The following is a 57,671-nucleotide window of genomic DNA, read 5'->3' as shown; positions in this document are numbered from 1 at the left end:
GCAGGATGATGACCAACGCGATGCCCATGGCGCCCACCGGGATCAAGCCGGTTTCGACATGGTCGCGCGAGATGCGTCCAGCGAGCATGGCACCCAGGATGATACCGATCCCGGAAAAGGCCATCACGCCCTGGATCATCACGGTATTGGTCTCGCCGAGACTATCTTCGACGAAGGCAGGGAAGGCCGCGAGCAGGACCTGGGCGATGCCCCAGAAGACGCCGAGTCCAACGATCGAGAGCCAGATCACCTGATTGTTCCAGGCCGCATGCAGGTTGTGCTTCAGATAGCGGCCGCTGAGATAGGCGGCGCGATCGAAGCGCATGTCCGCCTCGCCAGCATGGTGCTCCGGCAGGCGCAAGGTGAGCAGTGCCTCGGTCAGCGAGGCGAGCACCAGGCACCAGCCCACCGGCGCGATTCGCCGCAGGATGTCGTCGGGCGGAAGGCCGGTGCCGCCGATGGCGCCGGAGTCGGTGCGGAGCAAGGCCTCGAAGAGCACGGAAAAGACCAGGGTGCCGGCCAGAATGGCAATGCTGGTCGAGGCCTGCACCCAAGCATTGGCGGTGGTCAGGGCCTCGTTGCCAGAAAGCTCCTTGATGTAACCGAATTTTGACGGCGAGTAGATCGCGCTCTGCAACGCCAGCACGAAGGTCATCGCGAAGGCGGCCTGGAACCAGCCCAGGTAATAGCAGGCGGTGATTGCGAGGGTGATACCGATCGCGACAAAGGCGCTGATGCGCATGACCCGATTCTTCGGCCAGCGGTCGGCGATAAAACCCGAGGGCGTGAACAGCAGGATGAAGGGTAGCAGGATCAACGCGTTGACCACGGCCGTGAGCCAGATCTGCTCGGGGCCGTCATAGGCCTTGAAGAGCGCGTTTTGAATGATGATCTTGTGGCCGAGATCAACGAAGCTATTCAGGAACACCACGACCACGAAGGGCAGAAAGCCATTGATTCGTGTGAGCCGGGTCATGCATTGTGTCCCCCTGCAAAGATTTCGCTCGACCGCCGCAGGGCGGTGGCTCGATAAGGCCTATGGGCCTGGCGCGGGCTGCTGAAACTTGTCGAGTCGCGTCACCGAGATCTGGATAAAGGCCAACGCGCGCGATCCCGAAGCGGCGCGCCAGGCTATCGAACAGAAAGAGAAGCGGCAGTAAGGATAGCGCAAGCCCGAGCGCTGGCAGCAAGGGCGGTAACTGATGGGCAACGCCGACCCAGACAACGCCAGCGCCGAGGCGAGCATCAGCAGGGGCAGGGCATAAGCTAAAGGGGCCACGGGTCAGCGCGAACTCTGGTCTCTCTCGATGGTGTCGACTGCCGATGATGTCGCCTACGCGCTTATCGGAGCATGACGCGCGGATCGGTGGGCGAGTGTATCAGGATCGGTGGCAATCGGCCCAAAGGGATGGCCAAACGCGCTTGGTTTCGGAACGCGTCGCCGTCTCAATCCTCGTCGCTGACCTCAGCGAGGACGAGTCCGGTGGCGCTATCGAGATCGCGGGTGAAGCGTAGACAGTGCTCGCTGGCGTCGATCAGGTAGAGGTTGAAGCCCTCGGATTCGCGCACCGGCTCGATGCCGGCGCTGATGTCGTCATCAAGACAATGAGTGAAGTGATGGTCTGGGAAGGCGTCGCGTAGGGCCGTGACCGAGTCGCTACTGAGACCGGCGCGGCTGATGATGGTCTCAATCTGGTCGAGGAAGGCGGTGCTGATCATGCGCGCGTAGGCTCAGGCTTCTTCAGGCGTGCGCTCGAAGTGCACCCGCGATTCGGTTGCGGTGCCCATGATCTTCGCAAGCCATGGCGGGGCCTTGTCGGCGAGGATGCGCGAGAGCTCAGCGATGTGCTCACGGGCGTTGCCCATCTGCGGACGTTTGATCGGATGGATGTCGCGTTTAACCACCTTGGCTGCGGCCGGGCCACCGATGGAGGCGACGTAGAGGATCTGGCAGTCGGCGATCAGCGAGGCACGATAGCTGTTCTTGTCATCCTGTTGCTCGCCGGCGGCGGCGTCGATATCGCGGCAGTCGATGAGTTTGTAGCTGTCGGCAGAGACCTGGTAGACCAGAAAGCGTTGGCAGGAGCCGAAGTGGCCATCGAGGAGTTCGCCGCCGTTGGAGGCGCAGGCGACGCGGATCGAACTAGGTAGCTCGCCGTCGCTGTAGGACTCGGGGTCAGGCGCTGGCTCGATCTCGCTGCTGCCTTGGCCTTTGAGGCGTGCGAGGGCCTCTTTAAGAGCGGCATTGTCGACGTCGGCGAACTCGCCGTCAGCGGCATGCTTGAGGCCCTTGACGGTGAGTTCGTTGAGGCTAACGGCGGTCGGCGGGAGTCCGACGGCGTCGGCGAGCACCCGCAGGAGCCTGGCGATGTCGGTGTCCGGGAGGGCGCGGGCGGCGAGGCCAATGCGCAGCGCGATCTCGTCGGATAAGGTCGATTGGGTCATCGTTGGCTCCTTTCTGGTCCTGTCTGTTCGGTTTGCCGTTTTGCCGCCTGCTTCAGGCCGGAACGATGCAGTCGTCTTCCATGCAGACATCAACGCACTGCGGGTCGGCGTCGTCGCACTCGGTGCAGGTGCTGGCGTCGATCTTATAGGTGCCTTTGAAGGCTGTAATGCTGTCCGTTGGGCAAACGGATACGCAGTCGCCGCAGGCGGTGCAAATGTCGCGGATGATTTGTAAGGCCATGATGTACCTCCGGCTGTGGGTGGTTGTTGCCGAGACGCCCGAGGTTGGTCGCGCGTCGCTGCAGTCACGGATTGCTGATGTGTGTAAGCGGCTCAGCCCTCGGCGCGTTTGAAGCGCAGGGTGGTCGGAAAGCTGGGCGGTGGGCTGACTGGGTCGATGTACCAGCGCGAGCCGTCGGTGAGTTCGACGGCACCGCCCCAGGCGTCGCTGGTGTCGGTCTCGACGCTGGCGATGGTCTCTTCCATATCTTTTTTCGCGACGTAGAACAGCAGTCCACCGCTGTCGTTTTTTCGGATCATGACATTAGGCATCTTGTGTCTCGTGTCTCATGCAATGGCCAACCCCGGGAGCCGACGGCCGCTCTATGGGGTCGGCCATTGACAGCAGCTAGCGAACGAGGTCGTAACCGAAGTCAGTGACCCCCATTTCGTTGGTCTCCTTGTCCAACTGTTCGAGCACGGCATTGACCAAGGTGGTTAGCATGTACATCGCGCCCTCGTAGCCCAGGGTGGTCATCCGATGCAGGTGATGCCGGTCGAAGATCGGGAAGCCGATCCGGATCAGCGGCACCTCGTGCGCTTTGCCCTTCTTCAGGGTGTCGCGCTGGATGAACTTGCCGTAACTGTTACCGATCAGGAAATCCGGCTTGTCGGTGAAGCACAGCGAGCGCAGGTGCCAGAGGTCCTTGCTCATATAGACGGTCGAGTTCTGACCATAGGGTGAGTCGGCCAGCATCGCCTCCATCGCCTTCTTCCAGCGCTTGTTGGCGTGGTTGCAGAGGATGTGCTTCGGTTCGGCGCCGAGCTCGAGCAAGAACTTGCTCAAGCCCATGACGAAGTCGGCATCGCCGTAGAGCGCGAAGCTCTTGCCGTGCAGCCACTGATGGCTATCGGTCATCATGTCGACCAGACGACCGCGCTCCTTTGCCAGGGAAGCCGGGATCTCCTTGCCAGTGAGTTCCGAGACCTTCATTAGAAAGTCGTCGGTCCACTCCAGCCCCATCGGGATAGCGATCTTCGAGAGCGGCTGATGCCAAGTCGTGTCGATGAATTTCTTGGTCTTTGGCAACTGCCAGGGTTGCAGCAGCAGCGTGTCGATGGCGTTCGGGGCGTCCTTGATCTCGTCGATCTTGGTGCCGCCGTCATACATCCGGTATTCACCATCGGCCGGCGTGTCGAGCACATCGGTCGGATCGCTGAGCAGGGTATAGTCGACGCCCATCTCCTGCATCATCCGGTGCATGACGCGGAAGTTGCCGAGATAGGTCTCGAAGCCCGGGACGATGTTGATCTTGCCGTTGCTGCCGACCTCTTTGCCCTCCATCTCATTGAGGGTGAAGTAGCGTATGGTGCCCTCGAACATGTTGTCCCAGCCAGTGGTGTGGCTGCCGACGAAACTCGGGGTGTGCGCGAATGGGGTCGGGAACTCGGCCGGGATATGGCCTTCCTTTTTTGAGTTACCGATGAAGGCGTTGAGGTCGTCACCGATGACTTCGGCCATGCAGGTGGTGGAGACCGCGATCATCTCCGGCTTGTACAGGGCCTTGGCGTTCTCGAGGCCATCGAACATGTTCTTCTGGCCGCCGAACACCGCCGCGTCCTCGGTCATCGAATCCGACACACAGGCGATCGGCTCCTTGAAGTGACGGTTGAAGTATGTGCGGAAGTAGGCGACGCAGCCTTGAGAGCCATGCACATAGGGCAGGGTCTTCTCGAAGCCGAGTGCGCAGAGCACGGCGCCGAGCGGCTGGCAGGCCTTGGCCGGGTTGATGGTCAGGGACTCACGGGCGAAGTTGAGATCCTGGTACTCCTTGGTCGTGGTCCACTCGAAGATCTCGTCGAGCTTGGCCTGGTCGACCCGCTCTTCGGACAGCTCGCGCTTGTTGGTGATGCTGGCCTGATAATCCTCGTCGAGGAATAGCGGATAGCCGGGTTTGATCTTTTCGGCGGTCTGGGTCATGAGGGTGCTCCTGCCGCGCCGCTTATCTGCGGACGGACGGCGAGTGAAAACGGGATGGGAGAATCAAGCGCTAGCCGCCATGGGTGCTTCGCTCTCGCCCTCGGCGGGCTTGAGCCAGGGCGCCTGCATGCTGTTCCAGCACGGGTTGTTGATCGTCATGTCCATATCGCGGGCGAAGATGGCAAAACCGTCGTAGCCGTGATATGGACCTGAGTAATCCCAAGAATGCATCTGCCGGAAGGGAATGCCCATCTTCTGGAAGATGTACTTCTCCTTGATCCCAGAGCCGATCATGTCAGGCTTGAGGGCCTTGGTGAATTCTTCGAATTCGTAGCCGGTGACATCGTCGAAGAGCAGCGTCGAATCGCCCATCTCCTTGATGGTGCGATCGTAGTCGTCGTTATGGGCGAACTCGTAGCCCGTGCCGACGACCTCCATTCCCAGATCCTCGTAGGCGCCAATGATGTGGCGCGGGCGCAGACCGCCGACGTAGAGCATCACCTTCTTGCCTTCCAAACGCGGGCGATACTTGGCGATAATGGCGTCGTACTCGGCCTGGTATTTGGCAATCACCTTCTCGGCATTGGTCTGGATGGTCTCGTCGAAGAACGCGGCGATCTTGCGCAGTGACTCGGCAATCTTGGTCGGCCCGAACAGATTGTATTCCATCCAGGGCACACCGTAGCGCTCCTCCATGTGCCGGCTGATGTAGTTCATCGAGCGATAGCAGTGGATCAGATTCAGCTTGACCTTTGGGGTCAGCTCCATCTCCGAGAGGGTGCCGTCGCCAGACCACTGTGCGACCACCCGCAGTCCCATCTCCTCGAGCAGGATGCGCGAGGACCAGGCATCGCCGCCGATATTGTAATCACCAATGATGGCAACGTCGTAGGGCGTGGTCTCGAAGCTGTTGTCGTTGTCGCGGTTGTGCACGACGTTATCGCGAATCGAGTCATTGGCGATGTGATGGCCGAGCGACTGCGACACACCACGGAAGCCTTCGCAGCGCACCGCGATCACCGGCTTCTCGAGTTCCTTCGTCTTCTGTTTCGAGACCGATTCGATATCGTCGCCAATCAGGCCAATTGGGCATTCGGACTGCACCGAGACGCCCTTCGAGAGTGGAAACAGCTGCTCGATCTCGTCGACGATCTTGGCCAGCTTCTTATCGCCGCCAAAGACGATGTCCTTCTCCTGGAAATCGGAGGTGAAGTTCATCGTGCCGAAGGTATTCACGCCAGTCATGCCGGTGTAGTAATTGCGACGACCGGCACGCGAGTACTGACCACAGCCGACCGGGCCATGGGAGACGTGGATCATGTCCTTGATCGGCCCCCAGACCACACCTTTCGAACCGGCATAGGCACAACCGCGAACGGTCATGACTCCGGGCTGGGACTTACGGTTGGAGGTAATGCACTTTTTTGACTGCTCGAGCGACTGGTCGTTGACGGCCAAGTGCTTGGCGCGGTCGTTCTTCGCCTTCTCGGGGTAGACCTCTAGCACTTCTTGGATCAGGGCTTGGGTCTCGTCACGGGTCATTGTTGCCATATCGGCGTTCCTCTCATCGGCGCCGCCGCCAATCCGCGGACCGACGCGCGTTGAAGCATCGATTCTGAGCCCCTCGGCGCCGCCCCGTAAAGGAGCGGTATGAGGGACCAGGGAGACGGGCAGGGCGGTCGGGCGCGGTTAGGCGGCGACCACCTCTTCGGCCGCTGACTTACCGACGATGCTCTCGTCTTCTTCGTCCAGCAGGCCGAAGTCCATCAGCAGCGCCTCGAGTTGATCCATCGAAATCGGCGTCGGGATGACGAAATTGGTGTTGTCGATCATCTTTTGCGCCAGCTGGCGATATTCATCGGCCTGCTTGGCACTGGGTTCGTACTCGATCACTGTCATGCGGCGAATCTCGGCGCGCTGCACAACGTTATCGCGCGGCACGAAGTGGAGCATTTCGGTCCCAAGCTGGCGCGCGAGCTCCATAATCAACTCGTCCTCGCGAGCGGTGTTGCGGCTGTTGCAGATCAGGCCCGCGAGGCGTACACCGCCGGAACTGGCATATTTGACGATGCCCTTGGAGATGTTGTTGGCCGCGTACATGGCCATCATCTCGCCGGAGACGACGATGTAGATCTCCTGTGCTTTGTTCTCGCGGATCGGCATCGCGAAACCGCCGCAGACCACGTCGCCGAGCACATCGTAGAAGACGAAATCGAGTTCTTCGTCATAGGCGCCTTCCTCTTCCAGGAAATTGATCGCCGTGATCACCCCGCGGCCAGCGCAGCCGACGCCAGGTTCTGGACCGCCAGATTCGACGCACTTGATGTCGGCGTAGCCAACGCGCATCACGTCCTCAAGTTCGAGGTCTTCCACCGAGCCGGCTTCGGCGGCGAGGTGCATAATGGTGTCCTGCGCCTTGGCGTGCAGGATCAAACGGGTCGAGTCGGCCTTCGGGTCGCAGCCGACAATCATGACCTTTTTGCCGAGCTCAGCGAGGCCGGCGACGAGATTCTGAGTCGTGGTGGACTTGCCGATTCCGCCTTTGCCGTAGATGGCGCATTGACGCAGTGCCATGTGATTCTCCCGGTTGGATGCCCACTCTGGGGCGATGAACAGAAGGTTCGCTCACCGGGATATAAGCATAGCCTGTGCCAGATCATCGATATTTATTTAATGCATTGAAAAATAAGGATAAACTCACGAAACTGGCAGCCTGTCATCTTGGTAGCATAGATAACAAACCGGTCGCATAGATAACAAGCCCTCAGCCTTTGTGTCTACAAAACGAGTCGACATGCCTCAGTCTCGCCATCAAGCCAACAGTCACCCCAAGATTTCGCTCACCGTTTGCCAGGAGACTGATCCCGGCATGAAGCTCGACGCTCAACCCGAGGCCAAGCCCGAGACCAATCCGAGCCTGCTGCCACGCTCGCCACCCTCGTTACCCGCGAATGCTCGCCTACCGCTCAATCGATGCAACCTACCGGCTGTCATCCTCGGCGGACTGACGTATCAGACGCATCCGGTCTCACTCGAGATCGACGGTATCCGTGCCTTCCATCAAGACCTGTTCCGGTTGTTGTCGCCGATCGACACTGCGCGCGAACGTGCCGAGCACTTCGTCGACTACATGGCGGCGCATTTCTGCCTGGATGATCTGGAGGCCGCGGGCCTAGCCGCGCAGCGGGTCAAGAAGTACAGACGCAACGCCAACTACCTGCGCATGGTTCGCGGCTGGTCGTTCGACGCTGACGGCCGCGAGGGTGCCGTGCTCAAGCACTGGGTCGAGACCCGCTTCGGGCTGCTCGCGCGCCATCATGGCGGGCCGCTCAACGGTGGCGATGATGATGCTTATCATCGCTACTTGGCGCAGGGCGCCCAGGGCCTCTACGCCACCAATGCCCTCGAGGCGCAGCTCGACCTGCTCTATACCTATTGTCAGTACGAGCTGGTGCGCCAGCATCCCGAAGAGACGCATCTGACCCTGTACCGGGGCATCAACCGCATTGGCGAGCATGAGGTGCTGGACGACGAGCCTGAAGAAGCAGGCACTCTATCCGGGGCTGGGCAGGGCCCTGGTAAACGCCGCGGCGAATCGGCGCTCGCCGGCCGTCGGCGGGTGCTGTTGAACAATCTCAATAGCTTCACCAGCAACCGCGAGCGGGCCTGTGAGTTCGGTGACTACATCCTCGAGACGCAGGTGCCGCTGCCGAAGGTGTTCTTCTTCAACGGCCTGCTGCCGGGGATGCTCAAGGGTGAGGATGAGTGGGTGGTGATCGGTGGGGTGTATGAGGTGGGGATGAGTTGTTTGTGAACCGCCCCACGAGACGCTAGCGGCGCACTTGATCGATATGCACCGAAACAGCATCCGCGGTATCGCTTGAAACAGGGCCGGTCTCGCCTTGCAGATCGCCGGGGCTTGCCATGGCCTGACCGGACGGTGAGACGCGGGCACCAACGATAATCTCCGGGAAGCTCGAAAGCTGCATGCTCGGCATCATCGCCATGCTGTCATCCAGCCTTATCTGAAGTGGCAAGTCACCAAGGGTCGCGCGCTGTACCGCGAGTGGCATCGGTGGGCCGGCGGCGGCCTTGGCATAGATGAAGACTGGGGTGTTGGGCGGTAGACGCCCACTTAGCTCGGGAGACAGCGCAACCTGGACCTGGATGCCCGCGGTCTTGCCTGCCGCGCGCGTTTGATTCAGCTCGTTGCCCTCAGCCGAGGCCGAGGCAGCATCGGCATCCTGCTGCTCGGCTGGATTGACGCCGGTTGGGGGTCCTTCTGGCGCTGGCGCCTCATCAGACGCACCTGCGGTATCAGCGGTATCAGCGGCATCCGAAGGAATTGCCGCCTGGGCAACCCGTGGCGCCCGCGCTTCCTCTGGCAAGCCGGCACGCTGTTCGGCCTCGCTGATCAGAGTACGAAGTTCGGCGGCGTCCTCACTCTCGGGTTCCATCTTCTCGAGCAGATTGCGCCAGGTCGTGGCCGCAGAGCGGAACTGACCGCGCTGGAACGCCACCATGCCGGCCAGCCAGCGGGCCGTGGGATTGTCCGGCTCGAGTTCGAGGGCCTCGGAGATCAGTTCCGCCGGGCGACCTTCGAGCTGGTTATCGTTGTTGGTGGCGATCGACTCGGCATAGGCCATGACGATCAGCGCATCATTGGGGTCGAGTTCATAGGCCCGCGCCAGGGCACTTTGGGCGCGCTCACGATCGCCGGTGGCGAAATAGGTCCGCCCGAGCATCATCCAGCCTTCGGCGTCATCGGGTTGTTGCTCGAGCCGTTGCTCGAGGCGGGCGACCAATTCGTCCAGTGGCGGCAGCTCGTTCTGGCCGCGCGCCTGGCCGGCACCGCCGCTGGCGGCGACCTGCTCGAGCTGTGGGATGAGCGCCTGGTTGCCGATCAGGCCATAGACCGCCCACGCCAACACGGGGATGGCCAACAGCAGCGAGAGCGCGGTCACGGCCGGGCCCGGGAGCCGGCGTGTGCGGTGATCACTCGGCTGGCTGGCGACCGTGGTGAGTGGATCGCGATCGCCCAGATCCTGGAGGAGTTCGCGCTCGAGGTCGCGGCGCGCGGCCTCGTAGACGGTCTGGTCGAGTTTCCCGGCGCTGAGATCGACATCGAGTTCAGCGAGCTGTTGCCTGAAGATCTCGAGGTTGAGCTGGGCTTGATCGGTGTCGGCCTGGGACGCGGTTGCAGGATCTTGGGCAGGCTTGAGCGATGCCAGCAACAAGGGGGTAACAGCGAAGAGCACCGCGAGGCCGGCCAGCCCAGCGGCGAGAATCCAGAAGGTGGTCATGAGAATCGGTCGTCGGTCAGGAGTCGGGTGAGCGAGGGGCGTGTTTGGCATCCAGCAGCGCTTGCAGGCGCTCACGCTCGGCCTCGGAGAGGGGGTCGTCCTGGGTTTGCTTCTTGCTCAGGAGAGTGCGCACGACGACGAAGGCGCCGATGCCGATGAGCACGAACGGGCCAAACCACAGCAGGTAGGTCGAGGGCTTGAGCGGTGGATCATAGAGGACGAAGTCGCCGTAGCGCTCGATGAGGAAATCGAGGATCTCGTCCTCGGATTGGCCGGCGCGCATCATCCTGTAGACCTCATTGCGCAAGTCTTGCGCAAGCTCGGCCTGGGAGCCGGCGAGCGACTCATTTTGGCACACCAGGCAGCGCAGTTTCGCGATCAGATCGCGGAACTCATCATGCTGCTCCGGGCTGTCGAACTCGAATTCTTCCAAGGTGTAAGCGCTCGCCACGCCACTGCCGAGGAGCAGCAGCGCGCTGAGCGCCAGTGACTTGATCAGCGCTGACATCCTCAACCCTCTGCCTTGAGCTTTGCGACGAGTGGTTCCAGGGTTTTTTCCCAAACCTCACGGGTAATCGGCCCGATGTGCTTGTAGCGGATGATGCCCTGTCGATCGACGACGAAGGTTTCGGGAGCGCCATAGACGCCCCAGTGAAGCCCCACCTTGTTATCCGGATCATGGCCATTCATCGCATAGGGATTGCCGGTCATGCGCAGAACCTCGCGCGCATCCTGCGCGTCATCCTTCCAGTTGATGCCGACGATCTGAAAGTCCGAGTTCTTCGACAAGGCCATGAGCGCCTGATGCTCCTGGCGGCAGGACACGCACCAAGAGGCCCAGACGTTGACCAAGGAGATCTCGCCTTGCAGATCCTCATCCTCGACGCGACGCTCGGGATCGGTCAGTGCCGGCAGGCTGAACTCGGGCACGGGCTTGCCGATCAGTGGCGAGGGAACCTTGGTCGGGTCCTTGCCAAGACCGATCATCAGCAGGATCACCAAGGCCCCGAAGATGATCAGCGGCACCAGGAAGCGGAGCGATTTGGACATACGACAGTGCTCTCGTTAGGCCTTGGCCGCCACGGCCTCGGTCGGGGCCGTGCGGCGCGCGCGCGCGGTGCGGTAGCGGCGATCGGAAACGGCGATGGCGCCGCCGAGGGCCATCAAGCCCGCCCCCAGCCAGATCCAGCGCACATAGGGCTTGTAATAGAGGCGCAGCGCCCAGTCACCGCCGCCGACGGCCTCGCCGAGCGAGACATAGACATCGCGGAAGAAGCCGGCGTCGATCGCGGCCTCGGTCATCGGCATGCCACCGCCGAGATAGGAGCGCTTCTCCGGGAAGAGTTCAGCAATCTGTCGCTGCCCCCGATAAACAATGAAGTGGCCTTGATCGGCCCGGTAGTTGGGTCCGTTGACTTTCTGGGCGCCAAGGAACTCGAAGCGGTAGCCCGCCATCTCGTGGCTGTCGCCGGGCGACATCCGCAGGTCTTTCTCGATCTCATGGTTGGAGACCATGGTGACGCCGACGATGAACATGGCGACACCGAGGTGGGCGACGACCATGCCGTAGAAGCTGCGGCCATTACCGCTGAAGTCCGCGAGCATGGCCTGTCGCCAGCTGCCGTGCTTGTGCTTGAGGCGCTCGCGCACGAGGGTCAGATGCGAGAACAGTAGCCAGGCGGCCAGCGCGATGCCGATCGGCACCCATTGATCGCCACCGCTGATGGCCGGCAGTGAGGCGAGTGCGAGCATGCCGATGCTCAGCGCCAAGGCGATCCAGAGTGTTTTGGTCAGACGCCAGGGCTCATCATGCTTCCAGCGCGTCGCGGGCCCGATCCCGAGCAACAGCGCGAGGAAGGGCGCCAGCGCCAGGAACATCTTGTTGAACCAGGGGAAACCGACCGAAATCTTGCCGAGATTGAAGGCCTCGTAGATCAGTGGCGCCAGGGTGCCGAACAGCACCAGCACGGTAAAGGCGACGAACAGCAGGTTGTTCAGCAGCAGCCCACTCTCGCGCGAGAGCAGGTCGAAGCGCCCACCTTCCGAGACCTCCGGCGCGCGCCAGGCATAGAGCGCGAGCGAGCCGCCGATGACGAGACAGAGGAAGAGCAGGATGAACAGTCCGCGTTCGGGATCGGTGGCGAAGGCATGCACCGAGGTCAGCACCCCGGAGCGCACCAGGAAGGTGCCAAGCAGGCTGAGCGAGAAGGCCGAGATCGCCAGCAGCACGGTCCAGCTCTTGAACGCGGCACGCTTCTCGGTGACCGCCAGCGAATGGATCAGCGCGGTGCCGACCAGCCAGGGCATCAGCGAGGCGTTCTCGACCGGGTCCCAGAACCACCAGCCGCCCCAGCCGAGTTCGTAGTAGGCCCACCAGGAGCCGAGCGCGATGCCGATGGTCAAAAACACCCAGGCGACCGTGGTCCAGGGCCGCGACCAGCGCGCCCAGGCGGCGTCGAGCTTGCCGCCGATGAGCGCGGCGAGGGCGAAGGCGAAGGCGACCGAGAAGCCGACATAGCCCATGTAGAGCATCGGCGGATGGATGGCGAGGCCAAAGTCCTGTAGCAGCGGGTTGAGATCACGCCCCTCCGGCGGAACCGGGAACAGGCGCTCGAACGGATTGGAGGTCAGCAGCATGAACAGCAGGAAGCCGATCGCGACCATGCCCATGACCGCGATCACGCGCGCCACCACCGGCAATGGCAGATTGCGGCTGAAGGCGGCGACGGCCGCCCCCCAGCCCGCCATCATCAGCGCCCAGAGCAGCAATGAGCCCTCGTGGCCGCCCCAGACCGCCGAGATCTTGTAGATATCGGGCAGCAGGCTGTTGGAGTTCTGGGCCACATAGAGCACCGAGAAATCGCTCGCCAAGAAGGCCTGCACCAAGGCTGCGAAGGCGATGGCGACGAAGGCCAACTGCCCATAGGCCAGGGGGCGCGCCATGGTCATCCAGGGACGGTTGCCAGTCAGCGAGCCGGCGAGCGGAAAGCCGGCCTGAGCGATGGCGAGCAGCAGCGCGAGGATCAGCGCAAGATGTCCGAGTTCTGGAATCATTGCTTCAGGCTCTCGGTCGTCTGTTCGATGATGCCGTCGATATGGGCCGTCTGCAGCGTATCGGCAACCTCGGGCGGCATGTAGGATTCATCGTGCTTGGCCAAGACCTCTTCGGCGTAGAAGACGCCATCGGTGCCGATGCGGCCCTTGGCGACCACGCCTTGGCCCTCGCTGAAGAGGTCCGGCAAGATGCCGGTATAGCTGACCGGCACCACGGCGGCGTTGTCGGTGACGTCGAAACGGACGGTGAGCCCATCGGCTTGGCGGGCAACGGTCTCGGGCACGACGACGCCGCCGACCCGGAACACGGCGTCGCTCGGGTGTTCGCTCGCCATCACCTGGCTGGGACTGAAGAAGTACGAAATATTGCTTTGCAGCGCGCTGAGCGCCAGGGTGGTCGCGCCGGCGACGCCGATCAGCGCGAGGCCAACCAAGACCAAGCGTTTTTGTCTTGCTTTCATATGCGGATTCCTCGTGGCAATCTTAGGGTTGGGTACCGGAGGTTCCCTGTCGTCGACTCGAGGCGGCGGCTGCTTGCCTTGGTGCGCGCAAGCGCAGCAGCCGGCCGATACGGATCAGCGTTGCGCGCCGACTGCCGCGCAGTTGCAGGATCTCGATCAGGAGCAAGCCAAAGGTCATCCCGAACGCGCCCCACACATAGCCGCCATAGCCGCCTTGGTTGAAGAACTCCATCATACGGTGGCCTCCTTGGCGATGACGTCGCGCACCCAAGCACTATCCGACTCGCGCGTCAGGATAATCGTGCGCAGCCGCGCGAAGACAGCCGCGAATGAGTAGGCCCAGAGTCCAAAGGTCATGGTCAACATCGGTATCAGGATACTCAGGTGGATGCTGCCCGGATCGGAGCGCTGATGCAGCGCCGCGCATTGATTCGGGTCGGGGCAGTTGATCGAGAGGAAGATCACCGGGACCATCACCAGGCCCACGATGGCCAGCAGCGCGGCGGCACGATCCGCGCGGCGGGTGTCATCGATCGCCGAGTGCAGCGCCATATAGCCGATATACAGGAAGAACAGCAGTAGCTCGGAGGTCAAGCGCGGGTCCCAGTCCCAGTAGGTGCCCCAGCTCGGGCGTCCCCAGAGCGCGCCGGTCCAGAGCGCGAGGAAGGTGAAGAGCGCGCCCGTCGGGGCGGCGGCCTTGGCCATCATGAAGCTCAGCCGGGTGTTGAAGACCAGCCCGATCGCGGACCAACCGGCCAGCACCAGATAGAGCCACATCGACATCCAGGCCGAGGGCACATGCACGAAGATGATCCGATAGTACTCTTTCTGGGGATTGCTGCCGCCGAGCTGATTGGCGGTCAGGAAAAACCCCCAGAAAAGACCGATCAGCACCAGGGCGGCGGCGATGCGGCCGAACCAGGGGATCAGGCGGCCCGCGATCGGGTAGAAGGCGGCTGGTGAAGCGAATTTGAACCAGTTGGTTGTCATCATTGGTTACTCCAGCGAGATGCGCAATGCCGCAGCGGCCGCAAGGGGCGCTAACAAGGACGCACCGAGCAAGAACGCGCTCAACAGATAGAGATAAGGCTCGGTATCGGCGATATCGATGGCGCTGACCGCGACCGCTCCCGCGCCATAGACCAGCACCGGCACATAGAGCGGCAGGATCAGCAGCGATAACAGGATACCGCCGCCGCGCAGCCCCAGGGTGAGCGCCGCGCCGATCGCGCCGATCAGGCTGAGCACCGGAGTGCCGATGGCCAAGGCCGCCATCATCACCCAGACCGCGTTCGCGCTCAGATGGTACTGCATGGCGACCAGGGGCGCGATCAACACCAACGGCAAGCCCGTCAGCAGCCAGTGCGCGACCACCTTGGCGAGCACCAGCACCGCCAGGGGCTGACCGGTGAGCAGCAACTGCTCGAGCGTGCCATCCTCGTAATCGGCGGCGAACAGTCGCTCCAGCGCCAGCATCGAGGCCAAGAGCGCGGCGACCCAGACGACGCCCGGGCCGAGCATGCGCAACTGCTCACGCTCGCTGCCCACCCCTAGCGGGAACAGGCTGACGACGATGATGAAGAAGAACAGCGTCGTCAGCACATCGGTGCGCCGGCGCATGGCCAACGTGATATCGCGCGCAAGGACGCAGTAGAACACCTTGAACATCGCTGGCTCAGTGCGCGGACGCGGAGGGGTCGGGCGCGCAAGGGGCTGGCGCGGAGGCAGCGCTCGACGTGTCCAGGTCGTCCACGGCCTCGCCGAGGGTGAGGCGTTGAATCGCGCCGCGTGTCAAGGGAACCTCTTGGTGCGTGGTCAAGACCACCGAGCCGCCGTCAGCGACTTGGGCCGAAATCAGTTGCTGCAGGAACTCGACGGCATCGACATCGAGCGCGGTGAAAGGCTCGTCCAAAATCCACAGCGGCGCCTTGCTCAAGATCAAGCGCGCGAGCGCGACCCGCTTTTTCTGCCCCTGGGAGAGCATCCGCGTGGGCAGATCCTCGAAGCCCGCGAGCCCGATGCGCGCGAGTGCCGCGAGGATCGCCGCCTCATCGACCGGGTCTTGATCCAGGGTGCTGGCGATGCGCAGGTTCTCCAGTCCGCTGAGATCGGCCTTGATGCCGTTGAGATGGCCGAAGTAGAGCAGGTCGCGGTTGTAGTCCTCGGCCAGGTCGCGGATGTGCTCGCCGCGCCAGCGAATCTGGCCGGCATCGGGCCGCAAGAGACCGCACAGCACGCGCAGCAGGGTGGTCTTGCCGCTGCCGTTGCGTCCCCGCACATGCAGCAGGGTCTGCGCCGGCAACTGAAAACCGAGGCCGCTGAAGAGGTCGCGCTCGCCGCGTCGGCACGCGAGATCGGTTACCTCGAGCATCGCAGGAGGGCGCCGTTCATGCCGTGGGGGTCGCGTCGGCGGTGGCGTCGGGCAGGCTCCCGGGCGCGCTGCTCGCGGACCCGTCGGCTGCGGAGTCGCCGGCCTCAGCGTCAGCGCCGACAGCGGGCGCGACCGTCGCCGCGTCCGCCTCGAGCACCATCACCACCCCGGCCAGCGGCGGCAGCGCGAGCGGGATCGAGTGCGGGCGGCCCATCCAACTGCTCGGCTCCGAGTGCACGCCACCGCGATTGCCGACATTGCTGCCGCCATAGAGTTCGGCATCGGAATTGATCGCCTCGCGATAGAAGCCTTCGACCGGCACCCCGATGCGGTAATTGTCGCGCGGGACCGGGGTGAAGTTGAAGGCGCAGGCGACCAGTTGCTTGCCATCCTTGGTCTTGCGCAGGTAGCTCAGCACCGACTGGCTGGAGTCGTGACAGTCGATCCACTCGAAGCCGGCACTCTCGAAGTCGACCTCATGCAGGGCCGGCTCGGCGCGGTAGAGCTGATTGAGATCGGCGACGATCTGCTTCACCCCCTGATGCTGCGGGCGCTCGAGCAGATCCCACTCGGCGGCGGCATCGAAGTTCCATTCCCGCCCCTGGGCGAACTCGCAGCCCTGGAACAGCAGCTTCTTGCCCGGATAGCTGAACATGAAGGTGTAAAGCAGGCGCAAGGAGGCGAACTTCTGCCAGGCATCGCCCGGCATCTTGTCGAGCATCGACTGCTTGCCATGCACTACCTCGTCGTGGCTGAAGGGCAGCACGAAGTTCTCGGTGAAGGCGTAGAGCAGGCCGAAGGTCAGCAGGTCGTGGTGGTAATGGCGATAGATCGGGTCCTTCTCCATGTAGGAGAGGGTGTCGTGCATCCAGCCCATGTTCCATTTCATGCTGAAGCCAAGACCACCGAGATAGGTCGGGCGCGAGACCTGCGGCCAGGAGGTCGACTCCTCGGCGATCATCAGCGAGCCTGGATGCTGCTCATGGGTCACGGTGTTGAGCTGGCGCAGGAACTCGACTGCGTCCAGGTTCTCGTTGCCGCCGTACTTATTGGGGATCCACTCGCCATCCTCGCGCGAGTAGTCGAGGTAGAGCATCGAGGCGACGGCATCCACGCGCAGGCCATCGATGTGATACTCATCGAGCCAGAACAGCGCACTCGAGAGCAGGAAGTTCTTCACCTCGTGGCGGCCATAGTTGAAGATCAGCGTGCCCCAGTCCCGGTGCTCGCCCTGGCGCGGGTCGGCGTGCTCGAACAGCGCGGTGCCGTCGTATTGGGCCAGCGCCGTGGTGTCGCGCGGAAAGTGCGCCGGCACCCAGTCGAGCAGCACGCCGATGTCGTGCGCGTGCAGGTGATCGACGAAGTAACGGAAATCATCCGGGCTGCCGAAGCGCGCGGTCGGGGCGAAATAGCCGGTGGCCTGATACCCCCAGGAGGCGTCCAGCGGGTGTTCGGTGATCGGCAGCAGCTCCAGATGGGTGAAGCCCATCTCCTGGCAATGCGCGGCGAGTTGCTTGGCCAGCTCGCGATAGTTGAGGAAGCGGCCATCCTCGGCGCGTTGCCAGGAACCGAGATGGACCTCGTAGACCGACATCGGCTGCTGCTGCCAGTTGGCGCGCGCGCGCCGCTCGAGCCAGTCGCCATCGTTCCACTCGAAGTCGCTCGGGCCATGCAGGATGCAGGCGTTTTCCGGGCGCTCCTGATAGGCGGCAGCGTAGGGGTCGATCTTGACCATCGGCACGCCGGCGGCGGCGCGCAGCTCGAACTTGTACAGGGTCTCGGGCTCCAGGCCGGGGATGAACAGCTCCCAGACCCCGGAGCCGGCGCGCACCCGCATCTGATGCTCGCGCCCGTCCCAGTTGTTGAAGGCACCGACCACGCTGACCCGGGTCGCGCCTGGCGCCCAGACGCCGAACTGAAAGCCGCTGATGCCATCGACCTCGCGCTGGTGTGCGCCCAGGAACCGATAGGCATGCCAGTGGCGGCCCTCGCCGAACAGATGCAAGTCGAAATCGGCGATCTGCGGCGCGAAGCCATAGGGGTCGTATTGGGTGTGGACCTGGCCCTGCGTGTCGTACCAGTTGATCAGGTAGCGCTCCTCGAGCGCGCTCGCTGGCCCTTGCCAGACGAACAGGTCGGTGCCCTCGATGCGGCTCAGTTCGATGTCGCCCTTGCCGATGCGCACACGCGCGGCGCGTGGCAACAGCACACGCACGACGACGCTGCCGTCGTCTTGCTCATGGCGGCCGAGGATCTCGAAGGGGTCGTGATGACGGGCCTCGATGATCCGCAACAGGGGCTCGGGAAGGTCGGGGTAGCGGCGCTGAGTCTCGGGCATGGCGTCTCGGTATCCTGCGGCTCGTGTCGATCACGATGTTACCATAGCGCACCCGCCTCCAAATCGGCGCTTGCGCCTGGAAGGTCTCGTATGTCGGAAGCGAACCCGCGCTTCGTCAGTCGTCTGACGCGCAACACCCTGGCGCTCATCCTGGCCGGGGGGCGCGGTGCGCGCCTGCGCCAGCTCACGCAGTGGCGCTCGAAGCCGGCGGTGCCCTTCGGCGGGAAATTTCGCATCGTCGACTTCCCGCTATCGAATTGCATCAATTCCGGGATTCGCCGCATCGGCGTGCTGACCCAGTACAAGGCGCATTCGCTGATCCTGCACATCCAGAAGGGCTGGGGCTTTTTGCGCGGCGAGTTCGGCGAGTTCGTCGAGCTGTGGCCGGCGCAGCAGCGGGTGACCGAGACCGCCTGGTACGCGGGCACCGCCGATGCGGTGTTCCAGAACCTCGACATCATCCGCAATCACGACCCCGAGTACGTGCTGATCCTCGCCGGCGATCACATCTATCAGATGGATTACGGGCCGATGATCGCCCAGCATGTCGAATCCGGGGCCGATATGACCATCGGCTGTATCGAGGTCGAGCGCGAGCGCGCCTCGGGCTTTGGCGTGCTCACCATCGATGATGAGCAGCGCGTGCGCGCCTTCGTCGAAAAGCCCGCCGATCCGCCGGCCATCCCCGGCCGCGAGGAGATGGCGCTGGCCTCGATGGGCATCTACGTCTTCAATCGCGACTTCCTGTTCGAGCAGCTGATCGCCGATGCCGATGTGCCCGGCTCGAGCCATGATTTCGGCAAGGATGTGATCCCACGCGCGATCGAGTGCTACCGGGTGATGACCTTTCCGTTCCGCGATCCGCGCAGTGGCGCCCAGGCCTACTGGCGCGACGTCGGCACCATCGACGCCTTATGGGAGGCGAATCTGGAGCTGATCGGCGTCACCCCACCGCTCAGCCTGTACGATGACGACTGGCCGATCTGGACCTATCAGGAGCAACTGCCGCCGGCGAAGTTCGTCTTCGATGACGAGATCCGCCGCGGCATGGCGGTCGATTCGATGGTCTCCGGCGGCTGCATCATCTCCGGGGCGTTGGTGCGCCACTCGCTGTTGTTCTCCAATGTGCGCGTGCATTCGTTCGCGCATGTCGAAGACAGTGTGATCTTGCCGAATGCCGATATCGGCCGGGGCTGCGTGGTCCGCCGCGCGATCGTCGACCACTGGTGCCGCATCCCGGCCGGGATGCGCATCGGCTGCGACCGCGCCGAGGACGAGGCCGCTGGCCTCTATGTCTCCGAGGGGGGCGTCACCCTGGTCACGCCTGAACTGCTCGGACAGACGGTTAACCGGGTGAGCTGACGTTCCTGATGAATGCGCATTCGAGTGACGACCAAGATTACTACCTCTGGTTTGCTGATGAAGAAACTCATACTTCCCATGGATGATACCCCCGCAACCGACTCCCTCAACCAACGCCGTGCCGGCGTCTTGCTACATCTGACCTCGCTGCCCGGCACCGGGCCTTGCGGCGATCTCGGCTGGGAGGCCTTCAACTTCGTCAATTTCTTGGCTGATGCCGGTGTCAGCGTCTGGCAGATGCTGCCGGTCGGGCCGCCGCAAGCCGGCGATTCGCCTTATCAAACGAGTTCAGCGCACGCCGGCAGCGCGCGGCTGATCGGGCTTGAATCGCTAGTCGACTGCGGCTGGCTGCCGGCAGAAGCCGGGGCGACTGCCGGTGATGAGGCGAGCAAGCGCGAGCGCTTACAGCAGGCGCATCAACACGTCTTGCGCGCATCATCTGATGATGAACGCGCTGAGTTCGAGCGGTTCTGCAACGAACAACGCTTCTGGCTCGATGACTACGCGCTCTATCGCGCGATTCACGAGCAGCGCGAGGCGCCTTGGTGGGACTGGCCGAAGGGCCTGCGCACCCGCGACGGGCGCAGCTTGGGCCAGGCCCGGCGGCGACTCGCCGAGGCAATCGATTATATCCGTTTCGAGCAGTTCGTCTTCTTTCGCCAATGGGATGCGCTGCGCGCACATGCGAACGCGCGCGGGGTGCGGTTGTTCGGCGACATGCCGATCTTCGTCGCCCACGACAGCGCAGAGGTCTGGGCGCGGCCCGGCGATTTCGATCTCAATGCCGACGGCACCTGCCGGGTCGTCGCCGGGGTGCCGCCGGATTATTTCTCGGCCACCGGCCAGCGCTGGGGTAATCCGCTCTATCGCTGGGAGCAGCTCGAGAAGAACGGCTTTCGCTTCTGGCTCGATCGCATGCGCACCCAACTGCGCCTGTTCGACATGATCCGCATCGACCATTTCCGCGGCTTCGAGGCCTATTGGGAGGTGCCGGCCGAGGAAGAGACGGCGATGAATGGCACCTGGGTCGAGGCCAAGGGCGATGCGCTGTTCGCGCGTCTGCAGCAGGAGTTCGGCGCATTGCCGCTGATCGCCGAGGATCTAGGCGTGATCACCGATGAGGTCGACGCGCTGCGCCAACGCTACCGGATGCCGGGGATGAAGGTGCTGCAATTCGCCTTCGACGGCGGCCCAAGCAACCCCTATCTGCCGTTTCATCATGGGCGCGATTCGGTCTGCTACACCGGTACGCACGATAACGACACCACGCTCGGTTGGTATCAGGCGCTCACAGATGCGCAGCGCCAGCATGTCGATGATTATTTGGGCCATGCGCAAGAACCAATGCCCTGGCCGATGATCCGCGCCGCGCTCGCCTCGCGCGCCGACCTGGCTGTGGTGCCGATGCAGGATCTGATGGAACTCGACGGCGTCCACCGCATGAATCGACCCGGCGTGCCACGCGGCAACTGGCAATGGCGCTTCCAATGGGATCAGCTCGATGACCAGCTCGCGCGGCGGGTTGCGCATCTGATCGCGCTCTATGGGCGCGCGCCGGATGATGCCCTTGGCGTCTGACGAGCGGTGTGTCCGTGCGCGCAATGGGCCGTCATAGCGCGGTCTTTGAGCCGTAACTAAATGGTCACTGTGGCTTGGTAGACTCCCACGGTTTATTTGCCACCGGGGCGACCCTACCATGCCGGTCACGACCAAACCCAGCCTCGCCGATCGTTTCGATCAGAAGGTCTTCGACGCGATCTACTCGCGGGCGCTGGTCTACAACACCTGCTGGGAAGATCCGGCCGTCGATCGCCTGGTGCTCAACATCGCGCCGGATGACCGTATCCTGGTCATCACCAGCGCCGGTTGCAACGTGCTCGACTATGCGCTGGTGGGGCCGGCGGCGATCCATGCGGTCGATGCCAACCCGCGCCAGAATGCCCTCCTGGAGCTGAAACTGGCGGGTATCCGCCGGCTCGAGTTCGAGGACTTCTTCGCCGCCTTCGGCCATGGCCATCATCCCGGTTTCGAGCGACTCTATCGGCGCACCTTGCGCCCGGATCTCTCGCCCTTCGCGCGCGCCTTCTGGGACAAGCGCGTGCGTTGGTTCGGCCATCCGCGCGGCAGCTTCTATTTCCATGGCCTCTCCGGCATCGTCGCCAAGAGTTTCCATGCCTATCTGCGGGTGCGACCACAGCTCGCGGCGAGCATCGCCGAGCTGTTCGAGACTCGCTCGCTGGATGATCAACGCCATGTCTACGAGACGCGGGTGCAGCCGCTGATCTGGTCACCGACCATCAACTGGACGCTCTCGCGGCAACTGACGATGAGCATGCTCGGTGTGCCGCATCCGCAGCGCAAGGAGGTGCAGGATCAGCATGAGCGCGGTGTGGCCGGCTTCGTGCGCGAGTCGATCGACTATGTCTTCCGCCAACTGCCGGTGTGGACGAACTATTTCTGGGCGGTCTATGTGAACGGCCGCTACACGCCGGAGTGCTGCCCGGAATATCTGAAGCCGGAGAACTTCACCGCACTCAAGCAGGGCCGGGCCGAGTGCATCCAACTGCACACCGCCACGGTCGCGGAGCTGCTAGCGGGTACCAAGCAGCGTTTCTCGAAGTACGTGCTGCTCGATCACATGGACTGGATGAGCAGCTATGCGCCCCAGGCGCTGTCCGAGGAATGGGCGCTGATCCTGGAGCGCGCGCGCGCCGATGCACGCATCATCTTCCGCAGCGCGCATGCGGCTCCGGCCTATCTGCAGGATCTCGAGGTGAGCCCGGAACGGGGCCGTCTGCGCGATTGCCTGCGCTTTCATCCGGAGCTGGCGGCGCAGATGCAGCCGCTCGACCGGGTACATACCTACGCGGGCTTCCATATCGCCGACCTCGCGGCGGCCACATGAGCGTCGTCACCCGAGCATGAGCGTCGCGACCCTCACGGCGGAGTTCAAGGTACTGCTGGCGATGCTGCGCGGGCAGCCGAACGCGGGCTCGCATGCCGAGCGGCTGGAGGCCTTCTACGCTCCCCAGGCCGGGCGCTACGATGCCTTTCGCGAGCGTCTGTTGCACGGGCGCGGCGAGCTGATCGCCGATTTGATCGCGGCGCAAGCGATCCCGCCGGGCGGGCATCTGGTCGAGCTGGGCGCGGGCACCGGGCGCAATCTGCTGTTCTTCGGCGATCGACTCGCCACCCTCGCACGGGTCGATGCGGTCGATCTCTGCCCGGCCTTGATCAGCGAAGCGCGGCGGCGGACCGAGACCATGGCCCCTGTGCGAGTACACGAGGCCGATGCCTGCCGTTGGCAGCCCGAGGCGCCCGTCGATACGGTCTATCTCGCCTATGCGCTGACCATGATCCCGGACTGGGAGGCGGCGATCGACAACGCGATCGCGATGCTTAAGCCGGGCGGTCATCTGGGCGTGGTGGACTTCTACGTCTCGGCACCCGAGCCGGCGCCGGGACTGGTTCGCCACTCCGCGCTGGCGCGGACGTTTTGGCCGCGCTGGTTCCGCCACGATGGGGTGCATCTGGATGCACGGCGGTTGGCCTATCTGCGCCACGCGCTGCCCGATCATCGGCTGGTCGAGGCGATGGCGCCGGTGCCCTATCTACCCGGTTTACGCGTCCCCTACTATCGCTTGATCGCTCGCAAGGGCTCGTAGCGGCACCGCGACTCTCATTGCCCGATCGTCTCGCTGGCGGCATCGATCAACTCGCGGCCTTGTCGCTGCATCGCCTGCGCGACCGCATCGGCAAGGGCCTGACCGCGCAGCGTTTCCCCATTGATGAGCACCTCGCTTGGTGAGGTCGCATAGGCGCTGAGCGGGTCGGCGAGCTGCTGCGCGGTGTCCTCGACGGCGTTGTAGGGATAGGCACAGGTCGCGCTGCCCGCGCTTTCATCACCGCCGGCGTTGGACCAACGCAGGCTGACGATCGCATCCTGATAGCCGGGCGTCTTGGTGCTGACCTGGGTCCAGTCGAACTGAGTGGTGCCGAGTTGCCCGGCCACCAAGTCCTTGCAGAGCCGCACGCGGACATCTTCGCCGGGGTTGGCGCAGCCCGCGAGCAGACCGCTACCGATGAGGAGACTGCCAAGGGCGGCTGCCGCGCGCCGAATCGTTGCTTGTTTCATTCGTCACCTACTTCGCGAGTAGACCCGTCCTTCGCAGGGCGGGAAGAGGTAGAAGTGTAGAGCAGAGCGCCAGACATCTAGGGCGCATGCTGAAGACGAGCAAGACTCAGAGCGGCAACAAGATGCGATCGTGGCGTTCCGGGTTGGCGCGAAAGTAGCTCGCGGTGTTGCCGATGCGCTGCACGAGATCGGCCTGGGCACGCTCGGCGATGGTGTCGACGATGGCATCGCGTTCATCGTGATCGCCGCCGGGTACCTTGACCTTGATCAGCTCGTGATGCTCGAGCGCGAGTTCGACCTCGGCGAGCACGGCCTCGCTGAGGCCGGCGGCGCCGAGCTGGACAACGGGCTTGAGATGATGCGCCTGCTTCTTCAGCCAGCGGCGTTGATGATCAGTGATGGGGATGGTTTGGGGCACGTTTTGAGGCTTTAGCTGTTCGAGTGGATGTCTGGATGCTGGGAAGGTCTGTAACAGACGCAGGCTGCGGACGGATCTTAGATGGGCCTGGACCTTGGCTGAACGCTAGTTTGGCATGACCAGAATACGGCCATGGGTCTTGCCGGCCAGCATGTTCTCGAACACCGCCGGTAATCCATGGAGGTCAACCTCGTCGCTGGCCAAGGTGTCGAGGTCGGCGGGGTGCCAATCACTCGCAAGACGGCGCCAGAGATCGGCGCGCAGCGGGAAGGGCACATCGACCGAATTGCAACCGAGCAGACCGATCCCGCGCAGGATGAAGGGCATCACCGTGGTCTCGAGTGCGGTACCGCCGGCAAGGCCAATGCTGGCGATGTTGCCGTTGGGCGCCAGGGTACGCGTGATCTGTGCGAGCATGGCGCCGCCGACATTGTCGATCGCGCCGCCCCAGACCGCCTTCTCGAGCGGACGCTCGCCGCCGGGGAGTTCATCGCGGCCGATGATGCGGCTTGCGCCGAGGTTGGTCAGCCAATCGTGCAGCGCCTGCTTGCTGGAGACGGCGACGACTTCGAAGTCGAGTTGGGCCAGGATGCTGATGGCGATACAGCCAACGCCACCGCTGGCGCCGGTGACCAGGATCGGGCCGAGGCCGGGATGCTGGCCGTTGACCAGGAGCCGGTGCACGGCGAGCGCGGCGGTGAAGCCGGCGGTGCCGAGGATCATCGCCTGGCGCGCATCGAGCGCCTTGGGCATGGGCGCGAGCCAGTCGCCCGGCACGCAGAGGGTCTCGGCATAGCCGCCGTCGTGGTCGAAGGCCATGCCGAAGCCGGTGGCGATGACCGCGTCGCCGGGTTTCCAGCAGGGATGCTCGGAGTGCTCGACGATGCCAGCGGCATCGATGCCGCCGGTGAGCGGGAAGCGCTTGATCACCTTGCCGCGACCGGTACCGGCGAGTGCGTCCTTGTAGTTGACGCTGGATGCGCTGACGCGCACCAGGACGTCGCCTGTCTGTGGCGTCGCGATGTCAATCGTTTCGACACCGGCGCGATGACCGTCGTCGTCTTGATGGATACGGAATGCCTGTTGCTGAGTCACTGTTCGCTCCTGCCGTTCGGTCGCTGCGGATTCAGGCCGGGTTTAGGCCGCCTCGACGACGAAGCGATGTCGACGCGCGGGCGCGGGAAGATCACTCAACCTTAACCGCAATCTCGGCGATGCGCGAGCGCCATTGCCGGGGGCCGGTCTCGTGTACCGAGACGCCCTTGGTGTCGACGGCGACGGTGACGGGCATGTCGACGACCTCGAATTCGCGAATCGCTTCCATGCCCAGATCCTCGAAGGCAATCACCCGCGCGGATTTGATCGCCTTGGAGACCAAGTAGGCGGCGCCGCCGATGGCGATCAGATAGACCGCGCGATGGCGGCGGATGGCGTCGATTGCCTCGGGGCCGCGCTCGGCCTTGCCGATCATGCCGATCAGACCGGCCCGTTCCAACAACGGATCGGTGAAGCGATCCATGCGGGTAGAGGTGGTCGGCCCGGCGGGACCGACGACCTCGTCGCGCACCGGGTCGACCGGGCCGACGTAGTAGAGAAAGCGATTGGTCAGGTCGACGCCCTCGGGCAGCGGCTCACCACGCTCGAGGAGGTCGACCAGGCGCTTGTGGGCAGCATCGCGGCCGGTCAGCAGCTTGCCCGAGAGCAGCAGGCGCTCGCCGGGCTGCCAGGTCTCGATCTGCGCGCGGGTGATCTGGTCGAGATCGACGCGCCGGGCGCCCGCGGCGGCATCCCAGGCGATCTCGGGCCAGGTATCCAGTGACGGCGGCTCCAGCTGGGCCGGGCCGGAGCCGTCGAGGGTGAAGTGGCAATGACGGGTCGCGGCGCAGTTCGGGATCAGCGCGACGGGCAAGGAGGCGGCGTGGGTCGGGAAGGTCTGGATCTTCACATCGAGCACGGTGGTCAGGCCGCCCAACCCTTGGGCGCCGATGCCAAGCGCATTGACCTTCTCGTGGAGTTCCAACCGCATCGCCTCGATGGCTTTCGACGGCCCGCGCGCCTTGAGTTCGTGCAGATCGATCGGCTCGTTGATCGCGGCCTTGGCCATCAGCATCGCCTTCTCGGCGGAACCACCGATACCGAGCCCGAGGATGCCGGGCGGGCACCAGCCGGCACCCATGCTCGGGAGCTGCTCGAGCACCCAATCGACGATGCTCGCGCTGGGCGTGAGGATGGCGAAACGGGACTTGTTCTCGGAGCCGCCGCCTTTCGCGGCGAGTTGCACCTCGAGCGTCTTTCCGGGCACCAGTTCGGTGTGCACGATGGCCGGGGTGTTGTCGCCGGTGTTGCGCCGTTCGCCGAACGGCGGTGCGACGATGGACGCGCGCAGGATGTTGTTGGGATCGGTGTAGGCGCGCCGCACCCCCTCGTCGACCATCTGCTGCAGGCTCAGTTCGCTGTCCCAGCGCAGGTCCATGCCCACCTTCAGGAACACGATGACGATGCCGGTGTCCTGGCAGATCGGCCGCTGACCCTCGGCGCAGAGGCGCGAGTTGATCAAGATCTGGGCCATCGCATCCTTGGCCGCGGGCGACTCCTCGGCGGCGTAGGCGGCGCTCAGCGCACGGATATAGTCCGGCGGATGGAAGTAGGAGATGTATTGCAGCGCATCGGCGATGCTGCTGATCAAATCATCGGCACGAATGACAGACATGGACAAGCGATGCTCTCTAACAGGGAAGAGTGCTCAGTATAGCCGGCTCATGGACAGCGACTTTAATCCGCGTTGGAATCCGCGCCGGCGTTCAGGTCGGCCTCGGTATAGACCCGATTACGACCGGCCGTCTTGGCCGCGTAGAGGGCGTTATCGGCGCGGCTGACCAAGGCGTCCTGGCTATCGTCCGCGTCAAGACGCGCGGCGGCAAGGCCCGCGCTGACGGTGATGCGCAGCGTGCGATCGTCGATCAGGAAACGCGTGGTTTCAATCTGCTGGCGCAGGCGCTCGATGAAGCCCCGCGCCTGTGTCAGGTTGGTATCGGGCATCAGGATCAGGAACTCCTCGCCACCCCAGCGCGCGATCCAATCGGCCTCGCGGGTGTTGTCGCACAGCAGTGTGGCGATCCGCTGGAGCAGTTGATCGCCGGCGAGATGGCCATGCTCATCGTTGATGCGTTTGAAAAAATCGAGATCGAGGATGGCGATGGCGTGCGGGCGTTTTCCGCGCTGGCTTTGCGCCTGGATGCTGCGGATCGCGCGCCACATACCGCGCCGGTTGAGCAGATCGGTCAGCGGATCGTGCTCGGCGTGGTAAGCGAGCTGCAGCTCGGCCTCCTTGCGGCGAGTGATGTCGATGCGCAGGCCGCTGGCCGCGAGCGCGATGCCGTCCGGGTCGCGATCGTAGACGCGCGCGTGGTCCTGGATCCAGACCCAGTGTCCGTCACGGTGGCGAAAGCGATATTCAGCCGTGAAGTCATCCAGGCCGCCGAACATGACCTGCTCGGTTTGATCGGCGAAGCCAGCCAGGTCCTTGGGGTGGACGTTCGCGCGCCACCAGTCATAGGTGATGCCGACCTCACCGGGCGCATAGCCGAGCTGGGCCAGGTAGCGCTCGTCGACGAACACCTCGCCGGTGCTGAAATCGGCGGTATAGGTGCCGATGCCGCCGGATTCGAGGGCCAGCTCGAGCATGCGTTGCGTCTGCAGCAACTGTAGCTGCGCGAGCTTTTGCTCATGGATATCGCGCCCGGCGCCGATGATTGCGGTGACCTGGCCGTGCTCATCGAGCACCGCAGCGTCGGACCAGCCGAACCAACGCCAGCCGTCGCGGGTCATGGCCCGTTGTTCAAGGTAGCAGCGGTGCGGGGGATAGGCGAGCGTCGCCATCGCCGCTTCGGTCTCGGCGCGATCGTCCGGGTGCACGAGCGGCATGAACCGCTGACCGATCAGCTCGTCCTCACGCTTGTCGAAGGTCTCGCAATAACCGGGGCTGACGAATAGGAAGCGACCCTCGGGGTCGACCTGCACGATCAAGTCCGTCTGCTGCTCGACCAAGAGCCGGTAAGGGGTCTCGCTGGTGCGCGCGGATGCCTCCAACGACGCCAGCGGGAGCGGCGGCTGCTGGCGCGGTTGCTTGGATTTGCGATGATCCATTGTCGCTTGCGTCCGCCCTCAGACGCTGGCAGGAGTGTGAAGAACTCAGGATGAAGACTCTATAGTGACGCAAAATGCCCGATGAGGCGAGAAAATTAACGCCCATTGGCGGCCAACTGGCGCAGCGCGTGCGCGGGCATCGGGCGCCCGAACAGATACCCTTGTACCTCGTGGCAACCTTCGTGTTCGAGAAAGTCGGCCTGCGCCTGGGTTTCAACCCCTTCGGCGATGACATCGAGCCCCAAGGCCCTACCGAGGGCGATGATGGCACGGGCGATAGCGTCGTCATTGTCATCGACCGTCACCCCATCGATGAAGGTCTTGTCGATCTTGAGCCGGCTGATCGGCAGCCTCTTCAGATAGCCGAGCGAGGAGAAGCCGGAGCCGAAATCATCGATGGCGAGGGTCACGCCCAACTCGCGCAAGGCGTTCAGGTTGGCGACCACGCGCTCGACGTTGCGCATGAGCAAGGATTCGGTGACCTCGAGTTCGAGCCGCCCCGGGGCGACGCCGGTTCGCTGCAGGATGGCGTTGATCTCATCGACCAGATCGAGACGCTCGACCTGCTGCACCGAGACGTTCACGGCCATGCGCTTGACCGAGAAGCCTTGTCTCTCCCAGGCGTTCAACTGCAGGCAGGCCTGCTCCAGCACCCAACCGCCGATCTCGCTGATCAACCCGATCTCCTCGGCGATCGGGATGAAATCGGCGGGCGAGACCTTGCCGAGTTCCGGATGCGTCCAGCGCAGCAAGGCCTCGGCGCCAAAGATGCGGCCGCTCTTGAGTTCGAACTGCGGCTGGTAGAGCAGCTCCAGCTCGTTGCGGGCCAGGGCCCCGCGCAGCGCGGTCTCGAGATGCAGGCGCTGCATCGCGCGCGCGGTCATCTCGGCCTCGAAGAAGCGGTAGGTGTTGCGCCCCTGATCCTTGGCCCGATACATCGCCAGATCGGCGTTGCTCAACAGGCTGTCCATGCTCTTGCCGTCGCTCGGGAACAGGCTGACGCCGATACTGGCGGTCAGGCGCAGCTCGCGATCGGCGACCTGGAAGGGTTGCGAGACGAGCTGACAGAGCCGCTCGGCGAGATGCGCGGCGGTGGACGGATCATCGATGCCGTCCATCAGGATGACGAACTCATCGCCACCGAGCCGGGCGACGGTGTCGGCCTTGCGCACTTCCTGCTCGATGGCGTTGGCGACATTCTTGAGCAGCTCATCGCCAATCGAGTGGCCGAGGCTGTCGTTGACGTTCTTGAACAGGTCGAGGTCGATGAACAGCAGCGCCAGCATGCGCTCGTCGCGTTTGGCCCGTTGCAGCGACTGCTCCATGCGCGCGCGCAGCAGGGTGCGGTTCGGCAGTCCGGTCAAGGCGTCGTTGTGGGCCAGGCGGTAGAGTTCCTCCTCGGAGCGTTTGGCCTCGCTGATATCGTTGAAGATGCCGATGTAGTTGAGCAACTGGCCATGATCATCGCGCACGCTGGTGATGGTCATGCGCGCCGGATAGGACTCGCCATCCTTGCGTCGGTTCCAGATCTCACCGCGCCAGGCGCCGGTGTTGTCGATCATCTGCCACATGCGCTCGAAGAAGCTCGCGTCCTGATAACCGGAGCCGAGCAGTTTCGGCTGACGACCGAGGATCTCGGCTTCCGCGTAGCCGGTGATCTTGGTAAAGGCGCGATTGACCGCGAGCACCCGCTGCTCGGCATCGGTGACCATGATCGCCTCGGCGCTATTCTCGAACACGGTCGAGGCCTGGCGCTCGCGCTGGCGGGCCTTGGTCTCCTCGGTGCGATCGAGCCAGTGCACGAAATAGGCGGACTCGCCTTCGAGTTCGACCGGCACCAGGATGACCTCGACCGGCAGCGGCGTGCCATCACGCTGTTGATGCAGCCATTCGAAGCGCAGGGTCTTACCCTTGGCTTGGTGCAGGAGCTGTTTGACCTTGGTCTTGGAGACCTCGCCATTAGGCTGGACGGGCGGCGAGAGTTCGTCCGCGTGCTTGCCGATGACGGCCTCGGCTTCGTCGTAGCCGAGCATCTGCAGCGCGGTTCGATTGACCTCGGTGAAGCGTGAGTGCTGCATCACCAGCATGCCTTCGGCGGCGGAATCGAACAGCGCGCGAAAACGTTTTTCGCTCTCCTGGAGCTGGGCCTGGGCCTCGATCTCGGCGGTGATATCGACACCGGTCCCACGCAGCGTCGTGACCTGACCGTTGGCGTCCTTGACCACCTCGGCGCGGGTTCGCAGCCAGCGTGTGCTGTCATCGCTGGCGCGTCTGATGCGGTGCTCCAGCTCGCAGCCCTGGCCCTTGGCGAGCGCCTTGCGCGCGGCGGCCTCGACCCGCTTGCGATCCTTTGGATGCGCAAACGTTTGGCTGAGTTCGGTGCAGGAGTAGGTCGTTCGCTCGGCGCCATGGATGCGTTGCCAGCCCGGCGAGACCTGGATCAGATCCTTATCGAACTCCCAGGACCAGGCGCCGGTCTTGGCGATGCGCTCGGCATCGACGAGCATGTTGCGCAGCTCGCGCACGGATTCTTCCATCGCGTGGCGCTCGCTGACATCCCGATTGACCCCGCGGCGCCCGAGGTAGCGGCCATCATCGGCGATCACCGCGCGGCATACGTGCTCAATCCAGCGCCACTGGCCATCCCGATGGCGAAGCCGTAGCCGCATGACGTGCTGGTCATCGGCGTGCGGGGTCAACGCCTGCATCAGATGCGTCTGCCAGGTCGCGCGGTCCTCGGGGTGCAGCAGCCGCTCGAGCAGTTGTGGATCATCGAGAAAGGCCTGGGCGCTATAGCCGGTGACCTGGCGACAGCCCGGCGAGACATGGACGAAGTGCCCCTCGGGGCTGATCCAATAGTCCCAGTCCGGGCTGTATTCGGTGAGGACGTGGTAGGCCTCCTGGGTGCTGGAGAGGCGATCATAGGCTTGGCGCAGCTCGCGTTGATGTTGCACGATCGCGGTGCGATCGACGATCGCGCAGAGCAGCCGCGGCTCGCCGTCGGCGGAATCAGGCAATCGAGCGCCGTGCAGATCGCCGAAGAATTCGTGACCTTCGGTGGTCATGAACTTGAGTTCTGGGCGGGCGCCCTGCGGCTGTTGGCTTTGGGTAAGCTGCCGCAAGAGATCGAGAAAACCGCCGCGATCGTGTTCGTTGATCAGGCGCAGCAGGAAATGATGATGGACGCGCGGATCGCGCAGCGCGAACAGCTGGCTCGCCGCCGGATTGGCGGAAAGGATGAGTCCATGACGGTCGATCACCAGTTCGGCGATCGGTGCGCTTTGGAAGAGGGCCGTGAAGCGCTCCAATGAACTGCTCGCGGCCGCTTGGCTGCGGGTGAGTTCCTCGTTCTGGATCTCGAGTTCGGCCTGATAGATGCGCACATTTTCGATCAGCACGCCAAGGTTGACATCGCCGCTGGCAATCAGGTCTTCGGCGAGGTCGAAGCGTCCTTCGCGCAGTGCCGAGAGCGCCCGTTCGCGCAGTTGCTCGCGCTCGCTATCGCTCGAGGGGGGGCGGGAGTCGTTAGAGTCTGTCATCGTCACTCATGCTTAACGCTGCGCCACGGCGATCCTGCTCGGGTCGCCGTGGGAGCTAATCGCCGGGTGCCGATCGCCGGTAGTAGGGAACGGGATCAGCCGGTTTGATCTTCTGCTCGTTTCCAGGCGCTGATATCGATATGACTGACGACAACTCCGCCCCCTGGGTGCTGGATGGGCGCCGCGTGCATCAGGAACCAGCGCTCGATCTCTGGTGAATGACAAGGGTACTCCATGGAAAAACGCTCGCGCTCTCCGGTGAGCAGCGCCTGCAGCCCCTCCGCAGCCTTCTTAGCATAGTCGCCATCGCTGGCGTTTGCACCAGACTGGCAGGCTTCCAGATAGCTGCTGCCGGGTCCGCTGTTGGTCAGCTCGGGGTCGCCATTGCCGCAGGCGAACGCGCGCCAGGCGCGGTTGACCATGGTGATCCGCCCGCTGGCGTCGAGCACCGCGACATGCTCGGGCAGTGAGTCCAACACCGATTGCATACGCTCGATGTCGCGCAGGGTGGTGACATCGACGAAGGTCGCCACCGCGCCCCGAGGCACACCGGGGCGCACCGCATAGGGCAGGACACGGGCGAGATAGACGCGGTCGTTGGTGGCGGGCACCTCGCGCTGGAGCATGTCGCCGTCGTGGATCGTGCGTTTCAGCTCGGCGAAGAAGTCCGGGTAGTCGAGCAGATTGGTGAAATCATCGATAGAGCGCCCGAGATCGGCCTCGCGGATCTTGAACAGCTTGGTCGCCTCGGGCGTGAAGCGCGTCAGCTTCAGGTCGTGATCGACGAAGATGGTGGCGATGGCCGCCGCCTGGGCCATGTTGTCGAGGTCGGCGTTGAGGCGATTGAGGATCTCGATCTTCTCCTGGTTCTCAGAGTTGACCGTGTAGAGTTCCTCGTTGACCGACTGCAGCTCCTCGTTGGAGCTTTGCAGCTCCTCGTTCGAGGCCATCAGCTCCTCGTTGGTGGCTTGCAGCTCCTCGTTGGCGGTCTCCAGCTCCTCGATGGTGGCCTGCAGGCTCTCGCGGGTGACCGCCAGTTCGCGCTCGAGCGTCTCCAGGCGATCGGCCGATTCGGCGCTCAGATCCATGGTCTGCACCGACTCGGCATCGGCCTCGGGCTGCAAGCTCGGCTCAGGCTCGAACGACAGCATCAGATAGCCGTCGGTCCCTTCCTGCGGGACATGGCGCACCACCAATCGGACCCGCTCACTCTGATTGTGCTCGAGCTTCACATGCAGGATATCCGAGCGCATCGACTCCTTGCTCACCGCCACCTTGTGCAGCAGCGCCTGGGCGACCGGTGCGATCGAGGCGGGCAGGAGCTTGCCGACATCGAGGGTGACGCTGCCCTCGCCGATAGAGAGGTAGCGCGAGACATCACCAAAGACGTGTAGCAACTCCTGATTCGTGTTGAGCAGCAGACTGACCGGGGCATAGCCGCGTAGCAGCACCGATTGGCCGGCATCGATGGCTGCCGCGTCGCTATTGGCGCGCGGGCGCTGCGCGCCGGGGCGTTTACTGGCGGTGATTTGGCGCCCAACCGGGGCGTGTGGCTCAAGGGGTGGCGCGCCGTGACGTAGGATGCGATAGAGCTTGTGTTTGGAGCTGACGGTGCTGAAATCCTGTTCCACGCTGGAGATGCTCTCGCTCGAGCCGAGGAACAGGTAGCCGCCGGGCGCCAGCGCGTATTGGAGCCGGCGCATCACCCGGTCCTGGGCGTCGTTGCGGAAATAGATCAGCAGATTGCGACAGGAGACCAGGTCCATGCGCGTGAACGGCGGATCCTCGAGCAGATTGTGCTTGGCGAAGACGATGTTATGGCGGATGTCGTTCTTGACGATGTAGTGATTGCCGCGCTTGTAGAAGAAGCGCTCGAGGCGTTCCGGCGAGACCTCGGCGGCGATCGATTCTGAGAACATGCCGGCGCTGCCGGTATCGACGTTATGCTGCTCGACGTCGGTGGCGAAGAGCTTGAAGTCGGGCCAGCGGCGCAGCGTGTCGAAGGCCTCGGCGAAGAGGATGGCGATCGAGTAGGCCTCCTCGCCGGTGGAGACGCCGGGCACCCAGACGCGGATCGGCTGGTTCTCGGTGTGCTCCTTGACGATGGGCAGCACGACCTTCTCGGACAGGGCCTCGAAGGACTCCGGGTCGCGGAAGAAGTTGGTGACCGGGATCAGCAGCTCGCGGCGCAGCGCGTGCAGTTCGCTGATATCACCATCGAGCAGCCTGACGTAGTTCTCGAGATCGGGCACATGGCGCACCTGCATGCGTCGTTCGATGCGGCGCATCACGGTCGCCGGCTTGTAGTCGCGGAAGTTGATGCCGCCCTGATGATGCAGCAGGTGCAGCACCTCCTCGAGCGCGCTCTCGCGGTCGTAGCTGACACTGGGACCACTAGGGCCGCTGCTATCGCGATGCATGCCGCGCTCGCGCGGCGCGTGGCTGATGTGATCGAGGATGCGCGGGCCGAGTTCTTCCGGCGGCAGGATCGCATCGACCAGACCGGTGGCGATGACGCTGCGCGGCATGCCGTCGAATTTCGCCGATTCCGGGTCTTGTGATAACAACAGGCCGCCGGCGTCGTTGACGGCCACGGCCCCCCGGGTGCCATCGGAACCGGTGCCGGAGAGCACCACGGCGATGGCGCGATTGCCGTAGGCGCTGGCCAGGGAGCCGAAGAACAGGTCGATCGGCAAGGCCAGCCCGCGCGGGCTCTTTGGGCGCAGTTGCAGCTCGGTGCCAGAGACGCTCATCATGCTCGCCGGCGGGATCAGGTAGATGCGATCGGGCTCGATCGTCATGCCGTCCTCGACCGTGGTCACCGGCATCGAGGTATAGCGCCCGAGCAGGTTGCCCATCATGCTCTTGTGATCCGGCGACAGGTGCTGGATCACGACGAAGGCCGCCCCGGTCTGCACCGGCAGCGATTGGAAGAAGCGTTCGAGCGCGTCGAGTCCACCCGCCGAGGCGCCCACGGCGACCACATAGGGCAGGGAATTGACCGGCTGACTTTCCGATCCCTTGTGCGGGTCGCTCGGTTGTTCGTGCTCTGACATGGCTGGCTCGGCGTGGCGATGAGAAAGAAATCGATCGGGGCGGATGATAGCCGACTGACTGATCTCCGCCATAGGCTTGTCGGCCCCCATCTGACCTATATCATGGGCCTGTTCGACGCGCATTGACCAGCGCTGAGTAATAACCCTAAAGTCCTCGCGTCATGCAGGAGGTGCCTTGCGGTTGATGCAAGGTGAAACGGGAAGCCGGTCCGGCGGATGCTCCAGCGCATCCGCGAAGCCGGCGCTGCCCCCGCAACGGTAGGTGAGTCAACGCGCGCTCGAATGCCACTGTGACCCGTCGATGGGTCATGGGAAGGTGACGCGCCGCGGTCTCGACGCAGATGCTTGCATCGAGACCGGCTCACGAGCCCGGAGACCGGCCTTCTGCGACACGCTGGTGCCGCAGAGGGCGGCTGTTCGTCGTCCTCGCGCGGGCCATTCGCCCCATGCGTCTCACGGGTGGTGAGACCTCAGAGGACTCTCTTCGATGATGCAAACGCCTTCTGATTCGGCGTGGCGGCCTGTGTCGCCCCGCGCCCCGACCTTGCTATTGGCCGCTCCGCTGGCCGCTCCGCTATGGACACTGCTGTGGGCCGCTCCGGTGCTGGCCCAGGTCGACGATCCGACCACCCTCGACCCGATTGTGGTCACCGCGACCCGCACCGCGCAAACCGCCGACGAGACGCTGGCCTCGGTGAGCGTGATCGATCGCGCCGAGATCGATCGGCGCCAGTCCAAGACCATGAGCGATCTGCTGCGCGGCCTGCCCGGCGTGGCGCTGTCCAGCAATGGCGGGCTCGGCGCCAGCTCCTCGTTATTCCTGCGCGGCACCAATTCCGGTCATACGCTGGTGCTGATCGACGGCATCAAGGTCGGCTCGGCGACCACCGGCACCGCGCCCTGGGAGAATATCCCGGTCGATCAAATCGAGCGCGTCGAGGTGGTGCGCGGCCCGCGCTCGAGCCTGTATGGCTCCGAGGCCGTCGGTGGGGTGATCCAGATCTTCACCCGCCGCGAGCGCATCGAGCCGCTGACGCCCCGGTTGAGCCTGGGCGCCGGCTCCAGGAATAGGGTGCGCGCCAGCGGCGGCTTGTCGGTCGGCAACGCCGATGGCTGGCTCGATGCCAGTCTCGGGTTCGAGCAGAGCGCCGGCTTCGATGCCTGTCGCGGCGAGCCGTTCGTCGGCGGCTGCTTCGTCGATGAGCCCGATGACGATGGCTACACCAATCAGCATGGCGCGCTCAGCGCGGGCTGGCGCTTCTCCGATCGCCTTTCGCTAGAAGGTGACTTCATGCGCTCGGAGGGCGATGTCGACTTCGATGGCAGCGCCTTTGCCGGCAATCGCAACAAGACCGTCTTGCAGGTCGCGCGGCTGCGGGCGCGGGCGCAACCGCTGCAGCCCTGGATCAGCACCGTGGAGGTCGGGCGCAGTTGGGACCAGTCGCGGGTGTTCTTCGAGGACGCCTTCAAGGATCGCTTCGATACCCGCCGCGATCACCTCGGCTGGCAGAACGACATCCAGTTTGGCGCCGGCCAGCAGGTGACGCTCGGCATCGATCATCGTCGCGATGAGATCACCACCAAGACCGCCTATGAGGATGATGCGCGCGACAACACCGGTTATTACGGCCAGTACCTGGGGCGCTTCGGGAATGCTGATCTCCAGCTCAGCCTGCGCCAGGACGAGGACTCGCAGTTCGGCGGCCATGGCACTGGCAATGCGGCCCTGGGCTACGGTTTCGCCAATGGGCTGCGGCTGACCGCGAGTGTCGGTACTGCGTTCAAGGCGCCGACCTTCAACGAGCTGTACTATCCTGGCTTCGGCAATCCCGATCTCGATCCAGAACAATCCCGCAGCGCCGAAGTCGGCATCTCCGGCGCGCATCGCTGGGGACGTTGGTCGGCGAATCTCTACCAGACCGACATCGATGACCTGATCGCGACCACGCAGGTCACACCGACGCTGTACCTGCCCGAGAATGTCGATCGCTCCCGCATCCGGGGGCTCGAACTCTGGACGAGCGCCACGCTGGGCGGCTGGATCATGGATGCGAACCTGACCCTGCTCGATCCGCGCAATGAGTCGAGCGGGCCGGATAAGGGCAACCTGTTGCCACGCCGCCCGCAGCAGACCTTCCAGCTCGATGCTGATCGGCAATTTGGTCGCATCGGCGTCGGTGGGACCCTGTTCGTCTCCGGGCGCCGCTTCGATGAGGCGGCGAACCAGACCCGCCTCGATGGTTTCAGCCTGGTCGACCTGCGCGCCGACTATGCGTTCAGCGATGCGCTGCGGCTGCAGGCGCGGGTCGAGAACCTGTTCGATGAGCAGTACGAGACCGCGGCCTACTTCAATCAGCCGGGGCGCACGCTGATGTTCACGCTGTTGTACCAGCCTTGAGACCTCGCCTGATGATCGAGGACGAACATCTAGCCCAGCTCGAGCGCCTGACTCAAGAGCGTCGTTGCACTCTGATCCTCGGCGGGGTGCGCTCGGGCAAGAGCCGTCTGGCCGAGCAGTTGGCGCGGGACTCGGGGCGGCCGGTGACCTATGTGGCCACGGCGACCGCGAGCGATGGCGAGATGCAGGCGCGCATCGTCGCGCATCGCCAGCGCCGGCCCGCCGACTGGGCGCTGATCGAAGAGCCGCTGGCGTTGCCGGCGGTGTTGGAAGCGACCTGCGTGGCAGGTCACTGTGTGCTGGTCGAATGCCTCACGCTCTGGCTCGCCAACCTGCTCTGGGCCGAGGAGCCAGGGCGGCTGGACAGGGAACTGGCGGCCCTGGACGCGCTGCTGCCACGGCTGCCGGGGCAGGTCATCTTCGTCGGCAACGAGGTCAACATGGGCGTGATCCCGGTCAACGACCTGGCCCGGCGCTACGGCGATCTCGCCGGTAGCCTGCATCAGCGCATCGCCGCCCAGGCCGAGCAGGTGGTGCTGACCGTTGCCGGACTGCCGTTGGTGCTCAAGGGACCAGCTTTTCCGTTCCCATCGGCTTGATCTCGACTAGGGGTTCTGAGGCAAGGCAAACTGGCGCGACTTCAGCCGGTTTTGTTCTTCTTCTCCGCGAGCTCGAACAAGGCTGCGACTAGCTCGTGAACACGGGTCGTCGGGTTGTTGGTACCAGCGGCCTCGGCCGCTTTGAGTGCTCGCTTGGCGTTCTGGATCGCCTGCTGCAGGCGGGATTTGGTACGGTCATAGACGCCCTGCAGTCCTTTCTCGTATTCCGGTATCGGTCCCTTCTTCAACTCAGCGATAACCGCCGCGCAGGGTGAGCGCGACGGTGTCGGGTGAAACGGTGCGGTGTGATACCGGGCGTGCAGCAACAGCCAGTATTCGAAACAGGGGACCGAGGTGACGGCCTTGAACAGCACCGGCTCGCCACTGCGAGTGCGGAGTCTTTTCGAGCCGATACGGTTCAGCGCTTTGTCATAGTCGTTATGCTGATCGCGGTCGATGACGCAATAGACGCGATCGAAATCGGGCTCCTGCTCGACCCGGCGAATCGCTTCTCGGGCGACAGAGTCGGGGCTGGACCCGCACTCTCCGGTAATGACCACGTTGTGGGCATTGAGACCCAGTTTATCCCGGAGGTCCGCGAAGTAGGTCGGCGCGGCTTTCTCATCCTCGCAGACGATCAGTACGACCGCCAAGGGATCCCGGCGGGCTTTCTTGCGCCGCAGCGCCGCCTTGGTGCGCTCCTTGCGTTTGCGGAATAGATCGTCCGAGCCCACGCGTTAGAACTCCGCATCGCTGACTTCGGGGCTGTCCCTATTGATGCTGGGGATACAATGCCCTGGTGCTTGGCGCGCGATCCGAATCCGTCGCGGCTGGGGATTGGGCAGGGCGCCATAGCGCCCGTGAAGGTAACCTCGCCCGATCGCCTCCTGCTTGCGCGGATGAAAGTCGGACAGCGGGTACAGATGCGTCTGTTGCTGCTGCTTCTCGACGAACCAGACCTGATCGCGACGAAGCTCAGCTTCCAACTGCGTCACGTCGTGTGTCGTACAGATCAACTGTGCCCCATAAGGATTGGTTTCGCCATTGTGGAAGAGATTGACCAGGAAGCGGACGAGGGCCGGATGCAGGCTGGTATCAAGCTCGTCGATGACCAGAACTAGCCCGTGGTCGAGCACATCCAACAAAGGGCCAGCCCAACTGAAGAGATTGCGGGTGCCGTCCGATTCGTCGTTGAAATCGAAAACGACCGCTTCTCCCGTCTCAAGGTCGCGATGCTGCGAATAGACCTCAAGACGCTTCTTGCCCACGAGCGTCTTGAGAATGTCATCGGGAAGCTCCTTGGGGAGATCGTCTGCGGACCACTCGGCGATTTCGACCGAAAGACCCTCAATACCCAAATCTGCGGCCTGCAAGAAGTCCAGCACCCGTGTTTGATCGGCGTCCTTGCGGCAACGCATCGCGGTGTAGGAATCGAACTGAGCTGGGAAATCTCTGCCGGCGGGCACGACGCGCAGTCGATCCACGAACCAGTCGAACACCGGCTGAAGCTGTTGGTTGTTCAGCTGTACGGCCGTGGACAGAAACAGCGCGTTCGGACGGGTCGCTTCGCTCAAAGTCTTCTTCGGCCCCTTGAACGCTGGTCCGAAGTACCAGTCGCTCTTCTCGCCGGTCGCGTCCAGGGTGCGCGCAAACCACCGTTGGGGACGCCCCTCGGGAAAGGCGATGAGCCATTCTTCCCGGATGCCGTTCGGGGTCGCCGCGAACCCGTACTGGTAACGCACCGAGGATTGCTCAAAGACTATCTCGAACTCGCTTGGCGCCTGCGTTGTCTCGGCCGTGAGCTGGAAGGGCTGAAGATCGAGGCGATCGCCGCGCTGCTTGCCGCTCGCAGAGTTCTCTACCAGATCACTGGCAAAGTATAGGGCCTTGACGAGATTGCTCTTGCCCGAGGCGTTGGGGCCCAGAACCATGGCGGTGTGCAGGAGCCGGGGGCTACTCGCGGAGTTGGGAGCAAAGGTGTTTGTCGCCCATCGCTCCTTGCCACTGGAGGCCACCATCGACATCACCTGCGTGTCTTTGATGGAGCGAAAGTTGGTGACACTGAATTCGATGAGCATGCTTATCCTCGTCCGATCGCTGCGGTGGATGGCCACTGTGCAAGCCCACAGGGAGACGGGCAATCGCCCAGCGGGCCTCATCTAATGGCAAAATTTGCGGATAGTGTGCAATAAATGGCTTGTAATCGCGAGGACTTTTGAAGTGCGTCGATGGCCGCCGACGCAGACGCCCACAGAGTGTGCTAAGCGCCGACTCAGCAACACCGGCTCCCAGCGTGATCAACGACATGACGGCTGGATATCGCCGTTCGCGGGGCCACTGTCAGTGGGTCATTAGAACTGCTGACCGCGTGAGGCCATCCCATGCCCGAGATCGACCCGAGCACCGCTCCACCAAGCAGCGGCGAGCGCAATCGACTCGCCGAGACCACCAGCCCCTATCTGCAACAGCATGCCGAGAACCCGGTGCACTGGTGGCCCTGGTGCGAGGAGGCGCTGGCGCTGGCACGCGCCGAGGACAGGCCGATCCTGCTCTCGATCGGCTACTCGGCCTGCCATTGGTGCCATGTGATGGCGCACGAGTCGTTCGAGGACGAGACCACGGCGAAGCTGATGAACCGGCTCTTCGTCAACATCAAGGTCGATCGCGAGGAGCGCCCGGATCTGGACAAGATCTATCAGACCGCGCACCAGCTCCTGGCCCAGCGCACCGGCGGCTGGCCGCTGACGGTGTTCCTGACCCCGGATGACCTGGCGCCGTTCTTCGCCGGCACCTATTTCCCGAACACCCAGCGCCATGGTCTGCCGTCGTTCCAGGAGCTGCTGATCGGTGTCGAGCGCGCCTATCGCGAGCAGCAGGACGCGATTCGCGAGCAGAATGCGTCGCTGCGCAAGGCACTGTCGCAGCTCGATGGACCGAATGAGTCGGTCGGCGAGCCGCTGTCGGACCTGGCGCCGCTCGATCAGGCGCGCCGGCAACTGGCCGGCAGCTTCGACACGGTCAACGGCGGCTTCGGGCGCGCGCCCAAGTTCCCGCATCCGACCAATCTGGAGCTGTTGCTGCGCCATTATGCGGCGACCGCAGCGGCCGGCAGCCCCGACCAGCAGGCCCGCGAGATGGCCCTGTTCACGCTGGAGCGCATGGTGCGCGGTGGCCTCAACGATCAGCTCGGCGGTGGCTTCTGTCGCTACTCGGTCGATGATCAGTGGATGATCCCGCACTTCGAGAAGATGCTCTACGACAACGGGCCGCTGCTCACGCTCTGCTGCGATGCCTGGCAGCTCAGCGGTGAGGCGCTCTTTCGCGATGCGGCCATCGGCACCGCCGATTGGGTCATCGCCGAGATGCAGTCGGAGGAGGGTGGCTACTTCTCGGCGCTGGATGCCGACAGCGAGGGCGAGGAGGGCCGCTTCTACGTCTGGGATCGCGACCAGATCGCCGCGCTGCTGAGCGCCGAGGAGCTGGCCTTGATCACCCCGCTGTTCGGGCTGGATCAGGCGCCGAACTTCGAAGGTCGTTGGCATCTGCGCAGCGATCGCACCTTGGCCGAGGTCGCCACCGAGCAGGGGCTCGATCCCGACGCCGCCGCTGCGTTGCTGGCCAGCGCCAAGGCCAAGCTGCTCGCGGCGCGCGCCGAGCGCGTGCGCCCGGGGCGTGACGAGAAGGTATTGACCTCGTGGAACGCGCTGATGATCAAGGGCATGCTGCGCGCGGGCCGGCTCTTGGGCCGGGAGGGCTATCTGGACTCGGCCGATCGGGCGCTCGGGTTCATGCGCGCTCGGCTCTGGCGCGATGGGCGCCTGCTCGCGACCTACAAGGACGGCAAGGCGCATCTGAACGCCTATCTGGACGATCACGCCTTTCTGCTCGATGCGTTGCTCGAGCGCCTGCAGACGCGCTTCCAGCCCGCTGATCTGGACTGGGCGCGGGCCATCGCCGAGGTGCTGTTGGCCCAATTCCAGGATGACGCCAACGGCGGGTTCTATTTCACCAGCGCTGATCATGAGGCGCTGCTGCAGCGCCCGAAGCCGATGGCCGATGAATCGACGCCCTCGGGCAATGGGATTGCTGCGCTCGCGCTGCAGCGGCTCGGGCATCTGCTCGGCGAGCCCAGGTATCTGGATGCGGCGGCGCGCACGCTGGGTGCGGCGGCCGAGCCCATCCGGCGTCTGCCCTATGCGCATGGAACCTTGCTGATGGCGCTCGATGAGCAACTGAGTCCGCCGGAGATGATCGTGATCCGGGGGGCGATGAAAACCGATGCGGCCACGGCTGCGCCCGGCGATGCCTCATACCAGGGCGATGCACTCAGTCAGTGGCAGACCATCGCGCACCACGACTATGCACCGCGCCGGCTGACGCTCGCGATCCCGGCCGAGGTCACCGAGCTGCCGCCGGCCTTGGCGGCGATGCGACCGGGCGAGCGGGTGCGCGCCTATCGTTGTCGCGGCACCCAGTGCCAGGCGCCGATCGAGCGCTTCGAGCAGTTTGCGGAGGCCGTGGACCTCGGCATGCAGTGATCGGAGAGCTGCATGCGGTACTTGTTCGCTCGGGATGGTGCTGGTAACGTCCACAGCCGAATCGACGCTCATTGATCCCCGCCCTCTCCGGCCTGAAGGAGTCCCGAGATCGCTACCAGCCTACTTGCCCTGATCGATGACATTGCCACCGTCCTCGACGATGTCTCGGTGCTTGCGAAGGTTGCCGCGCGCAAGACCGGCGCCGTGCTCGGCGATGATCTGGCGCTGAACGCACAGCAGGTGACCGGCGTGCGCGCCCAGCGCGAGCTGCCGGTGGTCTGGGCGGTGTTCAAGGGCTCGCTGCTCAACAAGCTGATCCTGGTGCCGGCGGCACTGGTGATCAGCGCCATCGCGCCCTGGTTGATCACGCCGCTGCTGATGGTCGGCGGGCTCTACCTCTGTTACGAGGGCTTCGAGAAGCTCGCGCACAAGTACCTGCAGGATGCCGAGGCGGAGCAGACGCACCGCGAGGAGATCAAGCAGGCCCTGGATGATCCCGACACCGATCTCAAGGCGCTGGAAAAAGCCAAGGTCAAGGGCGCGATCCGCACCGATTTGATCCTCTCGGCCGAGATCGTCGCGATCACGCTCGGCACCGTCGCCGGCGCGCCCTTGCTGACCCGCGTGCTGGTGCTCTCGGGCATCGCGCTGGCGGTGACGGTCGGCGTCTATGGGCTCGTCGCCGGCATCGTCAGGCTCGACGACGCCGGTCTGGCGCTGACCGAGGGCGAGGGCGAGACTGCGGCAGATCGCGCCAAGCGCGCGCTGGGCCGCGCGATCCTCGTTGCCGCGCCCTATCTGATGAAGACGCTGTCGGTGGTCGGGATGATCGCGATGTTCTTGGTCGGCGGTGGCATCCTGGTGCACGGCATCCCAGCGCTGCATCACGGGCTCGAGCATCTTGTGCACGGGCTCGGCGGCATGCTCGGGGCGCTGACGCCAATGCTCGTCAATGGCCTGGTGGGAATCCTGGCGGGCGCGGCGAGCGTTACCGGGGTGGCCCGCATCCAGCGTTGGCGCTCGAACCGGGCCTGACGCGATTGTCGGACACACTCGACCCATGAGGCGTTTTCGGGATCGGCATCTGCCTTGCCTGGTCGCCTTCCGCTTCCTGACCCGAGTGCCGCTGCCGGGGTTCACCGAGGCGAGCCCCCTCGAGGCGAGTCCGGTGGTGCTGGGGCGCTCCGCACTCTGCTATCCGTTGGTTGGGCTCTGTCTTGGCATGGTGCTGGCGCTGCTCTGGCTTGGGCTCGCGAGTCTGCCCGGCGAGGCGCCGGCGCTGGCGAGTGCCGCGCTGTTGCTCGCGGCCTGGGTCTGGAGCACCGGCGGCCTGCACTTGGATGGGCTCGGGGACTGCGCCGATGCCTGGGTTGGCGGGCTCGGCAGCCGCGAGCGGACGCTACGGATCCTCAAGGACCCGCTGACCGGCTCGATGGGCGTGGTGGCGCTGGTGCTGATCCTGCTGGTCAAATTCGCCGCGCTCGCGTCCTTGCCGGCGGGGCCGGCGGGCGCGCTGATCTTGTTGCTGACGCCGGCGCTGGCGCGCGCGCAACTGCTCGCGTTGCCGTTGACCACCGCCTCGGCGCGACCCGATGGACTGGGTGCCGCGCTGAGCACAACCCTTCCGCGTCGCGCCGCCGGCCTGGTGCTGGCGATGAGCGGGGCGCTCGCGCTGCTGTTATTTGCCAGCGCGGGCCGTGGGGCGCTTGGTCTCGCGCTGGTCGCCACCGCGGGCATGCTGCTGTTCGTCTGGCGGCGCAGCATGCGCGCGCGTCTCGGCGGCTTTACCGGCGATACCGCAGGCGCCCTGGTCGAACTGACCGAGGCGGCGCTGCTCCTGGTCGCGGTGCTGTATGCCGGCTGACCGGCCCTGTTCTGATTCGGCGCCTGGGCCCGAGACCCCTCTCAGCCTGTGCGAGGAGTGCGATCTTCTACAGCGCAGTCCACCGTTGCCGCCCCGTGGTTCCTCGCGTTGCGTGCGCTGTGGTCATCGGCTGCATCGGCATCGGCCGGCGAGCTTGGATCGCACCCTGGCCTTCGCGCTCACCGGGCTGATCCTGTTCGTCGTTGCCAACAGCTTCCCGTTCCTCTCGTTCGAGATGCAGGGCCAGCGCACCGAGACGACGCTCTTTAGCGGTGTCGCCGACCTCACCGAGCAGGGCAAGGGTGAGGTGGCGGCGGTGGTGTTCTTCACCGCGATCCTGGCGCCTGCGCTGCAGTTGGTGCTGCTGCTGATGGTGTTGGGTCCGTTGAAGTTCGGCCGCCGGCTGCCGCCCGCTTATCCGACCCTGTTTCGCTGGTTCAAGACCATGCTGCCCTGGGGCATGATGGATGTCTTCCTGATCGGCATCCTGGTCTCGGTGGTCAAACTCGCGGACATGGCGACCATCGTTCCCGGTACCTCACTGTTCGCGTTCGTGCTGCTGATCTTCGTGCTCGCCGCGGCGCAGGCGGCACTCGATCCGGATATCGTCTGGGAGCGGGTGCCGCTGCCAGAGCGCGTCCGGCGCGGGCCGCGTGTCGGCGAGCCGGTGCTCGGCTGCACGGTCTGCGAGCTGGTGGTGCCGGAGCAGGAGGCGCTGCGCGAGCTGGAGCCGGGCGCTCGGCTCGAGGCCCAGCTCGAGGCCCACCTGGGAACCGCCGTCGGCGGGGCACCGGCGACGGCGTTGAGCGGCGTGCGCCTGCGTTGCCCACGCTGCAGGGCGATCCTGCACCGGCGCAAGCCGCTGAGCCTGCAGCGCACCTGGGCGCTGGTGCTGGCCGCGCTGGTGTTCTATGTACCCGCGAATGTCTATCCGGTGATGACCGTCACCAGCCTCGGGCAGACACAATCGGATACCATCTTCAGTGGCGTCGTCTTCCTCTTGGAACATGGCATGCTGCCCTTGGCCGCCATCCTCTTCATTGCCAGTATCTTCGTGCCGCTGTTGAAACTCCTGATCCTGATCCTGCTGCTGCTCTCGGTGCAGTTGCGCTCAGCGTGGCGTCCGCGTGACCGAACGCGGCTCTACCGCCTGACCGAGGCGATTGGCCGCTGGTCGATGGTCGATGTCTATGTGGTGACCATCCTGGTGGCGCTGGTGCATCTGGGCAATCTCGCCAGCATCCAGGCCGAGGCGGGGGCGGTGTTCTTCTGCGCGGTGGTGATCCTGACCATGTTCGCGGCGATGAGCTTCGATCCACGCCTGATCTGGGATGCCGCGGCCGATGCCGGGCAGGCGCCGGATCGATCCGTCCCGTCCAAGGGCTCACACGCGCGCCGGGAGGGCGTTACCGATGCCGTCTGAGCAGAACCGAGCCGACGCGCGCAAGGCCCCCGAGCCGCCGGAAACCGGTGTGCCGATGCCGGCCGCCCCGTTACCCGAGGCCAGGGTGGTCAAGGCCGATCGCATCTCGCTGGTCTGGCTGCTGCCGATCCTGGCGCTGGCGGTCGGCGGCTGGCTGGCGTACAAGACTTGGTCCGAGCAGGGACCGACCATCACCATCAGCTTCAAGAGCGCCGCCGGGCTGCAGGCGGGCAAGACCAAGGTCAAGTTCAAGGATGTCGAGATCGGTCAGGTGAGCGCAATCCGCGTCACCGATGGTTTGGATGGGGTCGAGGTCGAGGCGCAACTGACCAGCGGCTCGGAGCACTATCTCACCGACAAGACCCGCTTCTGGGTGGCCCGCCCGCGCGTGACCGCAAGTCAGGTCTCGGGCTTGGAGACGCTGCTCTCGGGGGCCTATATCGCTATCGATCCGGTCACCGAGGGTCAGTCGACGCGCCACTTCGAGGGCTTGGCCGATCCGCCGGTGATCACCACCGATGAACCCGGCACGCGTTTCCGGCTGCGCTCGCCGACGCTCGGCTCGCTGAACCTGGGCTCGCCGGTCTACTTCCGCCACATCCAGGTCGGTCAGGTGGTGAATTACGAACTCGACAACGATGGCGGCGCCGTCACCATCGATGTCTTCGTCACCAAGCCGCATGATCGGTTGGTCTTCGTCAACACCCGCTTCTGGAATGCCAGTGGCATCGATGTCAGTCTCTCCGCCGATGGGGTCACTGTCGATACCGAATCCCTGCTGTCGCTGGTGCTCGGCGGAATCGCCTTCGATACCCCGAGGATGATCGAGACCAAGGGCGCGCCGGCGAGCGCCGAGCAGTTCTTCCCGTTGTACCCGAACCGGCGCGCGGCCCATGAGCGCATCTATCTCAACAAGCAACGCTATCTGATGCTGTTCTCGGGCTCGGTGCGCGGGCTCAGCGTGGGCGCGCCGGTGTTGCTGCATGGCATCCAGGTGGGCGAGGTGCTCGATATCCAGTTGCGCTTCGATCCCGATCGGTTGGGCTTCTCGATCCCGGTGCTGATCGAGATCGAGCCCGAGCGTATCACCGTCGACGAGGGCGTCGAGCGCGCGCTGGTCAACAATTCCGACCTCCTCAAGCAGCTCGTCGCCAGTGGCATGCGCGGGCAGTTGCAGACCGGCAATCTGCTCACCGGGCAGTTGTATGTGGATCTGGACTTCCATCCCGACGCGCCGAGCGCGACCCTGGGCAAGCAGGGGGGCTATACGGTGCTGCCCACGGTACCGGCGCCGATCGAGGCGGTGACGACCAAGGTCAAGAACATCCTGGCCGAGGTCGATGCCTTTCCGCTCGCCCAAATCGGCGATGACCTGACCGGCATTCTGGCCAGTACGCGTGGCCTGGTCGACTCCGAGCAGACCAAGCAGGCACTCACCGACCTCGAGCAGACGATCGCGGACTTGCGCTCGGTGGCCGGCCAGCTCGACGCCACCATGGCGCCCGAGCTGACACGGCTGCTGCGCCAAGCCGACCAGACGGTGGCCAACGTCAACGGCCTGATCGGCCCAGATGGTCCTCTCAGTGGCGAAACCCTGCGTACAATGCGAGACCTCGGCGCTGCGGCGCGCTCGATTCGCACCTTCGCCGATTACCTGGATCGACATCCGGAGGCCCTGATTCGGGGCAAGGGGGGAATGCAGCGATGATCCATGCACTGAGACGAGCGATGATCTGGCCGATGCTTGGGGGGCTGATGCTCGCGTTGCTGAGCGCTTGCGCCACCTCGCCCTCGTCGCGCTTCTACACCCTGACGCCACTGCCCGAGGCGCAAGGGCAACCCGGTGATATCAGCGGTGGCACGCTGGCGGTCGGCATCGGTCCGGTGGTGTTTCCGCAGTTCCTGGATCGGCCGCAACTGGTGGTGCGCGATGGCTCCAACCGTCTCGAGCTGGAAGAATTCAACCGCTGGGGCGGCACCCTGCAGGACGACTTCCTGCGGGTCTGGGGGGAGAACCTGGGGCATCTGCTCGACACCAGCCGCATCCTGATCTACCCCTCCGAATCGCGCATGCCACTGGATTTTCGCATCACCGCCGAGGTGGTCAGCTTCGAGGGGCGCCAAGGCGGCGATGCCACCCTCAAGGTGCGCTGGGCGGTGATGGACCCGCGCCTCGAGCAGTCCCTGGCCTCGCGTGAAGACCTCTATCGCTGCCCGATCGCGCCGCTGCCGAGGGGCGCGGGTCAGGAGCAATCCGAGCCTGCGGCTGATCGGATGCTCGCCGCTGATCAGTCGGAAGCCATGGTGGCGGCCATGAGTCGCTGTCTCGGGCGCTTCAGCGAGGATGTGGCCGAGGTGTTGAGCCAACTGCCAACGCCAGAACCACCGGATCAACGTTTCTATTAGCTGGACGCTGTTGATCGCGTTTCAGCACCTTTTTGAGGAGTCAGCTTGATGAGTCGGACGCCATCGGAATCGAGATCGCGCCCCGCGAGCGCGAGTGCCGCGAGCACTGCGGCAGGGGCCGTCGAGGCGGCCTCTAACCCGGCCTGGGCGAGGCTGCGGAGGCTGCACGGAGGGCGGCAATGCCATCGGCCGCAGCTCGGGCGTGCCTCGGTGCGCTTCGGCGGCGCGCTGCTGTGCGCGCTGACGGCTATTGCTACAGCTGATGATAATAGCGATCAGGCAGACAAGGCCGGCGGGTCGAAGACGCCGCCGCCCTCGGTGGTCGTTGCCGCGGTGCAGACGCAGGATGTCGCCGCCGAGCGGCGCTATATCGGCACCGTCAAGGCCATCCAGTCGGTCAATGTGCGCGCGCGTGTCGAGGGCTTCCTGGAGCAGGTCGCGTTCAAGCAGGGCCATACAGTCAAGAAGGATCAGCTGCTCTATCAGATCGAGCAGGATCAATATCAGGCCGCCTTGGCCAATGCTGAAGGTCAGCTCGCGGCCGCCAAGGCGGGACTGGCCAGCGCCAAGGCCACCCTGGAAGACAAACAGGCCGATTTCGAGCGCTTTTCGGTGCTGGTAAAAAAGGGCGACACCTCGCAGACCAATTTCGACCGCGCCAAGGCGCAGCGCGACGAAGCCGAGGCCAATGTCGAGAACGCCAAGGCCAGCATCAAGCAGGCGCAGGCCGCGATCGAGTCGGCCAAGATCAAGCTTGGCTATACCACGATCGCGAGCCCGATCGCCGGGCGCATTGGCGCGACCCATTACACCGAGGGCAACCTCGTCAACCCCGGCAGTGGCACCTTGGCGACGGTCGTGCAGCTCGATCCGATTCGCGCCGTGTTCTCGATTCCGAGCGCGGATTTCGTGCGCATCCAAGAGCGGGTGGCGGACGATGGCGCGGATCATGCCCGGGATCTGTTCGTGCCGCACCTCATCCTGCCGACCGGCAAGACCTATGCCCACAAGGGCAAGGTCTCCTTCGCCGATAACCAGGTCAACCCTTCGACCGGCACGATCTCGATCTACGCCGATTTCCCGAACCCGGATCGCCTGTTGCTGCCGGGCCAATTCGTCACCGCGCTGGTGCGCACCGCCGAGACCAAGCAGGAGCCGGTGGTACCAGCCTCGGCGATCCAGCGCACCCGCGATGGCGAGCAGGTCTATCTCGTCGGTAAAGACCATCGTGTCGAGCAGCGCACCGTCAAGACGGGTGTTCAGATCGGCACCGGGTACGCGGTGACCTCCGGGTTGCAGAGTGGGGAGATCGTCATCGTCTCCGGCGTGCAGAAGGTCAAGCCGGGCATGGTGGTGAAGCCGGTCAAGCAGAGCGAGGCGGCGCCGATGGGCCGTGCGCTATCGATCGACTCGGCGAGTTCCAGTGCGAACAAGGACGCCTCCTCCAGCGAGGCGGCCAGTACTGACGCCACCAGCACCGCTGCGCAAGCCAACGGAGCGGATAAGACACAATGATCTCCAAGACCTTCGTCGAGCGGCCGCGGCTGGCGGCCGTGGTCTCGATCGTGCTGGTGGTCGCCGGTCTGCTGGCGATGTTCGCGATCCCGGTCGCGCAGTATCCGCCGATCACTCCGCCGGTGGTGCAGGTGACGGCCACCTATCCGGGAGCTGACGCGCAGACCATCGCCGATACCGTCGGCGGCCCGATCGAGGAACAGGTCAACGGCGTCAAGGGCATGAGCTATCTGTCGGCGACCGCCTCGAGTGCCGGCCTCTACAGTCTCTCGGTGACCTTCGATGTCGGTGTCGATCCCGATATCGCGCAGGTCAACACCCAGAACCGGGTCTCGCAGGCGCTGGCCAAATTGCCCCAGCAGGTGCAGCAGCTCGGGGTGACGGTGCAGGCGCAGTCGACCAATCTGCTGCTGGTGATCTCGGTCTACTCGCCCGATGACAGCAAGGATGCGCTGTTTTTATCCAACTACGCGACCATCAACATCCAGGACGAGCTGGCGCGCGTCAACGGCGTCGGCGAGGCCAAGCAGTTCGGGCCGTTGGACTATTCGATGCGCATCTGGCTCGAGCCCGAGCGCATGGCGGCGCTCGGCATCACTCCCCAAGATGTGCAGCAGGCGATCCAAGCACAGAACATCCAGGCCGCGCTGGGTCAGATTGGCGCCCCGCCGATCGGCGCCGATCAAGTCTCGCAGTTCACCATCGTCACCGAAGGGCAACTGGTCACGCCCGAGGAATTCGAGCAGATCGTCGTGCGCACCAGCGAGGATGGCGGCATCGTGCGCGTCGGCGATATCGCCCGGGTCGAACTCGGCTCCCAGTCCTATGCGGCGGTGACGACCTTCAACGGCAAGCCCGCCGCCGGCATCGCCATCTATCAAGCGCCGGGCGCCAATGCCCTGAGTGTTGCCGATGCGGTGCGTGCGGAGCTCGAAACGCTCAAGGCGCGTTTCCCGGATGGCGTCGCCGCCGAGGTGATGTACGACTCGACGCTGTTCGTCTCGGCGTCGATCGAGGAGATCGTCTTGACGCTGGCGATCACCGCCGTGATCGTGCTGCTCGTCGTGTTCGTCTTCCTGCAGGATCTGCGCGCGACCATCGTCCCGGCGGTGACTATCCCGGTGTCGTTGATCGGCGTGTTCATCGTCTTGCTCGCACTCGGCTTCTCGGCCAATACCATCAGTCTGTTCGCGGTGGTGCTCGCGATCGGTCTGGTCGTCGACGATGCCATCGTGGTGGTGGAGAACGTGCAGCGCATCATGCTCGAGGACGGGCTCGATCGACGTGCCGCCACGCTCAAAGCGATGGGGCAGGTGACCGGACCGATCATCTCGACCACCCTGGTGCTGTTTGCGATCTTCGCGCCGGTGGCCTTCATCCCGGGGATCTCCGGTGAGCTGTTTCGCCAATTCGCGGTGACCATCTCGGCGGCGGTGGCGATCTCGGCGGTCAATGCGCTGACCCTCTCGCCGGTGCTCACCGCGCTCTTCCTGGGCACCCCGAAGCGGCCTAAGCGCGGCCCGTTCAAGTGGTTCAACAGCGGCCTGGATGGCGCGCGCAACGGCTATGTGCGGGTGGTGGCGTTGATCGCCCGGCGCTCGGCGGTGGCCGGGCTGATCATCGTCGCCGTCGGGCTCGGGTCGGCCGTGCTGCTCGAGCGCTTGCCGAGCGGCTTCTTGCCGAACGAGGATCAGGGCGTCCTCTATCTCGATGCCAACCTGCCGAGTGGCGCCTCGCTGCCGCGCACCGCCGAGGTGCTCGAGCAGACGCGCAAGCTCGCCGAGCAGGCACCCGGCGTCAAGCATGTGCTCTCGGTCGCCGGTTTCAGCATCCTGACCAATGCCGTGTCCTCGAACAGCGGCCTTGGCGTCATCGTGCTCGAGCCCTGGGATGAACGCACCACGCCGCAGACCCAACTCGGCGCCTTGATCGGCAACCTCAGTGCCCAGTTCAACGCCATCCCGGGCGCCAATATCCTGGTGTTTCCGCCGCCACCGATCCCCGGTCTGGGCAATGCCGGCGGCTTCACGATGCAGCTCGAGGGACTCGGCGGTCAGTCGCCGGAAGCACTCACCCAGGTGCTGAAAGGGCTGTTGGCCACCGCCAATCAAGACCCGCGCATCGCCCGGGCGTACTCGACCTTCAGCGCCGATACGCCGCGGCTGTTCCTGGATCTGAACCGCACCAAGGCCGAGTATCTCGATGTGCCGGTTTCGACGCTGTTTTTGACCATGCAATCGGTGTTCGGCAGCACCTATGTGAACAATTTCACCTATCTGGGACGGACCTTCCAGGTCAACCTGCAAGGCGAGCAGGATGCGCGCAAGGCGGCCGAGAACATCGGCAGCACCTATGTGCGCTCGAGCAAGGGCGAGATGGTGCCGATCGCCGAGCTGGCGGAGGTGCGCACCGAGCTTGGCGCCGACCTGGTGTTCCACTACAACCAGTTCATCACGGCCGCGATCAACGGCAGTCCCGCGCCTGGTTACTCGACCGGCGATGCGATGGCGGCGATGGAAGCGGCGGCCAAGCAGGCGTTGCCGTCCGGCTACAGCTACGAATGGACCGGGATGTCCTACCAGGAGTCGCAGCAGAGTGCCGGTGCCGAGGCGGCGATCTTTGGGCTGGCGTTGTTGTTCGGTTATCTGTTCCTGGTCGCGCTCTACGAGAGTTGGGCGATCCCATTCTCGGTGCTGACCTCGGTGGCGATCGCGATTCTCGGGGCCTTGGTCACGCTTTGGATCATCGGGCTGACCAACGATCTCTACACCCAGATCGGCTTGGTGCTGCTGATCGGTTTGGCGGCCAAGAATGCGATCCTGATCGTCGAGTTCGCCAAGGAGCAACGCGAGGCGGGCCAGAGCCGCTTCGAGGCCGCCATCGCCGGGGCGCGGATGCGTTTCCGGGCGGTGCTGATGACCGCGATGGCCTTCATCATCGGTCTCTTGCCGCTGGTGCTGGCCACCGGCGCGGGCGCCAATTCACGGATTCATCTGGGCTTTACGGTGCTCGGCGGCATGCTGGCCGCGACCCTGTTCGGCATCCTGGTGATCCCAGGGCTCTACGTCATGTTCCAGTGGATGGGCGACAAGGTCGGCGTGCTGATCGGCCAGCGGCAGGATGAGCAAGCCTAGGGGCGCGGGCTATCGAGCGCGTAGGCCGAGGGCGGCAGGATCGGTGGGCGCGCGAGCACCAGGTCGGCGATCAGTCGCGCCGAGGCCGGGCCAGTGACCAACCCGTTGCGGAAATGGCCGGCGTTGACATAGAGCCCCTCGACCTCCGGGTAGGGGCCGATATAGGGGATGCCGCTCGGTGAGCCGGGACGCAGCCCAGCCCAGTGATCTTCGATCGGCGTGCGCTTGAGCAGCGGGAACATCTCGGTCGCGACGCGATAGAGTTCTTCCTTGGCCTCGGCGGTGGTGCGCTTCTCGAAGCCGGCCTCCTCGAGCGTGCTGCCGATCAGCACCCGGCCGTCCTTGCGTGGGATCACATAGCGCTCGCGGTAGAGCGAGAGGTGGCGGATCTGACCGGGCTTGGCAAAGAACAGGATCATCTGCCCGCGCACCGGATGGATATTGGGCTTGCGGCCGAGCTTCTCGAGCAGTTGCGCGGTCCAGGCACCGGTGCAGACGATCACATGGTCGGCCTCGATGCGCCCGGCGGTGGTCTTGGCTCCGCGCACTCGGCCCGCCTCGACGAGCAAGTCGAGCACCTCCTCGCGCTCGTGCAACTCGATGCGCTTGCCGATGCTCGCATGCAGGGCCTTGGTCAGGCGCGGGTTGCGGATCTGCGCGATCTCGGGCATCCAGAGCGCGCCCTCGGTCTCCACCGCCAGGCCGGGCTCCTTCTCGGCGATCGCGGCCTGATCCAACGGCTCCATCGCCGCCTGCTCGGTGTCCGCCCAGCGCAAGGCGAGATCAGGCGCATCCGGGTCGAGGATCATCAACCCAGAGGGGTTGTACTCGGGGTCGACGCCGGTCTCCTCGAACAGCGCTTGGCAGAACGCGGGATAGGCGCGCTGGCTCCAGCCCGCGAGGGCCGTGACCGCGCCGCGATAGCGCCAGGGATAGAGCGGCGAGAGGATACCACCGCCGGCCCAGGAGGACTCCTTGCCGGTGCTGCCCATCTCGACCAGCGTGACCTCGGCGCCGGCCTCGGCCAGCTCGCGCGCGGTCATCAGGCCGATGACCCCGCCGCCAATAATCAGAATCTTTGTCATACTCAACCGTTCTCAAACGTGACGCTGCTCGGCACCGGCCTCGACACGAGGCTCGGCACCTGTTGGCTGTAACTCCTTGGGCAGAGCGAACACCACCTGCTCGCGCAGGCCGGATTGTTCCTTGACCTCGCCCGCGCCCCAGGCCTGGAGCTTGGCGATGACCTGCTCCACCAACAGCTCCGGGGCCGAGGCGCCGGCGGTGAGCGCGACTCGAGCGCCGTCACGCAGCCAGTCGCGCTGAATCTCCTCGGCGCCGTCGATCAGATAGGCTGGGATGCCTTGCTTCTCGGCCAGCTCGCGCAGCCGGTTCGAGTTCGAGCTGTTGCTCGATCCGACCACCAACATCAGATCGGCCTCGGCGGCGAGCGCGCGCACCGCGTCCTGGCGGTTCTGAGTGGCGTAGCAGATATCGCTCTTCTTCGGCCCGGTCAGGTTCGGGAAGCGCGCGCGCAGGGCCTCGATGACGCCGGCGGTCTCATCGACCGAGAGGGTGGTCTGAGTCACATAGGCGACTCGATCCGGGTCCTCGACCACCAGGTCGGCGACCTCGGCGGCATGCTCGATCAGATGCATGCGCCCGCCCTCGGCCTGGCATTGGCCGAGCGTGCCTTCCACCTCGGGATGGCCACGGTGGCCGATCAGCACGACGTCGAAGCCGGCCTTGCAGTGGCGCGCGACCTCGAGGTGGACCTTGGTCACCAGCGGGCAGGTGGCGTCGAAGATGCGCAGGCCGCGCTCGGCGGCCTGTTCGCGGACCTGTTGCGAGACGCCATGAGCGCTGAAGATGCAGGTGGCGCCGTTCGGAATCTCAGCGATCTCATCGACGAAGATGGCGCCGCGGTTGCGGAGATCCTCGACCACATAGCGGTTGTGGACCACCTCGTGGCGGACGTAAATCGGGGCACCATAGAGCTCGAGCACACGCTCGACGATGTCGATGGCGCGATCGACACCGGCACAGAAGCCGCGTGGATTGGCTAGGAGGATGTCCATGGGAGCAGGGGCCTTGGGGCCGGGCTGGGCAAACATGGTCCCATTCTAACAGCCGTGTCGCAGTAGGGCAGTCGGGTTATCCCGAGGATTCCACCTGGAATGGATCGGTCTGATCGGCCAGCAGCAAGTCGTCGATGCGGTCTTCCAAGGCCGCGAGATCGGCGTCGGTCAGCGTCGGGGCGAACGCGCTCGCCGGGACCGTTCGGCACGGATTAACCGGGAGTGACAGCGATACAGGCGGCCGGCTATGCTGAGTCTTCCACAGCCAATCGCGTCAAGGTGATACGCCATGTCTGCACATGTCAGACCAACGATTCCAGAGCCGCCTGTCAAGACTCGGAGTGCTCATGTCGCGATCCCGGCGGACGTTCTGGCTGATGCGGCCATCGAGGATCACCGGGTTTTCTTGCCGCATGCCACCTGGGCAGATTTCGAGCGGGTTCTGACCATGCGCGGCGACGGATCGGCACCGAGAATCGCGTATGACCGGGGAACCATCGAGATCATGAGTCCATCGTCCCATCACGAGCGGATCAAATCGCTCATCAGTCGTCTCGTCGAGGTTTTCTGCCAAGAGCGCGATATCGATTTTACCGCCCTTGGCAGCTGGACGCTGAAGGAAGCACCCAAGGAGGCTGGCCTAGAGCCGGACGAGTGCTACATCTTTGGCACCGACACCTCGCTGGAGCGGCCGCATCTGGCCATTGAGGTGATTTGGACCTCGGGCGGGATCAACAAGCTCGATGTCTATCGCCGACTCGGTGTCGCCGAAGTGTGGATCTGGCAGCGCGCGAGACTGACGCCTTATGAATGGCGCGGGGACCAATACCGACCCTTGACAACCAGCGAGGTACTGCCTGGCCTCGATCTAGCGCTGCTTGCGGGTTTTCTCGACGGCTACGACACAACCTCTGCTGCGATGCGCGCTTATCGGGCTGCTTTGCGCCAAGAGCCCGACAGCCCTGCAAACGCACTGCCGCCCCAGGGCTAGCGGCCTCCTGTAAAGAGGCCGATGAGGCTCTAATGGACAGACTCCTTTTCAGCTGGCTTGGTCGCACTGATCTACGCGCCATTGAGGAAGCCGATACAGTGGGCACTGGTCCGGTCGCGCAAGCCGTAGACACGGGTCGGTTCAGCCACCTGGCGCTGATCTGCGACTACAGCGCCACTGAAGCGCAGGCCTATCTCGATTGGCTTCGGCAGCGTAACCAGACGCCCATCACAGTGCACTCGGTTAAGCTGGACAGCCCCACCAACTTCGACGCCATCTATCGGGAAGCTCGTCGCATCATTGCCGAGACGCTCAAGGCTCGATCCAGCCCGCCTGAGCTGACCTTTCACCTCAGCCCAGGCACGCCAGCGATGGCCGCAGTCTGGATCATCCTCGCCAAGACTCGCTTTCCCGCTGAGTTGATCGAGTCATCGATTCGATATGGGGTGCGCTCCGTCTCGATCCCATTTCAGATGGCCGCTGATTTCATTCCGGATCTGCTGCGCCGATCGGATGACGAGCTGACACGTTTGACCGCTGGTCTTCCGCCTGCGGCGCCAGCCTTCGATGCGATCATCCATCGGAGCGCGGTGATGCAGCGCGTTGTTGCCCGTGCTCGCCGGGTTGCGCTGCGCTCGATACCGGTTTTGATCGAGGGGGATTCCGGCACCGGCAAGGAACTGCTCGCGCGAGCCATCCACCAGGCAAGCCCGCGCTGCGAGCGGCCCATGGTCACTGTGAACTGCGGTGCCATTGCGGCAGACCTGATCGAGTCCGAGCTGTTTGGACACGAAAAAGGGGCCTTCACCGGGGCGATCAGTGCTCGCCAAGGCGTCTTCGAGGCGGCCGATACCGGAACGCTGTTCTTGGATGAGATCGGCGAGCTATCCAAGCCTGCCCAGGTGCGCTTTCTGCGCGCGCTCCAGGAAGGCGAGATCACTCGCGTTGGCGCGACACGATCCATCCGTGTCGATGTGCGCATCATCGCCGCGACCAATCGCAGCCTCAGCCAAGAGGTCAGCAGCAGTCGTTTCCGCGCTCGACTTTGGTTGCGCCAGGCAAAGCCTGGAAGAGGAGGAAGAACGCCACATGATTTGAGCAATCGGAAACCTCTTACAGTGACCCGCCGGGTGAAAGTCCCGAACCGGAAAGGATTGGCCATCCACCGGAACCGAGTGTTGCGTGGTGCGGGGGCGACCCCGCCTGCGAAGCGTACACAGGGGGCGGCTAGGCCGTGTGATGGAGCCCCGAAAGAAAATGATGTGGAGCCGACGTTGTCCAAATGGCGGAAGGCAACAGTGATCGCACCGAAAGTGGCCTGGCGCGAGCACTCCACCGGGGTCTGAGAGCAGGGCATGGTCGCAAGGGTCACCCAGGAACCTGGGAGGGCTCAGACGTTCCTCGTTGGCAGACGCGGTGCGGGCGCCGCGGAATAAGACGCCCAGATCACCGTCGGAGCCGGTCCAGCCGACGGTTGCGAACAGGACCGACGACGAGGTAGCGCCAAGCGAAGGCAACGAAGTGCGGCGCGATGACGGCTGAGCAATCGGAGCCGGCTGATAGTACTGACGACGGCGGGGAACGCACCCCAGCGGACCCGTTCGAGGGAAGCGGCCGGTCGGTCTAAACACCTTCTGGAGGGCAAGATGACGCGGACATTGGAGCGCGAGATCATCTCCACGAAACAACAGAAGCTCGCGAACTTGGCGAGCGAGGCACCCGAGATGGTGCTCACCACGCTGGCGCACCACATCGACCTGATGTGGCTGGAAGAAGCGTACCGGCGTACGCGCAAGGACGGCGCGGTGGGGGTAGACGGCGTCACCGCCGAAGCGTACGAAGCCGATCTGCAGGCGAACCTGAGCGACCTGCTCGAACGGTTCAAGAGCGGACGCTA

General features: G+C 64.3%; 46 protein-coding genes, 1 pseudogene and 1 riboswitch (1 of these 48 running past the window's edge). Of the genes and pseudogenes, 18 read left to right on the top strand and 29 right to left on the bottom strand.

All coding sequences use genetic code 11. The features are described 5' to 3' along the window. The 8 genes from CCR82_RS12780 to nifH all read right to left on the bottom strand — a co-directional run. Positions 1-976, bottom strand: partial view of an MFS transporter gene (locus CCR82_RS12780; protein WP_201246183.1) — the 5' portion only. The gene continues 2,201 nt to the left of window position 1, outside the view; only the first 976 of its 3,177 coding nucleotides appear in the window; the start codon lies at positions 974-976; its stop codon lies off the left edge, out of view. A 470-nt stretch (positions 977-1,446) separates the two neighbouring features. Next, positions 1,447-1,719 (bottom strand): DUF6129 family protein, encoded by a 273-nt coding sequence (locus tag CCR82_RS12775; protein ID WP_201246182.1) that lies wholly within the window; start codon positions 1,717-1,719, stop codon positions 1,447-1,449. A 12-nt stretch (positions 1,720-1,731) separates the two neighbouring features. Continuing rightward, positions 1,732-2,445 (bottom strand): dinitrogenase iron-molybdenum cofactor biosynthesis protein, encoded by a 714-nt coding sequence (locus tag CCR82_RS12770; RefSeq protein WP_201246181.1) that lies wholly within the window; start codon positions 2,443-2,445, stop codon positions 1,732-1,734. A gap of 52 nt (positions 2,446-2,497) precedes the next feature. Further along, positions 2,498-2,686: a DUF362 domain-containing protein gene (locus tag CCR82_RS12765; protein ID WP_201246180.1), complete on the bottom strand. Its 189-nt coding sequence runs from the start codon at positions 2,684-2,686 to the stop codon at positions 2,498-2,500. A 92-nt stretch (positions 2,687-2,778) separates the two neighbouring features. Then, the gene (nifT, locus tag CCR82_RS12760) at positions 2,779-2,997 is read right to left on the bottom strand and encodes a putative nitrogen fixation protein NifT (RefSeq protein ID WP_201246179.1); all 219 of its coding nucleotides are present in this window, start codon (positions 2,995-2,997) and stop codon (positions 2,779-2,781) included. Between the two features lie 76 nt (positions 2,998-3,073). After that, a complete protein-coding gene (nifK, locus tag CCR82_RS12755; RefSeq protein ID WP_201246178.1) occupies positions 3,074-4,645 on the bottom strand; it encodes a nitrogenase molybdenum-iron protein subunit beta in 1,572 nt (523 codons plus the stop codon). 63 nt (positions 4,646-4,708) lie between these two features. Then, positions 4,709-6,196, bottom strand: coding sequence for a nitrogenase molybdenum-iron protein alpha chain (gene nifD, locus CCR82_RS12750; protein ID WP_201246177.1), 1,488 nt, complete (start codon positions 6,194-6,196; stop codon positions 4,709-4,711). A gap of 138 nt (positions 6,197-6,334) precedes the next feature. Further along, positions 6,335-7,219, bottom strand: coding sequence for a nitrogenase iron protein (nifH, locus tag CCR82_RS12745; RefSeq protein ID WP_201246176.1), 885 nt, complete (start codon positions 7,217-7,219; stop codon positions 6,335-6,337). Positions 7,220-7,514: 295 nt separating this feature from the next. Between nifH and CCR82_RS12740 the strand changes: the two genes are divergently transcribed. After that, positions 7,515-8,459 carry an NAD(+)--dinitrogen-reductase ADP-D-ribosyltransferase gene (locus CCR82_RS12740; RefSeq protein WP_201246175.1) on the top strand — a complete coding sequence of 315 codons (945 nt, stop codon included), beginning with the start codon at positions 7,515-7,517 and terminating at the stop codon, positions 8,457-8,459. Positions 8,460-8,475: 16 nt separating this feature from the next. Here the strand turns inward: CCR82_RS12740 and ccmI are convergent, their stop codons facing one another. Genes ccmI through glgB form a run of 10 tightly spaced genes read right to left on the bottom strand, consistent with a single transcriptional unit; the run spans position 8,476 to position 18,172 of the window. Continuing rightward, the gene (ccmI, locus tag CCR82_RS12735) at positions 8,476-9,948 is read right to left on the bottom strand and encodes a c-type cytochrome biogenesis protein CcmI (RefSeq protein WP_201246174.1); all 1,473 of its coding nucleotides are present in this window, start codon (positions 9,946-9,948) and stop codon (positions 8,476-8,478) included. 16 nt (positions 9,949-9,964) lie between these two features. Then, positions 9,965-10,456 (bottom strand): cytochrome c-type biogenesis protein, encoded by a 492-nt coding sequence (locus CCR82_RS12730; RefSeq protein ID WP_201246173.1) that lies wholly within the window; start codon positions 10,454-10,456, stop codon positions 9,965-9,967. A 2-nt stretch (positions 10,457-10,458) separates the two neighbouring features. After that, entirely contained in the window at positions 10,459-10,998 is a 540-nt protein-coding gene (locus CCR82_RS12725; RefSeq protein ID WP_201246172.1) for a DsbE family thiol:disulfide interchange protein, read from the bottom strand. Between the two features lie 15 nt (positions 10,999-11,013). Continuing rightward, positions 11,014-13,002 carry a heme lyase CcmF/NrfE family subunit gene (locus CCR82_RS12720; protein WP_201246171.1) on the bottom strand — a complete coding sequence of 663 codons (1,989 nt, stop codon included), beginning with the start codon at positions 13,000-13,002 and terminating at the stop codon, positions 11,014-11,016. Further along, complete coding sequence (gene ccmE, locus CCR82_RS12715) at positions 12,999-13,463, bottom strand: cytochrome c maturation protein CcmE (RefSeq protein WP_201246170.1); 465 nt, start codon at positions 13,461-13,463, stop codon at positions 12,999-13,001. Before ccmE ends, CCR82_RS12720 begins: the two co-directional genes overlap by 4 nt. A gap of 22 nt (positions 13,464-13,485) precedes the next feature. Beyond that, entirely contained in the window at positions 13,486-13,698 is a 213-nt protein-coding gene (gene ccmD / locus CCR82_RS12710) for a heme exporter protein CcmD (protein ID WP_201246169.1), read from the bottom strand. Continuing rightward, on the bottom strand, positions 13,695-14,453 hold the full coding sequence (ccsA, locus tag CCR82_RS12705; protein WP_201246232.1) for a cytochrome c biogenesis protein CcsA: 759 nt from the start codon (positions 14,451-14,453) through the stop codon (positions 13,695-13,697). The genes ccmD and ccsA overlap by 4 nt, the downstream gene beginning before the upstream one ends. A 6-nt stretch (positions 14,454-14,459) precedes the next feature. Beyond that, the gene (ccmB, locus tag CCR82_RS12700) at positions 14,460-15,131 is read right to left on the bottom strand and encodes a heme exporter protein CcmB (protein WP_201246168.1); all 672 of its coding nucleotides are present in this window, start codon (positions 15,129-15,131) and stop codon (positions 14,460-14,462) included. Between the two features lie 7 nt (positions 15,132-15,138). Further along, positions 15,139-15,834, bottom strand: coding sequence for a cytochrome c biogenesis heme-transporting ATPase CcmA (gene ccmA / locus CCR82_RS12695; RefSeq protein ID WP_201246167.1), 696 nt, complete (start codon positions 15,832-15,834; stop codon positions 15,139-15,141). A 16-nt stretch (positions 15,835-15,850) separates the two neighbouring features. Further along, complete coding sequence (glgB, locus tag CCR82_RS12690) at positions 15,851-18,172, bottom strand: 1,4-alpha-glucan branching protein GlgB (protein ID WP_201246166.1); 2,322 nt, start codon at positions 18,170-18,172, stop codon at positions 15,851-15,853. Between the two features lie 90 nt (positions 18,173-18,262). Here glgB and glgC point away from each other — a divergent pair, with 90 nt between their 5' ends. From glgC to CCR82_RS12670, 4 genes are all read left to right on the top strand, one after another. Further along, positions 18,263-19,534 carry a glucose-1-phosphate adenylyltransferase gene (glgC, locus tag CCR82_RS12685; protein WP_201246165.1) on the top strand — a complete coding sequence of 424 codons (1,272 nt, stop codon included), beginning with the start codon at positions 18,263-18,265 and terminating at the stop codon, positions 19,532-19,534. Between the two features lie 78 nt (positions 19,535-19,612). Further along, the gene (gene malQ, locus CCR82_RS12680; RefSeq protein WP_201246164.1) at positions 19,613-21,112 is read left to right on the top strand and encodes a 4-alpha-glucanotransferase; all 1,500 of its coding nucleotides are present in this window, start codon (positions 19,613-19,615) and stop codon (positions 21,110-21,112) included. A 118-nt stretch (positions 21,113-21,230) separates the two neighbouring features. Next, complete coding sequence (locus CCR82_RS12675) at positions 21,231-22,439, top strand: BtaA family protein (protein WP_201246163.1); 1,209 nt, start codon at positions 21,231-21,233, stop codon at positions 22,437-22,439. A gap of 16 nt (positions 22,440-22,455) precedes the next feature. Beyond that, complete coding sequence (locus tag CCR82_RS12670) at positions 22,456-23,199, top strand: class I SAM-dependent methyltransferase (RefSeq protein WP_201246162.1); 744 nt, start codon at positions 22,456-22,458, stop codon at positions 23,197-23,199. Between the two features lie 14 nt (positions 23,200-23,213). On the opposite strand, the gene CCR82_RS12665 is transcribed toward CCR82_RS12670, so the two are convergent. From CCR82_RS12665 to CCR82_RS12635, 7 genes are all read right to left on the bottom strand, one after another. After that, positions 23,214-23,669 carry a hypothetical protein gene (locus CCR82_RS12665; protein ID WP_201246161.1) on the bottom strand — a complete coding sequence of 152 codons (456 nt, stop codon included), beginning with the start codon at positions 23,667-23,669 and terminating at the stop codon, positions 23,214-23,216. 106 nt (positions 23,670-23,775) lie between these two features. Then, the gene (yhbY, locus tag CCR82_RS12660) at positions 23,776-24,087 is read right to left on the bottom strand and encodes a ribosome assembly RNA-binding protein YhbY (RefSeq protein ID WP_420827332.1); all 312 of its coding nucleotides are present in this window, start codon (positions 24,085-24,087) and stop codon (positions 23,776-23,778) included. 105 nt (positions 24,088-24,192) lie between these two features. Continuing rightward, positions 24,193-25,182, bottom strand: coding sequence for an acrylyl-CoA reductase family protein (locus tag CCR82_RS12655; RefSeq protein ID WP_201246160.1), 990 nt, complete (start codon positions 25,180-25,182; stop codon positions 24,193-24,195). A 91-nt stretch (positions 25,183-25,273) separates the two neighbouring features. Continuing rightward, on the bottom strand, positions 25,274-26,797 hold the full coding sequence (locus tag CCR82_RS12650) for a fumarate hydratase (RefSeq protein ID WP_201246159.1): 1,524 nt from the start codon (positions 26,795-26,797) through the stop codon (positions 25,274-25,276). A gap of 62 nt (positions 26,798-26,859) precedes the next feature. Next, complete coding sequence (locus CCR82_RS12645) at positions 26,860-28,233, bottom strand: sensor domain-containing diguanylate cyclase (protein WP_201246158.1); 1,374 nt, start codon at positions 28,231-28,233, stop codon at positions 26,860-26,862. Positions 28,234-28,328: 95 nt separating this feature from the next. Then, on the bottom strand, positions 28,329-31,772 hold the full coding sequence (locus CCR82_RS12640) for a sensor domain-containing protein (RefSeq protein ID WP_201246157.1): 3,444 nt from the start codon (positions 31,770-31,772) through the stop codon (positions 28,329-28,331). Positions 31,773-31,867: 95 nt separating this feature from the next. Next, complete coding sequence (locus tag CCR82_RS12635; RefSeq protein WP_201246156.1) at positions 31,868-34,828, bottom strand: chemotaxis protein CheB; 2,961 nt, start codon at positions 34,826-34,828, stop codon at positions 31,868-31,870. Between the two features lie 151 nt (positions 34,829-34,979). Then, a riboswitch (cobalamin riboswitch) is annotated at positions 34,980-35,227 on the top strand. Positions 35,228-35,351: 124 nt separating this feature from the next. On the opposite strand from CCR82_RS12635, the gene btuB reads away from it, so the two are divergent. Together btuB and cobU are read left to right on the top strand one after the other, a co-directional pair. After that, positions 35,352-37,226, top strand: a complete 1,875-nt coding sequence (gene btuB / locus CCR82_RS12630) for a TonB-dependent vitamin B12 receptor (protein ID WP_338073166.1) — start codon at positions 35,352-35,354, stop codon at positions 37,224-37,226. A gap of 11 nt (positions 37,227-37,237) precedes the next feature. Continuing rightward, the gene (cobU, locus tag CCR82_RS12625; RefSeq protein ID WP_201246155.1) at positions 37,238-37,825 is read left to right on the top strand and encodes a bifunctional adenosylcobinamide kinase/adenosylcobinamide-phosphate guanylyltransferase; all 588 of its coding nucleotides are present in this window, start codon (positions 37,238-37,240) and stop codon (positions 37,823-37,825) included. A gap of 41 nt (positions 37,826-37,866) precedes the next feature. On the opposite strand, the gene CCR82_RS12620 is transcribed toward cobU, so the two are convergent. Then, positions 37,867-38,559: an RloB domain-containing protein gene (locus CCR82_RS12620; RefSeq protein WP_201246154.1), complete on the bottom strand. Its 693-nt coding sequence runs from the start codon at positions 38,557-38,559 to the stop codon at positions 37,867-37,869. A gap of 3 nt (positions 38,560-38,562) precedes the next feature. Continuing rightward, positions 38,563-39,903, bottom strand: a complete 1,341-nt coding sequence (locus CCR82_RS12615) for an AAA family ATPase (protein ID WP_201246153.1) — start codon at positions 39,901-39,903, stop codon at positions 38,563-38,565. A gap of 303 nt (positions 39,904-40,206) precedes the next feature. Between CCR82_RS12615 and CCR82_RS12610 the strand changes: the two genes are divergently transcribed. The 8 genes from CCR82_RS12610 to CCR82_RS12575 all read left to right on the top strand — a co-directional run bounded on the left by CCR82_RS12610 (position 40,207) and on the right by CCR82_RS12575 (position 52,705). Next, complete coding sequence (locus CCR82_RS12610; protein WP_201246152.1) at positions 40,207-42,363, top strand: thioredoxin domain-containing protein; 2,157 nt, start codon at positions 40,207-40,209, stop codon at positions 42,361-42,363. A gap of 108 nt (positions 42,364-42,471) precedes the next feature. Further along, on the top strand, positions 42,472-43,398 hold the full coding sequence (locus CCR82_RS12605) for a DUF808 family protein (RefSeq protein ID WP_201246229.1): 927 nt from the start codon (positions 42,472-42,474) through the stop codon (positions 43,396-43,398). Between the two features lie 25 nt (positions 43,399-43,423). Beyond that, positions 43,424-44,227 carry an adenosylcobinamide-GDP ribazoletransferase gene (gene cobS / locus CCR82_RS12600; protein ID WP_201246151.1) on the top strand — a complete coding sequence of 268 codons (804 nt, stop codon included), beginning with the start codon at positions 43,424-43,426 and terminating at the stop codon, positions 44,225-44,227. After that, positions 44,217-45,650 carry a paraquat-inducible protein A gene (locus CCR82_RS12595; RefSeq protein ID WP_201246150.1) on the top strand — a complete coding sequence of 478 codons (1,434 nt, stop codon included), beginning with the start codon at positions 44,217-44,219 and terminating at the stop codon, positions 45,648-45,650. The genes cobS and CCR82_RS12595 overlap by 11 nt, the downstream gene beginning before the upstream one ends. Continuing rightward, positions 45,640-47,358, top strand: a complete 1,719-nt coding sequence (locus CCR82_RS12590; RefSeq protein ID WP_242513460.1) for a PqiB family protein — start codon at positions 45,640-45,642, stop codon at positions 47,356-47,358. Before CCR82_RS12595 ends, CCR82_RS12590 begins: the two co-directional genes overlap by 11 nt. Before the next feature lie 20 nt (positions 47,359-47,378). Next, on the top strand, positions 47,379-48,056 hold the full coding sequence (locus CCR82_RS12585; RefSeq protein WP_201246149.1) for a PqiC family protein: 678 nt from the start codon (positions 47,379-47,381) through the stop codon (positions 48,054-48,056). Positions 48,057-48,104: 48 nt separating this feature from the next. Then, complete coding sequence (locus CCR82_RS12580) at positions 48,105-49,571, top strand: efflux RND transporter periplasmic adaptor subunit (protein ID WP_201246148.1); 1,467 nt, start codon at positions 48,105-48,107, stop codon at positions 49,569-49,571. Continuing rightward, positions 49,568-52,705 carry an efflux RND transporter permease subunit gene (locus CCR82_RS12575; RefSeq protein ID WP_201246147.1) on the top strand — a complete coding sequence of 1,046 codons (3,138 nt, stop codon included), beginning with the start codon at positions 49,568-49,570 and terminating at the stop codon, positions 52,703-52,705. Before CCR82_RS12580 ends, CCR82_RS12575 begins: the two co-directional genes overlap by 4 nt. Here the strand turns inward: CCR82_RS12575 and thiO are convergent. After that, positions 52,702-53,790, bottom strand: a complete 1,089-nt coding sequence (gene thiO / locus CCR82_RS12570; RefSeq protein WP_201246146.1) for a glycine oxidase ThiO — start codon at positions 53,788-53,790, stop codon at positions 52,702-52,704. The genes CCR82_RS12575 and thiO overlap by 4 nt on opposite strands. Positions 53,791-53,802: 12 nt before the next feature. Further along, a complete protein-coding gene (gene ispH, locus CCR82_RS12565) occupies positions 53,803-54,783 on the bottom strand; it encodes a 4-hydroxy-3-methylbut-2-enyl diphosphate reductase (RefSeq protein ID WP_201246145.1) in 981 nt (326 codons plus the stop codon). 289 nt (positions 54,784-55,072) lie between these two features. Here ispH and CCR82_RS12560 point away from each other — a divergent pair, with 289 nt between their 5' ends. From CCR82_RS12560 to CCR82_RS12550, 3 genes and pseudogenes are all read left to right on the top strand, one after another. After that, positions 55,073-55,774 carry a Uma2 family endonuclease gene (locus tag CCR82_RS12560; RefSeq protein ID WP_201246144.1) on the top strand — a complete coding sequence of 234 codons (702 nt, stop codon included), beginning with the start codon at positions 55,073-55,075 and terminating at the stop codon, positions 55,772-55,774. Positions 55,775-55,806: 32 nt separating this feature from the next. Further along, the gene (locus tag CCR82_RS18965) at positions 55,807-57,120 is read left to right on the top strand and encodes a sigma-54 factor interaction domain-containing protein (protein ID WP_201246143.1); all 1,314 of its coding nucleotides are present in this window, start codon (positions 55,807-55,809) and stop codon (positions 57,118-57,120) included. A gap of 300 nt (positions 57,121-57,420) precedes the next feature. After that, a pseudogene (locus CCR82_RS12550) lies at positions 57,421-57,671 on the top strand (group II intron reverse transcriptase/maturase); the annotation flags it as partial.

This window comes from Halochromatium salexigens (genome assembly GCF_016653295.1).
In the GTDB taxonomy this organism is placed as follows: domain Bacteria; phylum Pseudomonadota; class Gammaproteobacteria; order Chromatiales; family Chromatiaceae; genus Lamprobacter; species Lamprobacter salexigens.
Note: the sequence above shows the minus strand (reverse complement) of the source record. Positions and strands in the feature narration are given on the sequence as shown.

Coding starts and splice junctions, on each gene's coding strand:
- CCR82_RS12775 (WP_201246182.1), bottom strand. CDS start 1,719: ATGATCAGCACCGCCTTCCTCGACCAGATTGAGACCATCATCAGCCGC.
- CCR82_RS12770 (WP_201246181.1), bottom strand. CDS start 2,445: ATGACCCAATCGACCTTATCCGACGAGATCGCGCTGCGCATTGGCCTC.
- CCR82_RS12765 (WP_201246180.1), bottom strand. CDS start 2,686: ATGGCCTTACAAATCATCCGCGACATTTGCACCGCCTGCGGCGACTGC.
- nifT (WP_201246179.1), bottom strand. CDS start 2,997: ATGCCTAATGTCATGATCCGAAAAAACGACAGCGGTGGACTGCTGTTC.
- nifK (WP_201246178.1), bottom strand. CDS start 4,645: ATGACCCAGACCGCCGAAAAGATCAAACCCGGCTATCCGCTATTCCTC.
- nifD (WP_201246177.1), bottom strand. CDS start 6,196: ATGGCAACAATGACCCGTGACGAGACCCAAGCCCTGATCCAAGAAGTG.
- nifH (WP_201246176.1), bottom strand. CDS start 7,219: ATGGCACTGCGTCAATGCGCCATCTACGGCAAAGGCGGAATCGGCAAG.
- CCR82_RS12740 (WP_201246175.1), top strand. CDS start 7,515: ATGAAGCTCGACGCTCAACCCGAGGCCAAGCCCGAGACCAATCCGAGC.
- ccmI (WP_201246174.1), bottom strand. CDS start 9,948: ATGACCACCTTCTGGATTCTCGCCGCTGGGCTGGCCGGCCTCGCGGTG.
- CCR82_RS12730 (WP_201246173.1), bottom strand. CDS start 10,456: ATGTCAGCGCTGATCAAGTCACTGGCGCTCAGCGCGCTGCTGCTCCTC.
- CCR82_RS12725 (WP_201246172.1), bottom strand. CDS start 10,998: ATGTCCAAATCGCTCCGCTTCCTGGTGCCGCTGATCATCTTCGGGGCC.
- CCR82_RS12720 (WP_201246171.1), bottom strand. CDS start 13,002: ATGATTCCAGAACTCGGACATCTTGCGCTGATCCTCGCGCTGCTGCTC.
- ccmE (WP_201246170.1), bottom strand. CDS start 13,463: ATGAAAGCAAGACAAAAACGCTTGGTCTTGGTTGGCCTCGCGCTGATC.
- ccmD (WP_201246169.1), bottom strand. CDS start 13,698: ATGATGGAGTTCTTCAACCAAGGCGGCTATGGCGGCTATGTGTGGGGC.
- ccsA (WP_201246232.1), bottom strand. CDS start 14,453: ATGACAACCAACTGGTTCAAATTCGCTTCACCAGCCGCCTTCTACCCG.
- ccmB (WP_201246168.1), bottom strand. CDS start 15,131: ATGTTCAAGGTGTTCTACTGCGTCCTTGCGCGCGATATCACGTTGGCC.
- ccmA (WP_201246167.1), bottom strand. CDS start 15,834: ATGCTCGAGGTAACCGATCTCGCGTGCCGACGCGGCGAGCGCGACCTC.
- glgB (WP_201246166.1), bottom strand. CDS start 18,172: ATGCCCGAGACTCAGCGCCGCTACCCCGACCTTCCCGAGCCCCTGTTG.
- glgC (WP_201246165.1), top strand. CDS start 18,263: ATGTCGGAAGCGAACCCGCGCTTCGTCAGTCGTCTGACGCGCAACACC.
- malQ (WP_201246164.1), top strand. CDS start 19,613: ATGGATGATACCCCCGCAACCGACTCCCTCAACCAACGCCGTGCCGGC.
- CCR82_RS12675 (WP_201246163.1), top strand. CDS start 21,231: ATGCCGGTCACGACCAAACCCAGCCTCGCCGATCGTTTCGATCAGAAG.
- CCR82_RS12670 (WP_201246162.1), top strand. CDS start 22,456: ATGAGCGTCGCGACCCTCACGGCGGAGTTCAAGGTACTGCTGGCGATG.
- CCR82_RS12665 (WP_201246161.1), bottom strand. CDS start 23,669: ATGAAACAAGCAACGATTCGGCGCGCGGCAGCCGCCCTTGGCAGTCTC.
- CCR82_RS12650 (WP_201246159.1), bottom strand. CDS start 26,797: ATGTCTGTCATTCGTGCCGATGATTTGATCAGCAGCATCGCCGATGCG.
- CCR82_RS12645 (WP_201246158.1), bottom strand. CDS start 28,233: ATGGATCATCGCAAATCCAAGCAACCGCGCCAGCAGCCGCCGCTCCCG.
- CCR82_RS12640 (WP_201246157.1), bottom strand. CDS start 31,772: ATGACAGACTCTAACGACTCCCGCCCCCCCTCGAGCGATAGCGAGCGC.
- CCR82_RS12635 (WP_201246156.1), bottom strand. CDS start 34,828: ATGTCAGAGCACGAACAACCGAGCGACCCGCACAAGGGATCGGAAAGT.
- cobU (WP_201246155.1), top strand. CDS start 37,238: ATGATCGAGGACGAACATCTAGCCCAGCTCGAGCGCCTGACTCAAGAG.
- CCR82_RS12615 (WP_201246153.1), bottom strand. CDS start 39,903: ATGCTCATCGAATTCAGTGTCACCAACTTTCGCTCCATCAAAGACACG.
- CCR82_RS12610 (WP_201246152.1), top strand. CDS start 40,207: ATGCCCGAGATCGACCCGAGCACCGCTCCACCAAGCAGCGGCGAGCGC.
- cobS (WP_201246151.1), top strand. CDS start 43,424: ATGAGGCGTTTTCGGGATCGGCATCTGCCTTGCCTGGTCGCCTTCCGC.
- CCR82_RS12595 (WP_201246150.1), top strand. CDS start 44,217: ATGCCGGCTGACCGGCCCTGTTCTGATTCGGCGCCTGGGCCCGAGACC.
- CCR82_RS12590 (WP_242513460.1), top strand. CDS start 45,640: ATGCCGTCTGAGCAGAACCGAGCCGACGCGCGCAAGGCCCCCGAGCCG.
- CCR82_RS12585 (WP_201246149.1), top strand. CDS start 47,379: ATGATCTGGCCGATGCTTGGGGGGCTGATGCTCGCGTTGCTGAGCGCT.
- CCR82_RS12580 (WP_201246148.1), top strand. CDS start 48,105: ATGAGTCGGACGCCATCGGAATCGAGATCGCGCCCCGCGAGCGCGAGT.
- CCR82_RS12575 (WP_201246147.1), top strand. CDS start 49,568: ATGATCTCCAAGACCTTCGTCGAGCGGCCGCGGCTGGCGGCCGTGGTC.
- thiO (WP_201246146.1), bottom strand. CDS start 53,790: ATGACAAAGATTCTGATTATTGGCGGCGGGGTCATCGGCCTGATGACC.
- ispH (WP_201246145.1), bottom strand. CDS start 54,783: ATGGACATCCTCCTAGCCAATCCACGCGGCTTCTGTGCCGGTGTCGAT.
- CCR82_RS12560 (WP_201246144.1), top strand. CDS start 55,073: ATGTCTGCACATGTCAGACCAACGATTCCAGAGCCGCCTGTCAAGACT.
- CCR82_RS18965 (WP_201246143.1), top strand. CDS start 55,807: ATGGACAGACTCCTTTTCAGCTGGCTTGGTCGCACTGATCTACGCGCC.